Below are 57671 nucleotides of genomic sequence, written 5' to 3' on the forward strand. Positions count from 1 at the left end.
CGCGGGCTGACTTCGTGAAGGCCACGCTCCAGTCGCTGGCATACCAGACCCGGGACCTAGTTGACACCATGGTGAAGGATTCTGGGATTGCCATTCCAGCACTGCGGGTTGACGGGGGTGCTGCCCGGAACAACGCCCTAATGCAGTTCCAGGCGGACATCTTAAACGTCCCGATTGTCCGCGCTGCCGACCTTGAAACCACGGCCCTTGGGGTGGCCTTCTTAGCCGGGTTGGAAGTTGGTTTCTGGAAGGACATGGACGAACTCAAGACGTTAAACGCTGCGGGGACCCGGTTTGAACCGCAGATGAACGACGCTGAGCGGGACCGCTTGTATGCCGGCTGGAAGAACGCCGTGCAGGCCACGCTGGCGTTTATGCCCCAAAAAGACGGTAAAGGAGAATAGCCATGAGTGGATTTATCGGTGAGTTTTTTGGAACGTTAGTCCTTATTGTTCTGGGAGTGGGGTGTTGTGCGGCCACCAACCTAAAACAGACCTACGCCACCAAGCAGAACTGGACGTTTATCTGTTTGTCCTGGGGAATGGCCGTGACCTTCGGGGTGTACGTGGCTGGAATGCTCGGCTCGCAGGGGCACCTGAACCCGGCGGTGACCATCGGGTTTGCCCTATTCGGCTACTTCCCGTGGAGCCAGGTATTACCGTACCTGGCTGGGCAGTTTCTCGGCGCTTTCGTGGGCGCAGTACTAGTCATTATTCAGTACTACCCGCATTTTAAGGCCTCCCACGGGGCGGAAGAGGGCAACGCCGTGAACATTTTCGCGACGATGCCGGCAATTAAGAATCCGGTGTTTAACTTCCTGAGTGAAGTGATTGCCACGGGCGTGTTCATCTTTGCACTGTTAAACCTGGGAACGTTTACGACCGGGTTGAAACCGGTGATTGTTGGGCTCCTGATTATGGTAATCGGGTTGAGCCTGGGGTCAACGACCGGGTTCGCGTTAAACCCGGCGCGTGACTGGGCGCCGCGGCTGGCATACACCATTTTGCCAATTCCGGGGAAGTCAAGTGCCCACTGGGAATACGCGTGGGTGCCGATGCTTGGCCCGTTAGCCGGCGGGATCATTGCTGCGGGATTACAGTTTATCCTGCAGGCGATGAATTTTGTGAAGTAGCGTTGTTTGAGAAAAAGTGGAGTTAATTCAAAAGGAATAGAAGAGGGGTTTTTTCAATGGCATTTTCAAGTAAGACACGGAAAAAGGACATTCAGCGGTTAGCGAACGGCGAGGAGCTGGACCTGTTAATTATCGGTGGGGGGATTACCGGTGCCGGGGTTGCGCTTCAGGCTGCTGCAGCCGGCATGAAGGTTGGTCTGGTTGAAATGCAGGACTTTGGTGGTGGAACGTCGTCGCGGTCAACGCGGCTGGTTCACGGGGGAATCCGGTACCTGAAGACGTTTGACGTCCAGGTGGTTTCCGATACCGTGAAGGAACGGGCGGTCGTCCAGCACATTGCGCCGCACTGCACGTACCCGGACCCGATGATTTTACCGATTTACGACGAACCAGGGACGACGTTCACCATGTTTGAATGCAAGGTTGCCATGGACCTGTACGACCACCTTGCCGGGATTAATGAAAACGAGCACTTAAAGCAGTTTGCCAACTACACGTTGACCAAGGATGAAGTGCTCAAGCGGGAACCGCAGCTGAACGCTGACAAGCTGGTTGGGGCCGGGGTTTACCTGGACTACCAGAACAACGACTCGCGGCTGGTAGTGGAAAACATCAAGGCGGCCGCTGACAAGGGGGGCATCATGTTATCCCGGGTGAAGGCCAACGAAATCCTGCATGACGAGGACGGCACCGTCAACGGTGTTTCCGCGCAGGACATGATTGACGGGTTCCGCTTTGAAATCAAGGCGAAGGTCATTCTGAATGCGGCTGGCCCGTGGTCCGACAAGGTGAAGGGCATCGACCACGACCTTCACGATGCCCCGCGGATGCGGCCGACAAAGGGAGTGCACTTCGTGGTTGACCAGTCCCGGCTACAGGTTCCCCAGCCGACGTATTTCGGGTCCGGGACGGATGATGGCCGGATGATCTTCACCATCCCGCGGGAAGGAAAGACCTACTTCGGGACGACGGATACCGACTACAAGGGCGATTACGAAGAACCACACGTAGAAATGAGCGACGTGGAATACCTGCTGGGAATTATCAATAAGAAGTACCCGACAGCCCACCTGACAATCGACGACATCGAATCTAGCTGGGCTGGATTACGGCCACTGCTAGGGGCACCAGCAAGTGAAGAGGATGAGGACGAACCGGACGCCGTTTCGGGTGCAAGTAAGGCGCCGGACGCCTCCGCCCCATCAGCGGTTTCCCGGGGAAGTTCCCTGACGATGGCGGATGATGGGCTCATCACCCTGGCCGGTGGGAAACTGACCGACTACCGCTTGATGGCTGAGGGTGCCATGGACATGATTCAGGACGTGCTTGACAAGCGGTTTGGCGAACAGTTTACGCTCGCTGACTCCACGGAGCTCCGGGTTTCTGGCGGGGACTTTGATTCCACCCACGTGGATGAGGCCCTTGAGGCGTTTGCTAAGGAGGGTGAACAGCACGGGTTAAGCCATGACGATGCTCTCCGGATTGCCCGTGAATTTGGATCCAACGCTCCACAGGTTTACGCCTTAGCGGACGAGCTGGAGGCCGCTCCGGGCTTAAGCCTGGCCGAAACGATTACGTTGCGGTACGCCTTAGACAACGAAATGGTCTTAACACCGGTTGACTACCTGCTGCGGCGGACGTACCACGTTCTGTTTATGCGGGACAGCCTTGACGGGTTAATTGATCCGGTGATTGCCTACATGAAGGATTACCTGGGCTGGAGCGATGCCGATGAGGCGGACTACCGGGAAGAACTTCAGGAAATCCTGGATGAATCAGACTTGAAGCACTTAAAGGCTGAAGCGCATGCGAGCCAGGAAACAAGCGAACCGGCGGATGCGGTCAGTGGTGCTAGCAAGCATGAATAAGCGATAATACAAGACAGTAAAAGGAAGCGTGACTACGTGGCGCGCTTCCTTTTTGTGTTCTATTCGGTTAGAGATTAGTTTCGTTTCCGGAAGGCCTTTATTCCCAGAACGCTGCCGCCAAGCAGGGCAAGCACACCGAGGAGGGTGAGGCCGCCTTCCTGGACGTCGCCGGTTGCCGGAAGCCGGTTGGCGGAAGTCGTGGAGGTTTTCGTGGAAGTTGCCAGAACCTGCGCACCTTGCCGGGATGAAACGATGGCTGTCCCCGCGTCCTTAACCTGCGAATTTGTCGGGGTGGTTGCAGCATCACTGGTAGTCGTCCCCTGATTGGCCGCACCATCAGTGGTTTCGCTTGCGGTCTGGGTTGCTGAGTTGGAATTTCCCGTACTTGAAGACGAGCCGCTCACCCCCGTGCTCGGACTTGAGGAGTTTCCAGCCGCCGGGTTCTTTCCCGGGTTGGACGAGGAAACGGCGCTGGTGTTTCCCGAACTGCTTGAACCTGATGAGGAACTTGTTGGGCCGTTTCCGCTTGAGGAGGTGCTCCCAGCTCCCATCGATGACTGTGACGAGCTCGTTTGCCCCGAGCTACTGCTGCTTGATGGGGAGGTGGTTGAGCTGTTTTGGGAGGCGCTCGATGACGAACTGTTCCCGGCCGCTGTCAGTTTGTCCTGGGCGGCTTGAAGTTTCTTTTGGGCTGCCTGAAGGGCCTGGTTTGCCTGGGTAAGTTCGTTCTGGGCGGCGGTTAATTGCTGGGTTGCAGCAATTTTCCGCGCGTTTGCCTGGGCTAACTGCTGCCGTTGCTGGTTTGCCTGAACGTCAAGCTGGGTAATCTGGGCTGCCAGTTGCTTTCCGGCTGCTGATTCCTTCTCGGTGGTTGACATGGCAGTGTACTTGTCCTGCAGCTGGATGAGCTGATTTTCGGTTGCAGCCCACGCATCACTTGCCTGGGTGACGTCCTTGCTGGCGGCCGTTACGGCTTGTTGGGCCGTAGCTACCTTTTCCTGTGCCGCTGTGACGGCCTGCTTGGCTGCGGCCACCTTCTTCTGGGCTGCCTGGACCTGGTTTTGTAAATCACTGAGGGTCGCGGCGCACACGGTGGTTATGGGGTGGTGCTTTGACTGGGTTGCTGCAATGGTTCCCCCGCCAAGGACACCGCTTAAAATCAATGCTGTTCCGAATAGTGCTCGTTTTTTCATGGTAAGTCTCCTTGAAATGAATTAAGTATTTTCATTCTACTGGGGGCCGCCAGAAACGCCAAGGGGTTTAAGGCAAATGCTATATTCTTTTATTATTCTCTTAAAAACTGTTTTTCGGGGAAACGATTAATGTAAAAGAAAAATTCCCGGGGACTCCCGGGAATTTCAATGTTTGGTTAGTAGGTTTATGACTGCCGCTTACTCTGGTGTGAGTACAGGAGCCATGCCAGTATCCCGAAGGCCAACGGTCCAATAATCGTTGCGATTCCGGAAACCAGATCCTTTTGTAAGAACGGGTTGATAATCGTGAAGCCGTTTGCGATTGCCAACACAATTAACGTCACGATTACGACGACCCACATAACGTGCTTGTTTTTGTAAGCGACAAATGGCCGTTCCAGGTCGTTCCGCTTCTTGAAGAACGGAAAGGCTCCCACTAAGAACAGGTACGGGAGGGTTGTGGCCACGTTACTCATTGATGTCAGAACCGAGTACAGGAACTTGGCGTCCTGGTGAATGAGAACGGCCGTAACGGCAATCCCGAGGATTAACACGCACACGATGGTCGTTTGGATCCACAGAGCGGTTGCCGGCATTCCCTTCTTGTTTAGCCGCGTCACCTTTTCTGGCCATAATCTCTTCGGCGAACCAAGGATAAAGGACTTCAGCGGTGAGTAGATCAGCACGAAGAAGGCTCCCAGGTAAGCAAAGAGCATTCCCAGTGCGGATAGCCGGGAGAAGAGCGTTCCAAGAATAACGGCCGCGTGGGTTGACATTCCCAGTGACTGTCCTAGAACAACCCCGAGGTTTTCCATCAGGACGTACACAATGTTCCCCAGGTTAACGTTACCGTGGTTGATAACGTGGTTCCAGTTGGTTGAAACTCCCCAGAAGAAGATGTTTAACGCGTACCCGACTCCGATAATGATCGTACTGATGACGATTCCTTTCGGGAAGGTCTTTTCTGGTTTTTCAAGGGAGTCCGTTACCCCGCCGATTGATTCTAGTCCGCCGTACGCAAAGATGGCGTAAATCATGAAGCTAACCATGCCGATTGGGGATTCAAAGGCCGGGTTACACGACTTGGCGAAGTCGGTAATGCTGTGAACCGGCTGGGCGAGGTGGAAGTGGTGGGCAAACAGGATGATAACGCTGGCAATAATCAGCACGGCGTTAAGGGCCATCACCGCGTACCCCCCGATGGTTGAAATCTTGGCGATGGAATCCATCCCGTGCGAAACAAACCACGTGATGGCCACCACCATCAGGACGGAAATCAGGGCAACGGTTAGGGTTGACCCTAATCCGAGAAGGTTCCATGAGCCCGTCGTGTCATGGCCAAACAGCACGGTTGAAACCGTAATGCAAATCTTTTGGGAAATCATTACCTGCCAGATCACCCATGATGAAAGCCAAACAAACGTGGCGATGAATGACCACCGTTCGCTGATGGACGCATCCAGCCACGAGTACAGGCCCCCCTTACTTTCCTTGAGGGCGGAACCATATTCGGCGTACATCATACTACTTGGAAGGAAGTAGAGGATGGCACCCAGTAGGTACCACAGGATTGCTCCGTACCCCATCTGTTGGAAGGCAACGGGTGTGTTGGCGAAACCGAAAATGGTGGTGAAAATCATTAACACCAGTGGTCCCGTCGTTAATTTTTTCTGTGTATCACTCATATAGTCACTTACTCCTAGATTAAAATTTACGGAACGGGTCTCATTCCACATATGTTCAATTATACACGATTGCGGTAGGTAAGCTAACATTAAATTAATGGGAAAATTACTGATTGCTAAGACGCCGTCGTTTTGCACGGGATATTATATGAGAAAAAGCAAATAAAAAATGCACCGGAGAGCCCCCCAATTAGGGCTTCGGTTTCGCATAAAAAGAGACCGTGACGTCCATCACAGCCCCCTACTTGATAAAAGAAATGATCCGGTTGTCCTTATAAAGAAGAACACGGATTGAAAACGATGTACATGTAATCTAACAGGTTACAGTGTAAGTGTATATAATTAAACAATTACCGTCAATCGTAAAAACCGCATTCTGTGCAAATTGTAATCGTTTACTAATGGTAAAGAAATAAGAATAAGGTGTTTAATGCGTTGATAAGCGAATGTAATTGTTTATTGGCGGTGATTACGGGCTTTTGCGGAGTTACCCGGAAGAAACCGTGGTATGATTATTGACGGACTGAGCAAACGGGAGGTGAAGAGCATGCCGGAAACCGACGAGTTAAGAATTAGCGTCCTTGCAAGCGGGAGTGCGGGAAACGTGACTTACGTTGAAACCCCGCATAAACGGGTGTTAATTGACGCGGGATTGTCGGGAAAGAAGATCGAGGGACTCCTCGCGTCAATTAACCGCGATCCGCACGACCTCGACGGAATTTTTGTGACCCACGAGCACACGGATCACTGCCGGGGGGTCGGGGTACTTGCCCGCCGCTACGGGTTGGACGTGTACGCAAACGATGCGACGTGGCAGGCGATGGCCACTAAAATCGGGGATGTTCCGGAAGACCAGCACCACTCCTTTGAAATGGGGACGACGCTTAGTTTAGGGGACCTCGATGTCGAAAGTTTTGGGGTTTCGCATGATGCGGCGGCTCCGCAGTTTTACGAGGTGCATCACCGCGACCACGGTTTTGCGATTGTGACGGATACGGGGTACGTTTCCGAACGGGTGGCCGGGGTAATCCGGGATGCGGATGGCTACTTGATTGAGTGTAATCACGATCCGGAAATGCTTCGGATGGGGGCCTACCCGTGGACGTTAAAGCAGCGGATTTTAAGCGATACCGGTCACCTGTCAAATGCGGACGGAGCGATGGCCCTGATGAGCGTGGTGGGGAACCGAACCAAGCACGTTTATTTAGGCCACCGGAGTAAGGAAAATAACGTTAAGGAGCTCGCCCACCTAACCGTGGCGACGATGATGAAGCAGCATGATTTCGGCGTGGATCACGACTTTGCGCTGCTGGACACGGATCCGGATCAGGCGACCCCGTTAACGGTAATTTAATGGTGCGATGAAAGGGAAGCTGGGACGTTGGTTCCGGCTTTTTTGTTTTTATTAGGAAAGTCCCTATAAATATTCTTAAGCTCAAATGAAATGAATGCGGCGGATGAAAAATCCATTTATAATGGTAAAAACTACTAACGGGAGGATCAGGATGAATACGGATAAAAAACACGAGCAGCCAGTTAAACTAACGGTACGGCAGATTTTTGTAACGGGCTTAGTTGGTGGCATTTTGGGAAGTGGCCTGGTCGTTGGGGGCGTTGCGACCTACCAGCATTTTAGTAATTCGGCCGTAACGCCGGATAATGCGGTGGGAACAACGCACACGGCCCGAATGAAGGTCAACATCTCAACGCAGGCCACCCGCGCCTTTGATAAGGTAAAGGGCGCTGTTGTCTCGGTGACGGCATATTCCCCGGGAAATAATGACACCCTGCAGGCGCTTTTAGGCGGTACCCAGGAAACAACGGAAAGTGAGGGCTCCGGGGTAATCTACAAGAAGGCCAACGGAACTGCGTTTATTGTTACCAATAACCACGTGATTCACGGGGCCAAGCAGGTGAACGTAATCCTGAGTAGCGGTAAGAAACTTCCGGCAAAGGTGGTCGGAACTGATGGGGTGACGGACCTCGCCGTTTTGAAGATTAACGGGCAGGACGTTCACCAGGTCGCAACGTTTGCGGATTCAAACGCGATTAAGGTTGGTCAACCAGCGCTAGCAATCGGTTCCCCGCTTGGATCGAAGTACGCCACCTCACTGACAGAGGGGATTATTTCGGCAAAGAAGCGGACGATGACCGTTAAGAATGAGGATAACGGCCAACCTGCCCAGGCAACTGTTATCCAAACCGATGCGGCGATTAACCCCGGCAATTCCGGTGGCCCATTAATTAACGTTGCCGGTCAGGTTGTGGGGATTAACTCCATGAAACTGGCTAGCACGGGGAACGGGAGCGACACACCGGTGGAAGGAATGGGCTTTGCGATTCCAAGTAACGAAGTGGTGACGATTATTAACCAGCTCACCACGCACGGTAAGGTCATCCGGCCGGCCTTAGGGATTGAGGCCGCCAACTTGAGTAGCGTTCCGGTGAGCCAGCAACAGGACACCCTTAAGCTTCCTGATAACGTCACGAAGGGCGTTGTGGTGATGAAAATCAAGGATAATTCGCCGCTAAGGGATGCGGGGATTAAGTCCGGTGACGTGATTACGAAAATCGGGGACGCTAAAACCAGTGACATTGCGACCCTGCAGGAAGTACTGGATCAGCATAAACTAGGATCGCGGGTTTCAGTGACGTACTACCACCACGGGCAGCGGCAGACGGCAACGGTCAAGTTAACGCTTGAAAGTGATGGGCAGAACTAGAGTTATCCTCAATGTGGGGATAAAAAAGCAGGCGGAATCGTCCCATAAGGGGGTTATAATCTCCGGGAAATCACAGTTTTAACCACTTATCCCCAGAATTTTGTGGATAAATTGGGGATTACGGGGAAAATCACAGTAGTTTATCCCCAGAGGCTGTGGATAATGTGGATAAATAGTGTCAAGGAATCCCCCTTGAAATCGCAAAACGGCAAAAACTGGGGATTTAGTGGATAATTCTGTGTAAAACATGCGTTCGTATGGGGTGCATAACTTGAAAAAACGGGGGATAACTTGTGGAAGGGGAGAATAACCGTGAATATTAAGTTTGTTGTTGTGGGGAAGTTAAAGGAAAAGTACCTGAAACAGGGAATTGCGGAATACGCCAAACGCCTTTCGCGGTTCTGCAAGTTTCAGGTGGTGGCGGTGGCTGATGAGCAAGCCCCGGAAAGCCTCAGCGCGGCGGGAATGGAACGCGTTAAGGAGGTTGAGGGGGAACGAATCCTTGCGAAGATTAAACCGCGGGAGTACGTTTACGCGCTGGCAATCGAGGGGAAGGAGCGGACTTCGCCCGAATTTGCCCGTGAGCTAGCTGACCTGACAACGTACGGCCACAGCGATATTACCTTTGTGATTGGGGGATCGCTGGGGTTAAGCCCCGCAGTGATGAAACGGGCGGACACGGCCATTTCGTTTGGCCGGTTTACCCTCCCGCACCAGCTGATGCGGCTGGTCTTAGCGGAGCAGGTCTACCGGGTGTTTATGATTAATGCGGGAGCCCCCTACCATAAGTAGCCGTCTTTCCGAATAGTGGAAACGTTTTTTTGAATTAATGTTATAATGAGGACGAATAAAGCAAAGGAAGCGGTTAGAATGACACTACGGAAGCTTAATATTGCGCTGGGACCGAAACAAACTTTAGCGGACATTCGGGCGGCGCACCCGGACCGGAACCTGGTCATGTTGCGGGAGGCGGACGACCACGCTAAGTACGCGCTGGTTGATCAGTCCGGGAAGGACAGTGTCTTTGCGACGGACCTTCATTTTCAGGTTTTACGCACCCTCAATTTTCAGGATTGGCAGGGGTACATCGAATTCCGGTACCTGACGTTGGATAACGATGAGCGGAAGGTGTTCGATTCGTTGGTAACAACGTGGGATGATCCGGATAAGCGGCCGGTTGGGTTACAAGCAACCGCAGTGCTTGAACAGGACGACCATAACTACCAGTACCTGATGATTAACGAATGGGAAAGCGAGGAGGCCTACGTCACGTGGGCGAACGCCAGTGACAATCCCCTTGCCCGGTTCGGGTACTCGGGGAATAAGCAGGCGGTGGTTAACCGGTACGAGCGGGTAAAGTAGTAATAACGGCGGAGCACTCCCGGTAAGCGGGGGTGTTTTTTGGTGGTTAAAATCATAATTTCGTCACATTTTGGGGCGAAAAATGCACTATACTTAATTGTGACTGTGATTTTTCGCACTTAAAAATATGAAATTGACGGTGAGGAAACTATGAAGGAGAAGATGACGCAGTACGTAAAACGGCACCGGTCACGGATTGCCGATTTTATTCTGCCGGTAGTTGTAATGTTGGTGTGCATGGTTGCGCTACGGATGACGCCGTTTGGCCCGAATACGTTGTTAACGTACGACATGCAGGAGCAGTACGTTAAGTTTTACGCGTTTTTCCGGACAACGTTTTTGCACCCGACCCAGTTACTCTACTTTTTTGGAAAGGGACTGGGCGGAGAAACAGTGGGAATGTGGGCGTACTACCTTTTAAGCCCGTTTAACCTGGTTCTTCTGCTCTTTAGTAACCGCCTTTTGCCGCTTGGGATTATGGTTGTTACCCTGTTGAAGCAGGGGTGTGCGGCCATGGCGTTAGGGGCGTGGCTTGACCGGCAGCACCCGGTTGCTGCGCCGTGGCGGTTATTAGTGGTGCTCGGTTATGCACTGATGGGGTGGACACTTGCCAACGAGTTAAACCTGATGTGGATTGACGTGTTAATTGTCTTGCCGTTCGTTATGTGGGGCTTGGAACGAATCTTCGATGACCAGAAGGTGCTTCCGTTTTCCCTGGCATTGGCGGCGCTGTTCTTCGTGAACTTTTATATGGGATACATGGTTGTCCTGTTTTCCGCCCTATATTTCTGCTGGTTAGCAATCCAACGGCGGGTTAACTGGCGGGAATTAGGGCAGGCAGTGCTCCGGTATATCGGCGGTGGCCTGCTGAGCGGAGCGTTAACGGCTTTCCTGTTACTGCCGGCTCAGGCGGATATTGCCCAGAGTAAGGGGCAGTTTATGGCCACCCAGTTACCGTTTAACTTTGACTACCATCCGTGGCACATGATGGGGAAGTTCATGATGGGGGCGTTAAATGACCAGCAGGTGCAAATGGGGCTCCCGAACGTCTTTATCCCCACCCTGCTGCTGGTTTTTGTAGTGGTGTATTTCCTAATGAAACAGATTCTTCTTCGGGAGCGGATTACTTCCGGGGTAATTCTGGGATTCATGCTTCTTTCGGCGTGCTACGCCCCGTTAAACCTAACGTGGCACATGTTTCAGTCGCCGGTCTTTTATCCGTACCGGTTCAGTTACCTAATCAGCTTTTGGATGCTCTTTTTGGCGGTGCGGGCGCTGATGTTTGTCCGCGATATTCGGTGGTGGCAGGTTGGCGCCGGGTTCGGGGTCGTCATTGTCATGATCGGAATAGTGTGGTCAAACCTGCGGTACTTTGACTTCCTGAGTAAACCAAAGATGATGACGACGGCGTTCTTTGTTGCGGGAACGTTGCTGGTAATTCTGTTAATGCAGGTCGTTGTCCCGACCCAGCGGAAGTATCTGCTGGGGGTTTTGCTTCTCGTGACCATTGCCCAGGTGGGGACAAATGCTTATATGACCCTCAACTTTTTTGGGTGGGAACCAGTGAAAACGTACCAGCGGTTTGTGCGCTTGATGGGGAAGAATAGCGCGTTTTACGCCAATAGTTCCCAGCCATACCGGATGGAGAGCACCTTTGATGATAATTCGGAGAATAACAGTTTCCAGTTCGGGTACAAAACGGTTTCGGACTTTAGTTCGACGCAGCGGGCGGCCGTTACCAGTTTTATGAATGATCTGGGACAGCCGACCTACACCGGGAAGGTGGTGTACCAGGAGGGGAACGTTTTGACGGATTCTTTCTTGGGCGTTAAGTACTACCTGGCACCGGCGCACCAGTTCCATAACCTGACAACCCAGAAGATTCCGGCGGTTAGTTACCGCCCTGATTTTGCTGAGTACCACCGAGTTAAGAAGATGGGGGACGTTGAGCGGTTTAAGAACCCGTACGTGCTTCCGCTGGCCTTTGCCGCCAACCAGCAAATCATGCGGCCGTTTAACCCGAACCAGGCGACGGCAACAACGAACATCGAAGCGGTGATGCAACGGTTAGATAACAAGCCGGCTGATGGGTTATTCACTCCCGTTCATTACACCGGTGTTCCCCAGCAGAGTTTGTTGGAGGGCGGTAAAAACGGGCTCCTTACACCTGACGGGGATAACAGCAATGGCGGGGCAGCGTACAACATTACGCTCCACTTGAAGACGAATGATCCGTACTACGTCCAGCTGGGAAGTAACCTGTTAGGAACAGCGACTGTTTTTATTAATGGCGTTCAAATCCCGGCGGTGGGGAACTTAACGGAACCACTCCTGCAGTGTGTGGGGGCCAACCAGAAAGGCCACAAGGTGGTTGTTTCGATTCAACCGCAGGGGAATCAAAACGTTCCGCTAGACTCCGTGCAGGTTTACCGACTTAACGTGAAAAGGGCGGAACGGCGGCTTCAGGGACTTCAGCAAAACGGTCTTCAGGATGCGACAGTGAAGGGGCTCCACCTGCGGGGGACAATCACGACGACTGCCCGTAAATCAGTCATCATGACCACAATTCCGTATAACAAGGGCTGGCGGGCCTATGTCGATGGTAAACGGGTCCCGGTTTACGAGGCACTTGGTACGTTTGTCGCCTTAAGGGTTGCGCCGGGGAAACACCACCTCGTACTATCGTTCTGGCCGCCATTGCTTAACGTGGGATTACTGATTTCACTTCTGGCATGGAGTTATCTTGCGGGATGGGCCTACCGCCGGCACCGCCGTTTTTCAGGGAAGCGGAAGTAACCTGCTAGTATGCTAGAATAGGACAAGACGTTTAGTTGGGGGGACAGCAAATGGCAACCATTAAGGATGTTGCGCGGTTAGCGGGAGTGTCGCCATCGACTGCCTCCCGGGCCTTGCATAACAGTAGTTTAATCAGTGCGGCAACAAAGGAGAAAATTTGGGCGGCGATGAAGGAACTGGACTACTCGCCCAACTTTGCGGCCCAGAACCTGGCAAACCGTGAGGCAAACATTGTCGGGGTGATTTTCCCGCCCCGTGAAATCTCGGTTGGGAACGACCCGTTCTTCGTGCAGGTGATTCAGGGGATCGAGGCGTTTTGCAGCGCCCGGTCGTACTTAGTGTCCGTGGCGACAGCACCAACTGTCGATGAGTTGATTCATAACATTGAAATCATGATTAAGCAGGGGAGCATCACAAAGTTTATCTTTGCGTACTCCAAGGCGGATGACCCGGTGCGGGACTACGTGAGTGCGCAACCGGGCGTGCGGTACGTCGTGATTGGAACGCCGCCACAGGGTCACGACCACGTGATGTACGTCAATAACGACAACATTACGGCCGGAAGTGATGCAACGGCGTTTCTAATGCGGAAGGGGTACCGGCACCTCGCCTACGTTTCAACTAACTTACAGGAGTTTGTGCAAAACGACCGCTATCTTGGCTACCAGCGGACGATGCGGGCAGCAGGGTGCGAGCCGGTTGCGGTTCAACTCTCAAACGGGGCGGACCGTTTCCACGACCAGACAACGTTTGCGCATTTTCTCAACCGGAACCCGCAGGTCGACGCGTTTGTGGTGTGTGATGATATTACGGGATTGCACGTCCAAAACATGCTGAAGTCGTTGCGGCGGGATACCCGGGAATACGGGATGATTGGGTTTAACAACTCCGTCTTTGCGGAAACGGCCAACCCGACGATGACCTCCGTTGAGATTTTCCCGCGGTTCCTCGGCAACGAAGCAGCCGTTCTGGTTATGGACAGTCCGGAAAAGGAAAAACAGAAGTTAGGTTTAAACAGCTCGATGGTGGTGGTTCCGCATAAGATCGTGGAACGGAATTCATCGCGCGGATAGGTTAATTCAAAGAAGAACGGGCCATTTGGCGGAATGCTGAATGGCCCGTTTTTTGTGTGGTTTGCGCAACCGGTTGTAATTTATATAAGCAGGGCTTGTTAGAAAAAGGGAGAATAATGCGTAAAAAGTGTGTGCAACCGGTTGCAAAAAGTGAAAACGCATTATATAATGTTAGCGTTATCAAAAATTACTTTTTCATGGAGGAGCGTTTGTTATGGATGACTTAACAAAAAAGAAACGCAAACCAATGCCAAACTTGGCTATGAGCGTTTTGATGTTAATGACGTTTGGTAACTTAGGGACGTCAATGGCGTTCTCGTTACAGAGTTCGCAGATGAGTCGGATTTTCCAGACGATTGGGGCCGACCCGACTAAGTTAGGGTTCTTCTTTATTCTGCCACCGTTGGCTGGGATGGTTGTTCAGCCGTTGGTTGGATGGTTCTCTGACCACACGTGGATTCCGAAGCTTGGCCGGCGGATGCCATACCTGATTGTTGGTTCAATAGTTGCTATTATTGTTATGTTCTTATTACCAAATTCAGGTTCATTTGGTTTCGGTTATGGCTCAATGCTAGCACTGTGGTTCGGCGCAATCTCAATTCTTTTCATGGACTTAATGTCTAACATGTCAATGCAGCCGTTCAAGATGATTATCGGTGACATGGTGAACGAAAAGCAGAAGGATAAGGCATGGGCATGGCAGACAATCTGGTCAAACATCGGAAGCTTTGCTGCTTACCTTTTCCCGTTTGGATTATCAGCCTTAGGGGTCGCAAATGTTGCCGCAAAGGGTGTCGTTCCTGACTCTGTTCGGTTCTCATTCTACCTGGGAGCTATTATTCTTGGGATTTCAAGTTTATTTACTGTCTTTAAGGTTAAGGAATACGACCCGAAGACGTACAACGAATACCATGGAATTGATGCTGAAGCCCAGAAGAAGCAGAAAACTTCATTGGTTTCAATTCTTTCAAACGCACCGAAGGTATTCTGGACGTTAGGATTAGTTGAATTCTTCAGTTGGGCAAGTTTCCAGTACTTGTGGACATACGCTCCGGGTGCGTTATCAGCCAACATTTGGCACACGATTAACCCAACATCTGCTGGTTTCCAGGCTGCTGGTAACTGGTACGGGGTATTGTCTGCCGTTCAGACGGTTGCTGCTATTTTATACGGATACGTACTGTCACACCTGAACGATAAGACGCGGAAGCCGTTCTACTCACTTGGCTTAGTTGGTGCGGCTGCTGGGTTCTTAATGTTGGCCTTCTGCCACACGAAGTTGCTTTCAATTATTGCATTTATCTTCATCGGAATTGGTTGGGTAACGATTAACTCAATTCCATTTACAATTCTGACGAACGCCTTGGACGGGCAGCATGATGGGACGTACATCGGAATGTTTAACTGCTGGATTTGCTTGCCGCAGATTTGTGCTTCCGTTGCAAGTTTTGCCCTTTACCCGATGTTCAGCAAGATGAGCCACGGTGACGGTGCTTCAATGATGATTCTGTTTGGTGCGGTACTGTTCATCATTGGTGCATTCTCTGTTTGGGTAATTAAGGAAACAAAGGGGCTTTCTGCAAAGAAGACAGACGAAGAAGCTGAAGAAATTATTCAGTAAGGATTAACGGAGGGTTCTGGATATGAATTATGCCGGAATTGGCCATCGCCCGGAGAGCGAAGATATTAGTCTCGTAGGAACTGATAAGGTTCAACTTCGTTTGCGGACGGCCCGGGATGATGTTGCACAGGTCGCAGTTGTGTACGGCGATCCGTACGCTATTCCTAATAAACACGCCCGGTGGTTTGAACACCGGGTACCAATGGAACGGCGTCTTCAAACGGATGTGTATGATTACTGGATGGTGACGATTACCGAACCGAAACACCGGTTAGCATACGGTTTTTATGTAACCGGGGTCGATGGTGACGAAGTATTATACGTTGACCAGGGAATCAAAAAGAAACCAACGGAAGCGGAATTAACTAATGAAAATATATATTTCCGGCTACCGTACTTTCATCAGATTGATGCGTTTCATGCCCCTCAATGGGTTAATGAAACTGTTTGGTACCAGATTTTTCCGGAGCGGTTTGCTAACGGTAACCCAGAACTAAACCCGGCCGGAACGAAGGAATGGGACTCAACGGTTCATCCTGGAAGACAGGACTTTTACGGTGGTGACCTTCAGGGAGTGTTAGATCACCTTGACCACTTAGTTGATTTGGGGGTTAACGGGATCTACTTTAACCCGATTTTTAAGGCACCATCGAATCATAAGTATGATACCGAGGATTACTTTGAAATTGACCCTCATTTTGGGGACAAAAAGCTGTTTAAGCGCTTGGTTCAGGAAGCGCATAAACGGGGAATTCGCGTGATGCTTGATGCGGTGTTTAATCATATTGGTGATCAATCGCCGCAGTGGCAGGATGTTATCAAAAACGGGGCCGGCTCAAAGTATGCTGATTGGTTCCATATCCATGAGTTCCCGGTGCATTATACGCCAACTGATAACTTCGAGTTTACGGATGATGCAAACTATGAGACGTTCAGCTACACCCCGCACATGCCAAAGTTAAATACGGCTAATCCGGAAGTCCAGGATTACCTTCTATCAATCGCAACGTACTGGATTAAGGAATTTGATATTGATGCATGGCGGTTAGACGTTGCTAATGAAATTGATCACCATTTCTGGCGGCGATTCCATGATGCAACAACGGCCCTTAAGCCGGATTTCTACATTCTCGGTGAGATTTGGCATACGGCGGAACCGTGGTTACAGGGTGATCAGTTTACTGGTGTAATGAACTATGCTTATACGGATAATATTAAACGGCACTTCTTAACGCACGAAATTGATGCCCCGCAGATGATTGCGGAACTGAATGCGATATTGATGCATTATTCTGATCAGGCTGATTCGATGATGTTTAACGTGTTGGATTCGCACGATACTGCGCGGATTAAGACGTTAGCCCACGATAATATGGACCTAACGCGGCAAATCCTTGCATTTACGTTCATGCAGCCGGGGACGCCAAGCATTTACTACGGAACGGAGTACGGGATGACGGGTGAGAACGATCCGGATGACCGGAAACCAATGGTCTGGGATCCAGAATTACAGGATCAGATGATGTACGGGTTTATGCAACGGCTTGTCCGGGCGCGGCAACAGGTAGCTAATAAACTAACGGTTAGCCGGATGAAGTGGGCGGTTGATGCTGACAACGTCATTACGCTTGATTATGGGGCGGTTCGGATTACGGTTAACACCGGTGATCAGGCGGCTACCGTTAACTCACAGGGTGACGTGTTGTTAGCACAGAATTATGAGAACGGGCAATTAACCCGCGACGGCTTCGTAATCGCAACGAATTAATTATTTGTAAACGGAGGGACGAATCACATGAAACGAATTTTTGAAATTGATCCGTGGAAGGTTGTTACCCACGAATTTAATCCAGAAGACAAGCGGCTCCAGGAAAGCATGACCAGTATCGGGAACGAGTACATGGGAATGCGGGGCATGTTTGAAGAACAGTACTCCGGCGATACTCACCAGGGGATCTACCTCGGTGGGGTATGGTACCCGGACAAGACGCGGGTTGGTTGGTGGAAGAACGGTTACCCGAAGTACTTCGGGAAGGTGCCGAACGCCATCGACTTTGTCAGTGTTGACATCAAGATTGACGGCGAATCCATTGACCTTGCCAAGGATAAGTTTAGCGATTTTGAACTGTGTCTTGACATGAAGCGTGGGGTGCTTGACCGGTCATTTGTCGTTGAAAAGAACGGTCACCGGATTAAGGTTGAGTCCGAACGGTTTGTCAGCGTCGCCTTCAAGGAACTGTACGCTAACAAGCTGACGTTCACCAACCTCAGTAACGATGACGTTCAGGTTGAAGTAACGTCCTTTATCAACGCCGACGTTTACAACGAAGATTCCAACTACGGTGAGCAGTTCTGGACGGTGTTAGACAAGCAGGTTGCCTCTGACCACGGTAAGCTGGTTGGGGAAACGGCGCCAAATAACTTCGGTACGCCGCAGTTCACTACTGAAATGGCAATGACGCACGTGACGGACCTTCAGCCTGCCCAGGCCGAAGAAACGGACAAGCACGTGGCCAACCGCTTTAGTGGCACGTTAACGCCGAACAGTCCGGCAACGTTTGAAAAGCGGGTTGTTGTGGTAACGTCCCGGGACTACGACACGCGCGAAGCCCTCGATGCTGCCGCTGACAAGCTGTTAAGTAAGGCACAGGAAAGCTCATACGCTGACCTGGTAAAGGCCCAGGAGGACGAGTGGGCTGCTCGGTGGGAGAAGTCCGATATTACGATTGACGGCGACGATGCGGCCCAGCAGGGGATTCGGTTTAACCTCTTCCAGCTGTTCTCAACCTACTACGGGAACGATGCGCGGTTAAACATCGGGCCAAAGGGCTTCACCGGCGAGAAATACGGTGGCGCTACCTACTGGGACACCGAAGCCTTCTGTCTCCCAGTTTACCTGGGAACATCCAAGAAGGAAGTACCGCGGAACCTGTTAATGTACCGGTACAACCAGCTTGACGGGGCATACCACAACGCCCAGGAACAGGGCTTAAAGGGTGCGCTTTACCCGATGGTGACGTTTAACGGGATCGAGTGCCACAACGAGTGGGAAATCACGTTTGAAGAAATCCACCGGAACAGCGACATTGCCTACGCTATCTACAACTACACGAAGATGACCGGTGACGAGAGCTACGTCCTGAACGAAGGAAGCAAGGTCCTTGTTGAAATTGCCCGTTTCTGGGCTGACCGGGTCCACTTCTCCAAGCGGAATGGCCAGTACATGATTCACGGGGTTACCGGGGCCGACGAATACGAAAACAACGTCGACAACAACTGGTACACCAACTTCATGGCCCAGTGGGAATTAAAGTACACGCTGGAAATCCTTGACAAGGTTTCTGCCGACCAGGCCGCTAAGCTGAACGTTTCAGCGGACGAAAAGGCTAAGTGGCAGGATATCGTCGACAAAATGTACCTGCCAGAAGACAAGGAACTCGGCATCTTTGTTCAGCACGATGGTTTCCTTGACAAGGAAATTACGCTGGACGACCACAACAACCCAATTAACGAGATTCCAGCTGATGAATTACCAATCAACCAGCACTGGTCATGGGACCACATCTTACGGTCACCGTACATCAAGCAGGCTGATGTTCTTCAGGCAATGTGGTACTTCATGGACGAGTTTACTGAAGAACAAAAGAAGCGGAACTTTGACTTCTACGAACCGCTGACGGTCCACGAATCCAGCCTGTCCGCATCAATCTACGCAATCATGGCGGCTGATCTGCGGTACCAGGAGAAGTCCGTTGAGTTGTACGAACGGACGGCTCGGTTGGACCTGGACAACTACAACAACGATACGGTTGACGGGCTGCACATCACGGCTATGTCTGGTGGTTGGCTGGCCATCGTACAAGGATTCGCTGGCATGCGGGTTGTTGACGGTCAGCTGCAGTTCAAGCCGTTTGTTCCGGAAGCATGGAACGGGTACCACTTCCGGCTGAACTTCCGGGGGCGGCTGTTAAACGTTGCCGTTGATAAGACGGGAACGAAGATCGAGCTACTGTCCGGTGACGACCTGACAATCAAGGTTGACGGCAAGGACGTTAAGTTAAGCAAATAGGTAGAGACGAAGGGAATGACAGCAATGATGAAGGGATGCGTGTTTGACCTGGACGGGGTCATTACGGATACAGCAAAGTTCCACTTTGCAGCGTGGAGCCAGCTGGCAAAGGAAAAGTTGAACCTGGAGCTTCCGGCTTCATTTGAAACGGAACTGAAGGGGGTTAGTCGGATTGATTCACTGAACCGGATTCTGAAATTCGGTGGGGTGAAGGACGACTACACGGACGAACAGGTGCAGGCGATGGCCGCCGAAAAGAACGGCTACTACCTGAAGGCGATTGAGAAGTTGACGCGGGATGACATCCTCCCGGGAATCAACGATTTAATCGCTCAGCTGAAGGAGCACCATGTGCTGATGGCCCTCGCGTCAGCTTCTAAGAACGCCCCGGCAATCCTGGAGAAACTGGGGTTGATGGACGCGTTTGACGCGATTGCTGACCCGGCTAAGGTTGCGCACGGCAAACCAGCCCCGGACATTTTCTTGGCGGGGGCAGCTGCCATTAACCTTGACCCGAGTGAGTGTGTCGGGGTCGAGGACGCCGTTGCTGGGGTACAGTCCATCAAGGACGCTGGCATGGTGGCCGTGGCTGTTGGCGATGCTCACGAGCTTGCTAAGGCGGACAAGGTTGTGCCAACGACGGCCGACTTTAGCTATGACCTGTTTGAGGAGACGTACGAGCAGGCCCACAAGTAAGAGAGTTCCATAACTAATAATCATTTCGACGAAACCGCTGGCGGGAATGCCAGCGGTTTTTTGTGGTGTATTCTTCAATTACTGAAACGAGGGCCTTTTCCGGGATTCATCCGGCTGTAAGTTAGCAAATCGTGATATTCGTGCATTATTAACCCTCCCTTTGGCTGTTTTTGTGTTAATTATGCTGATTTTGGCTATTTTTGTCAAAAACAAAGAAGAAAATGGTCGAATTGGCGATAAAAAACACGATTTTCGCCTAAATTGGCATAATTGATTATGACGGTTTATACCAAATTAACCGTAGACCGGGATATCGATTGAATAAAAACGATATGTTGGATTAAAATATGATATATTATACGAAAGTAATGGGGTGAATCTAATGAATGCTACGGTTCGGGCGCTTTTAAATGAAAACCAGTTGACGCTTGCGCAAGTTGCTGCCAAGACAAAGATTAGTGTCAGCACGTTAAGCGCGGCGTTCAAACGGCCCGTTGATACGTGGTCGGTCCGGGTTTTGCGGGGGTTGGCTGACGCATTAATGATTGATACGGATACACTGTTAAATAAGATTGCTCCGCGGAAGTTTGAATTGAAGGTTGATCGTGAGGCACAAACGATTCAGGGGGTTCCAATCCCAGCTGAGTATTTTCATGACGTGTACGCAGCGGTCCGGTTTAACGTGATGGAAGGGTGGCAGCCAACGGCGGACGATATTCGCCGGGTAACGGATCGGGTGGTCCATCCGGATGCACTTGTTGACGAGGAGATTATAAACGCATGGAAGCAGACGGATTAACGCGGCGGTTTGTGGATGCTAATGGAGTATTGCTTAACAAGCTAGGAATTCATGACGAAGTTCAGCTGGCCCGCCGTGAATACGAGGAAGCGACCATCATCGGTGCTAGGATTCTTCACCGGCCCCTCCCGATTAACGGGTTTAGTGATTTGCAAGCGATTCATCGGGCACTCTTTGGGTGGTTGTATGATTGGGCGGGCGTGGTTCGTGATTACGACCTTACAAAGGGAACGACGACGTTTTTGCCAGTTGAGTTTATTTCCCGGGGAATTGCCACGGTTAACCAGCAGATTACCGCAATTAATCAGACGTCAGTGCCGCCGATTGAGCAGTACGCCCAGCTACTGGATAGCGCGAACTTTCTGCACCCGTTTCGCGAAGGAAATGGTCGGGCCACTAAGCTACTGATTCAAAAACTCGCCAAGAATAAGCGGCAAATTATTGATTATGATCCTAATGATGACGCGCTCGTTGATGCGTTGGCTTCTTCGGATATTCCGCGGATTAGCGCATTAATGTGGTTTGAGTAAATTAAGGGGTTCTTTGGCGGGGAGCATTGCCTTTTAATGAGAAAAGAATTAAAATACACTTAATCAAACAAAGGAAGAGGCGGATCAGATGACAAAGGATATTACACTAGAGGACCTTCACCGGTTCCAACAGGATTTTGACCAGCGACCGGATGCGGCTGTTGTCGCGCGCGCGGTTCAAAAGAACGGCGTGATTAGCACAAGTGAAAACTACGCGGCCAAGCGGCACCTGGACCCAACGTTTTCCGTTGAAGTAGAAACGGGGAAGGTTGCCAACCAGAAGAAGAGCGGGCGTTGTTGGTTATTCGCAACGTTAAACACGCTCCGGCATAAGTTTGCCGAGAAGTACAAGATGAAGGACTTCCAGTTCTCACAGAACTACCTGTCGTTCTATGACCGGCTGGAAAAGAGTAACAAGTTTTACGAGGACGTTCTCGCAACTGCTGACTTGCCGCTTGACAGCCGTGAAGTGCAGTTCCTGTTAAAGTGGGGCAACGGTGATGGCGGCCAGTGGGCAAACGGACCGGCGTTAATCGAAAAGTACGGCTTAGTACCACAGTACGTGATGCCGGAAACCCTGACGAGTGATAAGACGGCTGAGCTTAACCCGACGTTGAACCTAAAACTCCGGAAGGATGCCATGACGCTGCGGAACCTTGCAGCTGACGGGGCTGACGCAGCAAAGTTACGTGAAACGAAGATGCACTTCCTGAACGAGATCTACCGGATTCTCGTTGACGTCTTCGGTCAGCCGCCGGTAAAGTTTGACTTTGAATACCGGGACGATGAGCATAACTACCACATCGACCGTAACTTAACGCCGCAGTCGTTCTACCAGAAGTACGTGGACTGGAACTTTGATGACTACGTATGCCTGACGGATGCCCCGGACCACGAGCAGGGGAAACTGTTTGGCTTGCCGAGTCAGGACTACATCTTTAACGGCAAGAAGATTGAGTTCCTAACGGTTGATACGCAGGCGTTAAAGGACGCCACGATTAAGCAGCTGCAAGCGGGCGAGACGGCCTGGTTGGGGTGCGACGTGCTTAACAAGATTGACCGGCAAAAGGGAATCCTGGATCCGGACTACTTCAAGGAAGACGAGTTATTTGGGGTTGATCTGGAAATGAGTAAGGCGGACCGGCTCGCTTCCGGTGAAGGAACGTGTTCCCACGCCATGACGTTCACTGGGGTTGACCTGGTGGACGGTCAGCCAACAAAGTGGAAGGTTGAAAACAGTTGGGGCGAAAAGGTCGGCAAGGACGGCTACTTCATTATGACCGATGAGTGGTTTGACAAGTACATGTACGAGGTCATTATTAACAAGAAGTACCTGACGGAAGAACAACGCAAGCTGCTTGACCAGCAGCGGGTTGACCTTAAACCGTGGGATTCATTGGCATAGTTTTATCCGTTAACTTGAGGGTGGGGCGTTCGTCTCATCCTTTTTGTTATTTCCCGGGAAATTTGCCGTTTTGTAATACGAAATTAATGGTCGTGCGGGAGAATAAAGTGTATGATGAACCGTATTAGGTAGAAAAATCAATGAGGTGGCAAAAATGACGAAACACCGCAAGGGAATCCTGGTGGGGGCGCTAATCACCATCGGGGTTGTATACGGCGATATCGGAACATCTCCGCTGTACGTAATGAATGCGTTAATCGGAAACGCGGGGGGCATGAAGTACCTGACCCCTGATTACGTAATCGGATGCTTATCACTAATTTTCTGGACGTTAATGCTGATTACGACAATCAAGTACGTGCTGGTTGCTCTCCGGGCTGATAACAACGGTGAAGGGGGGATCTTTGCCCTGTACGCCCTTGTCAAAAATAAGGCGAAATGGTTGATTCTCCCGGCGTTGATTGGGGGAGCGGCCCTCCTAGCTGACGGGACGCTGACTCCAGCCGTGACGGTTACCAGTGCGATTGAGGGGTTAAAGGGCGTGGCGTTCCACCACACGGTTCCTGTGCACGACCAGAACGACGTGGTGATTATCACGCTCACAATTCTGTTGGTCCTGTTTTTGATCCAGCGCTTTGGAACGAGCTTCATTGGCCGGGCGTTCGGCCCAATTATGTTGGTCTGGTTCGGCTTCTTGGCAGTCTTTGGCATCTACAACATGTACGGTAACCTGGGAATCCTCAAGGCACTTTCACCAGTCTATGGACTGCGGGTGCTGTTTTCACCGGTGAATAAGGACGGGCTCTTCATTCTGGGGAGTATCTTCCTGGCAACGACCGGGGCGGAGGCCCTGTACTCTGACATGGGTCACGTTGGTCGGCGGAACATCTACATCACCTGGCCGTTTGTTTTCCTGGCGTTAATCCTAAACTACTTTGGCCAGGGAGCTTACCTGATCCGGCACATGAGTGAATTCCACCACATGTCCGGGGCAATCAATCCGTTCTACACGATGCTTCCGGGGAAGTTTTACATGTTTGGGGTCATCATTGCGACGCTGGCCGCCATCATTGCTTCCCAGGCATTGATTACCGGATCGTTTACCCTCGTGGAAGAGGCGGAAGGGCTCAAGCTGCTGCCACGGATGTTTGTTGAACACCCAAGCATGTCCCGGGGACAAATCTACATTAAGGACATCAACTGGCTGCTGTGTATCATCACCTGCTCGGTTCTGCTGTTCTTCCGGACGTCGGAGCACATGGAGGCGGCATACGGATTGGCCATTACGGTCACGATGCTGATGACGACTGTGCTGCTGTTTAACTACCTCGAAGGTACGATTAAAAAGGGCGGGGCGGTTCTCTTCTGCGGCCTCTACGTTGTAATTGAAACGATGTTCTTCATCGCAAGTATGAGTAAGTTCATTCATGGTGGGTATGTCACCCTGTTCATCATGGGAATGATTATCTTCGTCATGGTCATCTGGTACTATGGCAGCCAGGTCCGCAAACCGATCCGGAACGTGTCGCAGAAGGTTTCACTCAAGGATTACCTCGGTCAGCTGGTTAAGCTGGCAAACGACAATTCGGTTCAGCGGTACACGGATAATCTCGTGATGATTTCGCGGGTGAAGGACGACTATTCAATTGACCGGGAAACACTCTACTCGATTCTGGATAAGCACCCGAAGCGGGCTCGGGTGTACTGGTTTGTGACGGTTAATCAAACGGATAAGCCGTTTACTAACTACTACACCGTCGACATGATGGGAACGCGGAACGTGGTTAACCTGCAACTATACGTTGGGTTTAAGATGCGACCACGGGTGAACCTCTACATCCGGAAGGTTATTCATGATCTGATGGATAAGGGCATGATTGACGAACAGCCGCAGACGTACACGACCACGCCAGGCCGGCGGGTCGGGGACTTCTGCTTTATCCTGATTCGGGAGCTGTTGCCTGCAAATGTTATGATTCCAAACTGGAAACGGTTCTTGATTTCGGCGCGGATTTTCCTGCAAAACCACCTCACCAACCCGGTGCAGTGGTTTGGCCTGGAGTTTAGTGATGTCCGGGTCGAAAAGGTGCCACTCTTCTTGAAACAGCGGCGGGATACTACCATTCACCTGCGCGAAGTTAAGAACACGGCTGAAAAGTAAATAAGTGGTTATTTGTTCCACCGGTAGTGATTTGTGGTATACTATCGGTGGAATATTTAGTTAACGTTTACCTGACGTTTACTTAATAAAGGAGGAGTCGTCATGGCGATTATGGTATTAGGGGGAGCCGGCTACATCGGTTCTCACATGGTTGATTGGTTACTGGATTACGGCGAGGAGCCGGTAGTGGTTGATAACCTGGTAACGGGTCACCGGGCTGCCGTTAACCCGAAGGCAAAGTTTTACGAAGGCGACGTGGCTGATAAGGACTTTATGCGGCGCGTCTTCAAGGAAAACCCGGACGTGGATGCTGTTATCCACTTTGCCGCTTACTCACTGGTTGGTGAATCAATGGGCAAGCCGTTAAAGTACTTCGACAACAACGTTACTGGCTTGATTAGGTTGCTTGAAGTGATGAAGGAAGTCGGCGTTAAGCGGCTCGTCTTCTCATCATCCGCCGCAACCTACGGAATTCCGGACCACATGCCAATTAAGGAAACGGATCCGCAAAATCCGATTAACCCGTACGGTGAAAGTAAGCTGATCATGGAAAAGATCATGAAGTGGGCCGATGAAGCGTACGGCATTAAGTACGTTGCTTTGCGGTACTTTAACGTGGCCGGGGCTAAGCCGGATGGTTCAATCGGTGAAGACCACAACCCTGAGACCCACCTGATGCCAATCATTCTGCAGGTGGCTGAAGGAAAGCGCGACAAGCTGCAGGTTTACGGGGACGATTACGACACGCCGGATGGCACGAACATCCGGGACTACGTTCACCCGTTTGACTTGGCCGCAGCGCACATGCTGGCCGTTAAGTACCTGCGGGAAGGCCACGACTCCGACGCCTTTAACCTGGGCTCAGCTACCGGTTTCTCAAACTTAGAGATGCTGAAGGCGGCCCGTGAGGTAACGGGGAAGGAAATCCCGGCTGAAATCGCCGGTCGGCGGGGCGGTGACCCAGATTCACTGGTTGCTGCTTCGGACAAGGCCCGTAAGGTTCTTGGCTGGAAACCAGAATATGACGATGTCCACAAGATCATTGAAACGGCATGGGCATGGCACTCAACGCATCCGAATGGCTACGATGACCAGAAGTAGGATTGCGTGATAAGAAAGTAATAGAAACGGTCGCTAGGGGACTAGCGGCCGTTTTTGTGTTACAACTCAAATGCGATTCAAATTATGCAAAAAATGCAAAAACAAAATGAGATGCAAAAAATGCAAAATGGCAAAAAATGCAAAAACAAATTATAATAGGTGATAGATGGAGGTGAGCGAGATGAAAGAGCGGTCGCCATTTAACCCTAATTTTGGGAAGGTTCCGCAGTTGTTTTTGGACCGGGAACGCATAATTTCGGATTACGTCGATGAACTAACCAATGCTGGTACTGAAATCGACACCCCATACCAAACAACGATGATTTGTGGTGTTCGGGGATCGGGCAAGACGTCCGTTTTAACCGGGATTATTGATCAGATTGAGCAGCACGATGATTGGGTTGTCGTGGACCTGTTAAACAATCAGTTGATTATTAATAACCTAATCGAAAATTTACAGATGCAGCCGGAGTTAAAATTAAAGAGCTTTTTCAGCAAGGTTGACAAGATTAAGACAAGGCATTTTGATTTTAAACTAGTCGCCGGAAATGCCACGCAAATTGGGCTATTGATGGAAATATTTAAGCAGCTGAAGGCGCACCATAAAAAGGTGTTGATTGCGATTGATGAAGTCTCGTCAACCCCACAAATTCGGGACTTAGCAATGATCTACCAGCAACTTATCCGGCAACGCTTTGGGGTTGCGCTGGTGATGACCGGTCTACCGGAAAATATTTCTGAGTTGCAGCATAACAAAGTGCTGACGTTTTTGCTCCGGAGTAATCAGTTGGAACTGCCGTTTTTACACGGGAAATCAATTGAGCAGGCATTTCGGACAAATTTCGCGCAGGGTGGACGGCGCATTTCTGATGAAATAGCTACCCGGTTAACACTGATGACGCGCGGATATGCCTATGCTTTTCAGTTATTAGGATACCTAGTTTGGAAAAGTACGGCACCAGGGGATGAGATTAGTGCTGATGTAGTCAACCAGGTGGTTAATGAATATCAGGATACGTTGGCAAGAAAAGCATACGCACTGGTTTATCAGCAACTAACTGCGGGTGACAAAGAATTTTTGCGCGCAATGGCCATGAGTGAAAGTGAAGACGGACAGGTTAAGATGGCAGAAATTGCACGGCAAACTGGGAAGCCATCGAATTACTGGTCAACGTACCGGAAACGGCTGATAAAGCAACAGATTATTAAGGATGAGGCATATGCCTACGTAGCGTTTAAGCTACCTTACTTTAAGGACTTTGTTTTGGAAGAACAGAGGATTGCGAAATATGATTTCTAAAGGCATATATTAAAAGAACCCGACCGCATACAAAGCGATCGGGTTCTTTTTGAATATTCGCGTTATTAGTTACTTATGAGCCCAGCGTTCCCGAAGAAGCGGTACAATCTGCTTTGGCTGCCGGTCACGCGTGAAGACACCCTTCTTGTTGCCATCAACCCGAATAAGTGTTGGTGCGGTAGCAAAATCGGCAATGTTCCAGAGGTGTTCGCCAATAAAGTACGGGCATTCATCGAAGACCGCAAAGTTGGCTTTGTAGTAGTCAACCTGGTACTCCTCAGAATACGGATCATGGTAACGGGAGTGCAATCCAGGCTGGGTATCCGCCCCAAACTCGGTAAACATAATGGGCTTGTCGGGGAAGCGTTTGTGCCAGGCGGCTAAGTCGGCCCGCAGCGCCTTCTTTGCTGCTTCCAGGTCGTTGTATTGGAGGTACCAACCGTAGTACCGGTTAAGGCATAGCAGGTCAACGAGCGGCGCAACCTCGTCCTTTTCTGGGGTGGAGGAAAGGATGTTGGCCGAGACCCGTGGGCGGTGTTCCCAATCAATTTTATGAGCAAGTTCAAACAGTGGCTTAAAGTACTTACCTGCGCCCGGTTCACTTGAAGCGGGTTCGTTGGCAATCGACCACATAATAACGGACGGATGGTTCTGATCGCGCGCGATAGTCTCCCGGAGGACCTGTTCGTGGGCCTGGCTCGTCTTCATTACTTCCCACGTATTTGCCTGTGGAGTGGAATTATTCGTGAAATTGCTGCTGACGTCAACGTTCATGTTGGCGTATAGCCCCACTGCCGGCACTTCATCAATGACGATGAAACCGTCCCGGTCAGCAAGCCGCATTTCCTCCTCAGAATACGGGTAATGGGATGTCCGGAAGGAGTTGGCGTTTAGGTCCTTCATCAGGTTGTGGTCCAGGTTGGAGACGGCCATGTTTTGTCCTTTTCCGAGAACCGGGAAGTCTTCGTGACGCCCGAAGCCCTTCAGGTAAACGGGTTGATCATTAATAAGGAGTTGGCAATCCTTAACCTGAATGGTCCGAATACCGAACGGCTCGGTGTAGTCGTCGAGGAGCTGTCCCTGATTATCGAATAACTCTACGGTGAGGCTGTACAGGTAAGCGTTCCGGACGTTCCAGCGGTGGGTCTTATTAATTGTCAGGGGCCCTCCCAGTTGATCTGCCGTGGCAACGACCTGATTGTCTTCATCGGTAATGGTAACCTTTGCGCGGGCGTAGTCCCCCCTTACCGTGATATCCGGGGTAACGGTGGTTGTTTCGCCGGTAACGGTATACTTAACGGTAATTTTTTCGGTGTACGTTGTCGCGGTAGAGTACAGCTTAACCGGCCGGTGAATTCCCGCGTAATTGTAGAAGTCGAAGTTTGGCTCAACAACGTCCCGCCCGTCAACCTGTGAGTGGTTCCCGACAGGAAGGGTGGTGTAATCGAGAATGTTGCTTAACCGCACCTTGAGGTCGTTTTTTCCGGCATGGACATAGTCGTTGATGACAAACTCAAAGGGCGTGAAACCACCCGTATGCCGTCCTACTTCTTGACCGTTGATGTAAACCGTTGCGCTGTGGGTAGCTGAGCCAAACCGTAAAACAAGGCGCCGTTCCAATAGGACTGCGGGAACGGAAAGGGTTGTTTCATACCAAAAGTAGCCGGCATGATCGCGGATTGCAGCATCGACGACCTGATCGTTGAATGACCCGGGAACAGCCATCGGAATAGGGGCGGGAAGCGGTTCCGTTGCCGTTAACGGGTGGCCTGTTTTTTCAATCTGAAAATCCCAAATGCCGCTAAGGTCACTCAGCGTTCGGGTTGCCGTTTGTTCTGGAAAAAGCATAGAATCAACTCCTTAAAAAGCATGGCAATCCAAGTACATCTTAATTATACATATTTTCACAATCATTATAGCAAAATGCTTACTTATACTTAAATAATAAGAAGTTATGATAGGTGCTCGGCGGCGTCTTGAAGAGCATTAATTACGGGCTTTAGTCGTTTTGTGTCGTTCTTTTTCCAACAAAGGAAGATTCTGACGCATGATTCGAGGCCGTTAACATGCTTGAAGACTAGCTTATTGGCATATTTTTGCGTGTTCATGTATTCGGGGATCAGGGTAACGCCTGAATTGGTTAAAACGGCAAAGAGGACGGAAGTGTAGTCGCTCCCTGTGTGAATGATGTTTTGCGAACCGATTGACATTGCGATTTCGTGTTGCTGTTTTCCAAATTCATTTGCGATCGTCAGGATGTATTGGTGGTGGAGATCGGTCTTCTTAATCACCTTTTGGCGGGAGAGCGGATTGTGTTTGTTGATGGCTAGGACAAGGTCACCCTGGTAAAGTTCCTGCTTGCAAACGGATGGCGGGAAAACACTTGCTTCTTCTTCGGTGGTAGTGATCAGATCAACCTTATTGTTGAACAGCAAATCAACCGCTGTAAGTGATGCGGCGGATACAAAGTTAACGGGGACGTCAATCATATCAAGCTCGCTGTGAAGCAGGAGCTGGGAAAGTAAGTCCCCCTTTGCGCGCTGGGAATACCCCAATTTAATCGCATTGGTATTAACGTCGCGAACATTACTTAACGCTTCGTGATACGAATTGAGGATTTGGGTGGCATCGTGGTAGAAAACGGTAGCTACGTGGGTGGGAGCAATGGGCTTTTTGGAGCGATCAAATAACTTAACGTCAAGCTCATCTTCAAGTTTGAGGATTTGCTGACTAATTGCCGTTTGGGAAACAAAGTTGATTTTAGCGGCCCGTGAAAAACTCTTGTTCTCATAGGTGTCGATGAAATATTTGAGTGTATTGAAATCCATAATGGCCTCCTGTAAATATAAGGATTACTTATGACTATACCATAAATCCTTATTTTATTTTTCACAAGCAATTAACTACAATAAAAGTGGAATCGATTTCATTAAGTATAAGGTCTCTCAAGCAGAAATAGGAAAGTAGATGATTGCTGTGAGTAATGAAAATACAACAGCTCCAGTTACCCTCCGGGAAAAGATTTTTTACGGATTTGGTGATTTTGGGAACGGAATGACCTTTCAGTTTGCGCAACTGTACTTACTGAAATATTACACCGATGTGGTTGGGATCCCAGGATACTGGGCAGGACTGATTTTCTTAATTATGAAGTTTGCGGATGCATTCATCGATGTTTCGGTTGGGACGTGGGTCGATAGCCGGAAGAAAATTGGTAAGCGCGGTAAGTTTCGGCCGTTCATTTTATACGGTGCCTTTTTCTTAGCAGTTGCAGCGTCGTTTTGTTTTGCAGTTCCGCACTTTAACCTAGCCGGGAAAGTTGTTTATGCATTTGTAACGTATGCGGTAATGAACGTTTTGTACTCAATCGTTAATATCCCGTATGGTTCGCTGGCAACGGCGATGACACATGATAGTAAGATTCGGGCCAACTTATCAGTTTCACGGAGCATTGGTGCCCAGTTAGCCGGAATCGTTACGGGATTCGCTGTTCCTGTAATCAGCTTTACCGGAAACGGGGTTCCGGCACGGGGCTACTTGTTTGCTGCGGTTATTTTTGCCGCAATTGGCTGCATTTCACAGTGGCTATGCTACCGGTTCACAAAGGAAAACTGTGAAGTTAAGGTTCAAAAGAATAGTACTAAGGCAATCTTAACAACCGTAAAGAGTTTATGTACTTCTAAGCCATTCATTGCAATTGTTCTGTTTACGCTCTTTGCGATTGGGGCTATGTTCCTGCAAATGGGAATGCAGTTGTACTTCTACCAGTACGTTATGGGTAATGAAGGAATGATGAGTAACGTCACAATCCTAAACGCCTGCGTAATGTTCCCGACAATGTTTGTTTGCGGGGCGCTGGTTAAGAAGGTTGATAAGAAAAAGATTGCGGTTGTTGGTGCGCTGGTTGCCGGGCTAATGAACGTAGTGGGCTTTTTCGTAATGACCCATACGCACAGTCACGTTCTTTTCTACGTCATCTTTGGGTTAGCTCAGATGGGCTTAACCGCAGTTAACTCGGTTGCCTTTGCGTTCGAAGCGGACGTTGTTGAGTATGAGGAATTACGGACGGGGGTCCGCTCTGAAGGGATTATTTATTCGGCATACAGCTTTGTTCGGAAGGTGGTTCAGGCGATTGGCGGTTTTGTTCCTGGCTTTGCTCTTTCACTAATGGGATACGTTGCAAACCAAGTACAGACAATTCACGTACAGCACTCGATCGTTCTTGTTTTCATGTTAATTCCGGGGATTGCCGAGATTTTAGCAGGAATTATTTTCCATCTCTTCTATGGATTAACAGATAAGAAGCACGATGAAATCGTTGAACAGTTAAAGAAAAACGATAATTAGGAGGTAGTGTTATGAGCGTTGATTTAACAGCGAAACCGTATTACCTGAACGAAGAACAGATTAAGTGGGTTAAAGATACAATTGCCGGCATGTCACTTGAAGAAAAAATCGGGCAGTTGTTCATCAATATGGGATCTTCACGGGAAGAAGGATACCTCAAGGGAGTATTAGACAACTACCATATTGGTGGCGTGCGGTACAACCCTGGAACGGCTGAAGAAGTGTATGACCAGAACAAGATTTTACAAGAAAACAGCAAGATTCCACTGTTGATTGCTGCCAACACGGAAGCCGGTGGTGACGGAGCATGCACTGACGGGACGTACGTGGGTCATGAAATTAAGGTGGCAGCAACCCGTGATGAGCACCTCGCATACCGGATGGGGCAAATTGCCGGTGAAGAAGCAGCAGCAATCGGGTGTAACTGGAGTTTTGCACCGATTGTTGGATTGTTAAAGAACTGGCGCAACCCGATTTTATCAGTTCGGACTTGGTCGGATGATCCAGACCTGAACATTAAGCTGTCGTTAGCATACATGAAGGGGATTCAGGAGTTTGGCATCGCTCCGGCGGCCAAGCACTTCCCGGGTGATGGTTCTGACGAACGGGACCAGCACCTGTCATTTGCCCCTAACCACAGCACGGTTGAGGAATGGGACAACAGCTTTGGGAAGGTCTTTCAGGCACTGATTGATGCGGGCGTACCGTCAATTATGGCGGGGCATATCGGCCTTCCGAGTTACGTGCGGTACTTTAAGCCGGACGCAACGCTACAGGAAGCCAACCTGCCAGCAACGTTAAACAAGTACCTGATTACGGACCTTCTCCGGAAGAAGATGGGCTTCAACGGAGTGATCGTTACCGATGCAAGTCACATGGTCGGGATGACCGGAACGATGAAGCGGCGTGATCTGTTAACAACAGCGATTGCTGCTGGTGTCGACCTCTTCCTCTTCTTTAACGATCCGGATGAAGACTTCCAGTGGATGATGGACGGATACAAGAACGGGGTTATTACGGACGAACGGCTGAACGATGCGCTTATGCATATTCTGGGATTAAAAGCTCATATTGGGTTAAATAAGGGCTTTAAGTTCCTGGAACACTCCAAGGAAGAACAGCTTGCTCATATTGGCAAACCGGAAAACAAGAAGGTTGCCCACGAAGTAACTGACAAGGCAATTACGCTGGTTAAAAACAAGGAGCATATTTTCCCGATTAGCCCGGCTAAACAGAAGCGCGTACTTTTGGTGGATGTTAAGGGGCATGAAGGCGGCTTTGGCATGATCATGGGTGGCTCAAGCAAACGACCGGTCGACGTTATGAAGGAGCTCCTCGAAAAGGAGGGCTTCACGGTTACAATCTGGCAGTCGCTTGAGGACCAGGTTAAGGACCTTCCACCGGAGAAACGGCGTGCTGCGGTGGCAAACGTCTACGCCCAGAAGCGGCCGATCTCGGAGTTAACGGATAACTATGACTTAATCATCAACATGGCGAAGGTGGTTCCGAACACGGACCAACGAATTCAGTGGCCTGCTTCCAAGGGGACGCCGGATATTCCGTTTTACATTCACGAAGTGCCAACCATCTTTGTTTCTGTTAATAGTCCGTTCCACCTGGCAGATGTACCGCAGGTTCAAACGTACATTAACTGCTACGACGACCAGCAGGACACCCTAGAAGCGCTGGTTGATAAGATGCTTGGCCGGTCTGAATTTAAGGGCCAGAGTCCGGTCGACGCATTCTGTGGCTTTGAAGATACCCGGTATTAATGGGGTGAGCAAAATGGCAGAAAACATCGTATGTATTGATTCGGACGGCTGTGCAATGGACACCATGACCCCGAAGCACCAGCAGTGTTTCGGCCCGGACCTGGTGGACGTGTTTGCGATTAAGGACCGGGCGGAATTCCTGAAATACTGGGATCAACTTAACCTGTATTCCCGTACCCGGGGAATTAACCGGTTTAAGGGGCTGGTAACGGCACTTGAACACATTAATTACCCGCATTTAGCGGCGTTGAAAGAGTGGGTTGAAACGACCCCGGAGTTTTCAGAACAGTCGTTGGAAGCAGCGATCGCCAAGACGCCAGATGATCAAAACCTCAAGCGGGCATTAACGTGGTCCAGAAAAGTAAATAGTGATATTGCGGCTAAGAGCTCAACTTTTAAGGCGTTTTCTGCGACTAAGGAAAGCCTCGCTGCGATTAGTAAGGTTGCCCGGGTAGTGATTGTTAGTTCAGCAAACAAGGCTGCGGTACTTGCGGAATGGAAGCGGAACGGCTTACTTGAGTTTGTTGATACCGTTTTCGGGCAAGAAGACGGGAAGAAGGCGGCTTGCTTGGCACGTTTATCCCGCGAAGAACCCGCTCACCGAATAATGATGGTGGGCGATGCGGTGGGTGATTACCAGGCGAGCCAAAAGGCTGGCACCCTGTTTTTCCCCATCCTTGTTACTAAGGAAAACGAGTCATGGCGGGCATTAAAAGAAACCGCGCTTCCAGCATTTGTTGCTGGGAAATACCAACCGCTGCAGGCTAATTACGTAGCACAATTTAATGCTAATTTTGATGAACTGGCGGCGCGCTAGTGAAAAGGAGGATTACAATGGTTAGCTTAAACGACGATTATTTAACGGCGGCACAAGCCTTTAATGAAGCAGGGATTCAGGTTCCAACCTACGATCAACGGCAAACGACAATCGAAGGAACCAAGCATCCACGGTGGGTCCACTTTGGCGGGGGGAACCTTTTCCGGTGCTTCCACGCACTGGTTGCGCAGGACCTTATCGAACAGGGCGAAATGACCGGCGGCGTGATTGTTGCTGAAACCTACGATGATGAAGTCATCAGTGACATGTACCACAAGTACGGGAACCGGTTTGTGGACGTCATTATGAATAACGACGGGACGTTTGACAAGCAGTTAGTGGCAAGCGTTGCGGAAAGTATCTATTACAACGCTGCTAACAAGGATGGCTGGCAACGGATGACCGCAATTTTTGAAAATCCGGAATTGCAGCTGGCAACGATGTCAATCACTGAGAAGGGGTACGCCCTCCACAACATTGATGGTTCGTTAACTGATATGGCGGCAGCTGACATCGCAAACGGGCCGGAAGCGCCGAAGACAAATATGGGTGCGATTGCTCATCTGCTGTATGCTCGTTACCAAGCAGGGGCGTACCCGATTGCGATGGTTAGCACGGATAACTTCTCGCAAAACGGGAAGACGTTCCAGAACGGCGTGATGACCATTGCGAACGGGTGGCACGAGCAGGGCTTAGTTGACGACGGCTTCATTGCCTACCTGAACGATCCGCAAAAGGTTTCCTTCCCGTGGACGATGATTGACCGGATTACGCCTAACCCTGCGGAAAACGTTGGGGCTGACCTGAAGAAAAACGGGTTTGCTGATACGACGATTTTACACACGACTAAGCACACCAACATTGCCCCGTTTGCTAACACCGAAGAGGTTAAGTACCTCGTGATGGAGGACAACTTCCCGAACGGGCGGCCGGTCTTTGAGAAGGCGGGCGTCATGATGGTTGACCGGGAAACGGTAAATGATGCCGACCAGATGAAGGTGACGGCGTGCCTGAACCCGTTGCATACTGCACTGGCTATTTATGGATGCCTGCTGGGATACACCTCAATCTACGACGAAGTGCAGGACGATGATGTGGTTGCGTTGATTAAGAACCTGGGATACGGCGAAGACTTGCCGGTTGTGAAGGATCCGAAGGTAATTAATCCGCGGAAGTTCTTGGCCGAGTTCATTGATGAACGGCTTCAAAACAAGAACGTACCGGACATGCCGCAACGGATTGCGACGGATACTTCCCAGAAGATGAGCGTCCGTTATGGGGGCACGCTCAGCCACTACATTGATGACCCGCAGCGGAATCCAGCAACGCTTGAGTTTATTCCGCTTGTAATTGCCGGATGGTGCCGGTACCTGACGGGAATTGGTGATGACGGTAAGCCGTTTACCCTTAGCCGTGACCCGTTAATGGATCAGCTTCAGACTTCCTTAAAGGGAATTGAGCTGGGAGCAACGCAGCCAGCAATTCACCAGGCTTTGCAACCAATCATTTCTAATAAAGAAATCTTCACGTACGACCTGTACGCAATTGGCTTGGGTGACAAGATTGAGCGCGATTTTGAGCAATTAATTGCTGCTCCAGGAGCGGTCCGGAAGACGCTTCATGAAATGGTAACAACGAAGAACTACTCATTTTAGGGGGATATGACGATGAAGAACATGGGATTTCGGTGGTACGGCTCTAAGTCGGACGCCATTAGGTTGAAGGATATCCGGCAGATTCCGGGGACCACGCAGGTTGTTGGAGCGCTGTTTGACATTCCAGTGGGGGATGTTTGGCCGGAAAGTGAAATTAAGGCGCTAAAAGACGAAGTAGAAGCAGCCGGGTTGAAGCTTGAGGTAATCGAATCAGTCAACATCCATGATGACATCAAGATTGGGCTTCCAACCCGCGATAAGTACATTGAAAATTACAAGCAGACCATTCGCAACCTCGCAAAGTACGGGATTAAGGTTATCTGCTACAACTTCATGCCAATCTTTGACTGGGTACGGACGAACTTGCACTACCCGCTTGCTGACGGCTCAACGGACCTGGCGTTTGAGCACAAGATGGTTGAGGGTTCTCCGGAGGACATTATTAAGTCCGTTGAGGATAACTCCAACGGGTACGTTCTCCCGGGATGGGAACCTGAACGGTTAGCGGAAGTTAAGCGGCTGTTCAAACTGTACAAGGACGTTGATGCTGAAAAGCTGACGGCCAACTTGAAGTACTTCCTGGATGAAATTATTCCAGTCTGTGAGGAGTGCGACGTCCGGATGGCGATGCACCCGGATGACCCGCCGCGTCCGCTGTTCGGCCTTCCGCGGATTTACAAGAACCGGGAAGACATGCTGAAGATTGAACAGCTTCATGAATCTAAGTACAACGGATTTACGATTTGCACCGGAAGTTTAGCGGAAAATCCTGAAAACGATGTTCCTGCATTGATTCGGGAATTTGTTGGCAAGGACCGCGCACCGTTTATTCACGCCCGCAACATTAAGTTCTTTGGTAATGAAGGTGACTTCCACGAGGCAGCGCATCTTTCAAGTGAAGGTGACCTTGACATGTACGAAGTCATGAAGGCCCTGCATGACGTTCACTTTGATGGTTACATTCGGCCGGATCATGGCCGGGACATCTGGGGGGAACAGGGCCGACCGGGATACGGACTGTACGACCGGGCTCTGGGCATTACCTACTTGAACGGTTTGTGGGAAGCAATCGATAAGGAAGAACGGGAATAATCCGTTCAGCTACTAGGGGGGGAGACAAATGGTTCTACTAAATGACGATTTCTTATTAACAAGTGAGCCAGCAAAGCGGTTATTCCATGACTACGCGGAAGGGATGCCGATTATTGATTATCACTGTCATCTGGTTCCCAAGGATATTTATGAAAACAAAAACTACCCGAACATTACCCGGATTTGGTTAAACGACGGGTTATACGGTGACCACTATAAGTGGCGGCTTGAACGGGCAAATGGCGTTCCCGAAGATCTGATTACCGGTGACGGGGATGAATACGAAAAGTTTCTTGCGTGGGTTAAGACGATTGAAAAGGCCATCGGTAGCCCGCTGTATGAGTGGACGCATCTTGAATTGCGGCGGTTCTTCCACTACGACAAACCGTTGACGGAAAAGAGCGCTAAGGAAGTCTGGGACAAGGCCAACGCCCTTTTGCAGACGGATGATTTTAAGCCCCGGGCGCTGATTAAGCGGATGAACGTTAAGGTTGTTGTTACTACGGATGATCCTGCTGACGATTTGCACTACCACCAGTTACTCCGGCAGGAAGAGGCCACGAACGGGTTTAAGGTACTTCCCGGATTACGGCCGGATAACCTTGTACGGATAAACCAAGGTGACTTTGGGGCGTACATTAAACGGTTGAGTACGGCAGCGGATATTCAGATTACCGATTACGAGTCACTCGAAGAGGCCCTCGATAAGCGGTTTGCCTACTTCGCTCAGCTCGGCGGGAAACTGTCTGATCACGGGTTAAACAGTTACACGTACGAGCAAATTACCGAAGAAGAGTTTAACGCAATTATGCAGAAGGCTATTCGGGGTGGCGAACTGAGCGCCCATGAGGTGAACGGTTACCAGACGTTACTGATGGAAATGCTGATGAAGCTTAACAAAAAGTATGGCTGGACGATGCAGTATCACATGAACGTTCTGCGGAACGCTAACGGACCACAGTTCCGGAAGTTAGGCCCGGATACGGGGTTTGACTCAATGGGATCTGAGCCGGGGATTGCTGGCGAGATTATGAAATTATTCGCCGACTCCGTTGAGGAGGATCTGATTCCTAAGACAATCCTGTACTCGACTAACCCGAACGACTGGATGGAACTTGCTACTGGAATGCAGAGTTTCCAGGAAGCTGGGGTTAAGCAAAAGATGCAGCTGGGGTGCGCTTGGTGGTTTAACGACACGCGCGAAGGGATGCACGAACAGCTGCGGATTATGGCCCAGCAGAGTCTTCTGGGGAACTTTGTTGGGATGCTGACCGATTCACGGAGTTTTCTGTCATACCCGCGGCACGAGTACTTCCGGCGGGTACTGTGTGACCTGATTGGCGAGTGGGTCGTCCGGGGACAGGTTCCGGAGGACTATGACTACCTTGGGCAGATGGTACAGGACATTTGTTACAACAACGCCCGGGAGTATTTCCAGTTTGATAGCCAGGAATAGGTAGGAGTGATTTAGATTAGGGGGGACTTAATGATGGGTGATGAGAAAGTTCATGCGAACCATTACTTAATATGGATTATCTTTGCGGCGGCCTTTGGTGGTTTGCTGTTTGGTTACGACCAGGGGGTGATGTCCGGGGCAATTAACTTTATCGGACACACCTTCAAGATGACGAGCGGATTGGAAGGATTTATTTCGGGGTGTATTCCCCTGGGAGCAGTCGTTGGTTGCCTGATTGCCGGGTGGTGTGCTGATAAGTTGGGGCGGAAAATCGTGCTCTTTATCTCAGCGCTCCTCTTTACGATTTCGACACTGGGTTGTGGGTTTGCCCCGTCAATCGGAATTCTAGTGGCATCCCGGTTAATCGGGGGATTAGGTGTTGGGATGTGTTCCACCTTGGTTCCGTTGTACATTGCCGAAATCTCGCCGAAGGAAATTCGGGGGCGGTTCGTTGGGAGTTACCAGTTAGCCATCGCTACCGGGATCTTCATCGTTTACCTGGTAAACGCCTTGATTACCAACACGCATTCGACGGCGTGGAACAACGATATCGGTTGGCGAATGATGTTCTTTGCCGGTGCCATCCCAGGAGTTCTGTTCTTCATTATGATGTTCTTTATCCCGGAAAGCCCGCGGTTCTTAGTTAGCCAGGGGAAGGTTGATGCAGCCAAGCAAATCCTTTTAAAGGTAACTGGTAATCAGGAGCAGCGGGTTCAGGAAACACTCGGTGGGATTCAACAGACCGTAAGTGAAGAACGGGATAACAACGCCGGCTGGGGCGAGCTCTTTAAGAAGGGGGTTCGCTGGGCCCTGTTCGTTGCCATCATGTGTTCGGTCTTCCAGCAGTTGACCGGAATTAACGCCGTTGGATACTACGCTCCGATTATTTTCCGGAATGCGGGGGCCGGAATCCATGCGGCGATGATTGAAACAATTGGTATTGGACTAGTTAAGGTGCTCTTTGTGGCCTTCTTCATGGGCTTGATTGATAAGCTCGGCCGGAAGCGGCTTTTAGTTTGGGGTGGATACGCCATGGCGGCATGTATGTTCCTTCTGGCGTTTGCTTTTGACCAGACAAGTATTAGTCGGCTGTTTGATATTTTTATTTTTGCCCTAATTATCATTCACACGAGTGCCTTTGAAATGTCCTGGGGCGGCGGTACCTGGGTGTTGATTTCCGAAATGTTCCCGAACCGGATTCGGGGGCGGGCCTCATCGATTGCTTCAGCAGCCTTATGGGCCGCAACGTACGCCGTGACCCAGTTATTCCCAATGATGTTAGCGCACCTCGGGGATGTGTGGACGTTCATTATCTTCGGCATTTGCTGTGTTGCCATGGGACTGTTCGTCAAGTGTTGTTTTCGCGAAACGGCCGGCAAGTCGCTTGAGCAAATTGAGGCTGATACCGTTCAGGATGAATAACGAGTAGGTGAAGAAAATGAGTGAAATCTTAACGATGGGCGAACCGCTTGCTGTCCTGGCATCAACGGAAAGTGATGTCCGGCTGGAGAACGTCACCCACTTTGACCGCTATCTTGGTGGAGCGGAATTAAACGTGGCGGTTGGTGCCCGGCGGTTGGGCCACAGTGTCTCGTACGTTTCGCAGGTGGGAAATGATCCGTTTGGTAACTTTGTCCGCAACCAAATTCAGGCGCAGGGCATTGATGATCAGTACCTGTTTGTCGACCCGGACCATTGGACGGGTCATCAGATTAAGGATCACGTGACCCATGGCGATCCGGCGGTCTATAACTACCGGTCTGACTCGGCGGCATCGCATTTTAAGTTGCAAAATGTCGACCGGGTAAGTCTCAGAAACGTAACGGTGGGACACCTGACGGGGATTTTCCCGGCAATCTCGATGGCTGCAAACTGTGCGTTTACGGCTTTATTAGACCGAATGCAGCGTGAGGGTGTCTTTATCACGTTTGATACTAACCTCCGTCCCGCGTTGTGGGCGACCCGAGAAGTAATGCGGCTGCAGGTAAATGCGTTTGCCCGCCAGGCGGATATGGTTCTGCCGGGGATTACGGAGGGCCGGTTGCTAGTCGGAACCGATGATCCGGAAAAGATTGCTGACTTTTACCTTGAGGGCCGGCCACGGGTTGTCATCGTTAAGGTTGGTGCCCGGGGAGCGTTTGTAAAAACGAAATCCGGAAAAAAGATGATGGTGCCGGGTTTTACCGTCAAGCATGTTGTTGACACCGTTGGCGCAGGCGACGGTTTTGCGCTGGGAGTGATTACGGCGTTGCTTGAAGGGAAGACATTGCGGAGCGCCGTGATGCGTGGAAATGCAATTGGTGCAATGCAGGTTCAGGTTGCTGGTGATGAAGGAGGCTACCCGTCCCCGGCAGAATTAGCGGCCTTTTATCAGGCAGAAGGTGTGCAAGAAGAGGATTTTAAAGGAGGAGAAAACGATGAAACGTGTTGATGTGTTAAACCAGGTTGTTGAATCAGGAGTTGTGGCGGTTGTTCGCGGAACCCGGGAACAGGCCTACAAGACGGCGAAGGCATGTATCGCTGGGGACGTTAAGGCGATTGAACTTACCTTTACGGTGCCGGAAGCTGATAAGGTGATTGCACAATTGAATGAAGAATACGGTGCCGATGATGAGGTTATCATTGGTGCCGGAACCGTTATGGATGCGATCACTGCGCGGATTGCGATGATTGCGGGCGCGAAGTTCATTGTTAGCCCGACCTTTGACAAGGAAACTGCGTTGCTGTGTAACAAGTACCAGGTCCCGTACATGCCAGGATGCATGTCTGTTACTGAGATTCAAACGGCGATGGAATATGGCTCTGACATCGTGAAGGTCTTCCCTGGAAGCGTTGTTGGGAACGGATTTGTTAGTGCTGTGAAGGCGCCAATCCCGTACGCCAACATCATGCCAACCGGGGGAGTTAACCTGGAAAATATGAAGGACTGGTATGCAAAGGGCGTTGTTGTCGTTGGGGCTGGAAGCAACTTAGTCGGACCTGCTGATCAGGGTGATTATGCTGCAGTCACCGCGAATGCTAAGAAGTACCGGGCTGAAATTCAGCAAATTAAGGGAACAAAATAACTCTCATTAATAGTAGGATAAGATATTAATGTAGTAACCGTTTTATTAAAAGTCGGAGCAATGTCTCCGGCTTTTTTGTGGTGATTAACGGGATGCGTTTCTTAAATTGGGGTGGTAGAATAGGCGACCGTAAGAGAGAGTCTAATTTTAAAGGAGGAAAGAGAATTGTTACACCGGTTATTTGCAATGATTGCAGTTTCAATGACACTGCAGGCGGCACCTGTCGGGGTGGTGCTTACAAATCACGGGCACACGCACTGGTCACCAGTTAACCAGGCGCAGTTGCAGGGAACCAAAAACCATCACCATCACCGGGGATAAATTAATTGATTTAATTGGCGTTCAACAGGAATGCCAATTTTTTGTTAGTCGGGATAAGAAAATAGCCTTCCTCATACCCCAACATGTGGTAGAATAGGGGAGCATAAACCACAACAGAAAGGATGCTTCAGTCATTTTGATTACGTTATCAGGGATTATTGGTTCGGGGAAGACAAGCCTAACCAAGTTATTATCCGCGGAGTTGGGATCAACGGCCTTCTACGAGCCGGTCGATGATAACCCGGTGCTCCCACTGTTTTATAAGGGAAATGAAATTGCAGCGAAGAAACGGGCGGCAGGCGACAAGGAAGCAACTAATCCATATGCCTACCTGCTTCAGACGTTCTTCCTCAACCGGCGCTTTAAGATGATTAAGCAGGCGATGCGGGAGGATAATAACATCCTCGACCGGTCGATTTATGAAGATGAAATCTTCATGAAAATGAACACTGAGATGGGGAACGCCACGGATGTTGAGTACGATATTTATAAGAGCCTTCTCAACAACATGATGGAAGAGCTTCCGATGGCGGCGCACAAGAAATCCCCGGATTTGATGGTTAACATCAAGGTTTCATACGAAACGATGATGACGCGGATTCGGAAGCGGGGGCGGGATTACGAACAGGTTGAACAGGACCCGTCATTGGTTGACTACTACCACCGTCTTCTTCGTCAGTATGATGAGTGGCGGCAAACCTACGATGCCTCCCCGCTATTAATTATTGATGGTGACCGGTACGACTTTATGGCTAACCCGCAGGACCGGGTAACCGTTTTGGAAACCATCGAACAGAAGCTGGTTGACCTTGGGAATCTCGATGAGGCAACGATGGCTAAGCTCAAGGAGAAGCACCAACAGTCCTTACAGTAATATTTATTGCTCGTCCTCAGCACTATTTTAAGAAGGTGCTGGGGACGCTTTTTTATGAGGGACGCTATTTTTCAGCTATTCAGTGATGTTTTCCTTGCGAAATCGTTGCGGTTCAGTATAATGAACTTACCATAACTAGGAGGAAATCATGATGGGAGAAAGAGAACGTCAAATGCGCCGAACTATGAGTAAGGCAGGCTGGGGCGCAATTGTTTATATTATTACACTCAATGTTGGGGTGTTCTTTGCGGCTTTGCTGCTACTGTTTCTTCGCGGACAAGCCTTTTCAATGCAGGCAATATCGTCCTTAGCCCTTAGTGACGGGTGGGCGTACATGCTTGCCGTGGTAGTAGGGGTCGGAATTCTGATTGGGTTTTCTAACCGCCGACTGCGGCACCAGTACCTCCATGCGCATGAAGCGCGAATGACGCTTCGGGCGGGACTGGTAGTGATTGCGGCGCTCCTTGCGGTTCAGCTTATTACTGAGATTTGTGGGGTCGGGATTGAAACCGTCTTGAACCATTTTGGGCTGTCCGCACTGGATCAGATGCGCGAGGCTAGTAAACTGGGAGTGCGTTCAGGAAGTATGATGCTGTACGCGGGATTATGCGGCCCAATTTGCGAGGAATTGGTCTTCCGCGGATTTATCCTGCGTTGCTTGCAACCGCTGGGGACAAAGCTAGCGATTGTGGTGTCAGCTGTGTTATTCGCCTGTGCCCACGGAAACGTTATTCAAACCCCGTTTGCGTTTATTACGGGGCTGTTGCTTGGGTACATCGCTGTTCATTACGGGATTAAGTGGTCGATTGCAGCTCACATCTTTAATAACTTAGGACTAAGCATTGGATTACAATTGTTAGTGAAGGACCTTCATTTACCGTTTTTAACGGTTGCACTTACCCTATTAAGCATTGCGGCCTTGATTTGGCTGGTTGTTCGGTATGGGCGAAAGGCGTTGGCATGGTGGCAAGCAGAACGAATTCATCGGGGTAACTTAATGCTTGCATTGAGTCGACTGCCCGTGATTATCATGTATGCTTACGCCCTGGCGATGATTGTCGGGGGAATCCAGGCGAAATAATCGATTTTTTTGAATTTATTGGGGGAAATCCCCGTTCATCCCTTGAAGTACCATTATGAAAACGTTATCCTAAAGGCAGGTAAAAGAAAGATGGTGAGTCATGATGGAAGAACAAACGTATGACCGGATTTTGGTTTGTATTGATGGTTCGGACAACTCCTTTGTTGCCCTCAACACGGCGATTGAAACGGTGAAGCGGACGGGTGCCACCTTGGACGTTTTACGGGTGTTAGACTTAAACGCCCTGGAGTATGGCGGGGCCGGGATTGCCCTTGACGGGGAAAAGGTGTATGAGATTGAACACCGCAACGAGGACTTCATGACAAAACTTAAACGGATTATTGTGGAGAAGCGGGGGCTTGACGCTGATAAGGTGCACGTCCACTTGCGGTTTGGAAACCCGAAGAATGTTATTGTGAAGGATTTCCAACCAGAGTACCAAAACGACCTGATTATTGTCGGAACGAGTGGGAAGACGTTAATTCAGCGGATTGTTGTTGGATCGGTCGCTTCGTATGTTGTCCGGGCAGCACGGTGTGACGTGTTAATGGCGCGGACGACTAACGCTGATTACCAGCAGGTTCGGCAGCAGGTTGATGAATTAGAGGCCGACTTGGATATTAAGCATAAGCGGCAGTAGGCGGGAAAGCTGAATATTAATGTGGGAGCTACAACGTGGTTGTGGCTCTTTTTGTGTTATTGCATTTCAAAAGTCGTAATAAAGCGATGTGCTAATCATCACAAAATAAGATGATTTCATCTTTTTTTGCCATGGAAAACCCGTCAATCATGACTTTTTATTCAAAATGAAAATGAAGAAAATTCACAAAATTTACGAATGCGCTAAAGCACGCTATAATCAACATGTAAACGGTTACTCAATAAAAGGAGTTTCACATAGACGAGGAGGCAGTCAGATGGCAAAACTTGATTTTGATAAACTCAACGTTTCCCCGGAGATTAAGACCTACCAGGTGTTAGACGAAGAGGGAAAAGTAGTTAATCCAGATTTAATGCCCGACTTAACTGACGAGCAGTTAGTTGAATTATATGAACAAATGCTGTGGTCCCGGATTTTAAACGACCGTTCCACCAAGCTTAACCGGCAGGGACGGTTGGGCTTCTTTGCCCCAACTTCAGGGGAAGAGGCAAGCCAGATGGGGTCAAACTTTGCGATGGAAAAGGAGGACTTCTTGCTTCCGGCATACCGGGATGTTCCGCAATTAATCCAGCACGGCCTGCCGCTTGAGAAGGCCTTTCTGTGGTCCCGGGGACACGTTGTTGGGAACGAGTACCCGGAAGACCTCAACGCAATGCCACCACAAATCATTATTGGGGCTCAGTACGTTCAGACGGCCGGGGTTGCCCTGGGAATCAAGAAGAACGGGAAGGCTAACGTTGCCTACACCTACACTGGTGATGGTGGAACTTCACAGGGGGACTACTACGAAGGAATGAACTTTGCGGGTGCGTTCAAGGCGCCGGCAGTCTTCATTGTTCAAAACAACGGGTACGCAATTTCCGTTCCGCGGAAGAAGCAAACGGCTGCGAAGACGTTAGCCCAGAAGGCCGTTGCTGTTGGGATTCCTGGCGTTCAGGTTGACGGAATGGACGCCCTGGCAGTTTACGCCGTAACAAAGGCTGCTCGTGATTGGTCAGCAGCCGGAAACGGCCCGGTATTAATTGAAACGTTAACGTACCGGTACGGACCGCATACACTATCAGGGGACGACCCGAAACGGTACCGTTCAAAGTCCGAAGAAGACGAGTGGCACAAGAAGGATCCGGTTGTCCGGATGCGGAAGTTCCTTGAAAGCAAGAAGCTGTGGGACGATAAGCAGGAAGCTGCCTGGAGCGATGAGGTTAACAAGCAGATTGATGCTGCGATGGAAAAGGTTGAAGCAACGCCAGCCCAGAAGATTAGTGAGTTCTTTGAGAACGAGTACAACGATGTTCCTGCTAGCGTTCAGGCAGAAGCGGACAAATTCAAAGCAAAGGAGGCCAAGTAACATGACGAAGACGACGATGATTAAGGCCATCACCCAGGCGCTTGACCAGGAAATGGCGCGGGATGATAAGATTTTAGTTTTCGGTGAAGACGTTGGGAAAAACGGCGGTGTGTTCCGGGCCACTGAAGGGTTGCAGGCAACGCACGGCGAAGACCGCGTTTTCGATACCCCACTAGCTGAATCAGGAATTGGTGGGTTGGCTTGTGGCTTGGCTCTTCAAGGGTTCCGGCCAGTTCCGGAAATCCAGTTCTTTGGGTTTGTGTACGAAACAATGGACGAAATTGCGGGGCAAATTTCCCGTGAACAGTTCCGGATGGGTGGAACGCGGAAGATGCCGATTACCATTCGTTCACCGTTTGGTGGGGGAGTTCACACGCCAGAACTGCACTCTGACAGCTTAGAAGGATTAGTTGCACAGTGCCCAGGATTACGGGTAGTTATTCCAAGTGACCCATACGATGCTAAGGGATTACTGATTTCTTCCGTGCGGTCAGATGACCCGGTTGTGTTCCTGGAACACATGAAGCTGTACCGGTCATTTAAGCAGGATGTTCCGGACGAAGAGTACACGGTTCCGCTGGACAAGGCGGCCGTTAAGCGCGAAGGAACGGATGTTTCCATCATTGCATATGGTGCGATGGTGCGGGAGGCCCTAAAGGCGGCTGACCAGCTTGCTAAGGATGGGATTAACGCCGAAGTTGTCGACCTGCGGACGGTTGCTCCGCTGGACGAAGAGACAATTCTTGCATCGGCTAAGAAAACTGGTCGGGTTGTTCTGGTTCAAGAAGCCCAGCGGCGGGCAGGAATTAACAACCAAGTTGCCGGCTTAATTGCCGAGAAGGGAATTCTGTCATTATCAGCCCCAATTGCCCAGGTTGCAGCACCGGACACCCCGTACCCGTTTGGTGAAGCGGAGGGCGCATGGATTCCGAATGCCCGGGATATTGTTGCCCAGGTTAAGGAAACGGTGAACTTCTAGAACTGAGGAGGAACGAAATGAGCAAGTATGAATTTAAACTCCCTGATATTGGGGAAGGAATCGCCGAAGGAACAATCGGCGAGTGGCACGTTCAGCCAGGTGACAAGGTCGAAGAAGATGGCGACCTGGTTCAAATTGAAAACGACAAGTCCGTCGAAGAAATCCCGTCACCGGTAAGTGGGACCATTAGTAAGATTTTGGTTCCGGAAGGGGACACGGCCAGTGTTGGTGACCCGTTAGTTGAAATCGAAGTTGCCGGGGATGTTCCGGAGGATGCTGCTCCGGCAGAAGATGCCGCTTCATCAACGCCAGAAGAGTCAGCTGCTCCGGCTGAAACGCCGGCACCAGCTGCTGAACAACCGGCCGCAAAACCGGCGGCATTTGTACCGCAAGATCACAGTTTACCGGTTCTGGCAATGCCTGCTGTGCGGGCCTTTGCCCGGGAACACGACGTTGACATCGCCCAGATTAAGGGAACTGGGAACCACGGTCAGGTCCTGAAGAGTGACGTGGAAAACTTCCTGCAAAATGGTGGGGTTCCTCAGCCGGCAGCTGTTGAAAGTGCACCGGCAGCCGCAGCTCCGGCAACACCAGCACCGCAGCCAATCGCAACTGACGCTGACTGGCCGGATCACCGGGAGAAGATGTCTGGTGTTCGGAAAGCAACTGCTAAGACGATGGCGGCCAGTTGGTCCCAGATTCCACACTTCCACCTGTACGATGATGTGGTGGTTGACAAGCTGTGGGATCACCGGAAGAGGTACAAGGAAATGGCTGCAGAACGGGGAATTCACCTGACGTTTATGGCCTACATTACGAAGGCACTGGCAATCGTTATGAAGGAATTCCCGGTATTAAATGCGTCCCTTGACCTGACAACGAACGAAATTGTCTACCACGACTACGTTAACGTTGGGATTGCGACGGATACCGACAAGGGGTTATTCGTGCCGAACGTTAAGGATGCCGATAAGAAGAGCCTGTTTGCCCTTGCGCGGGACATTGCGGATAACGCCACGAAGGCACGGGATGGTAAGCTGACCTCAGGTGACATGGCCCACACAGGAATGTCAATTACAAACATTGGCTCCCTTGGCGGCGGTTTCTTCTCACCGCTGATTGCACCGCCGAACGTTGCAATCCTTGGAATGGGAAAGATCGTTAAGGAACCGGTTGTCGTGGATGACCAGATCCAAATTGCCCGGGTACTGAAACTCTCAATGGCCTTTGACCACCGGATTATCGACGGCGGAACGGGTCAGCGGGCAATGAACCGGTTAAAGGAATTACTGAGCGACCCAGCACTACTGCTGATGGAGGGATAGACAATGGTTGTTGGCGATTTTGCGATTGATTTAGATACAGTTGTTATTGGCGCGGGCCCTGGCGGTTACGTCGCCGCTATTCGGGCGGCCGAAATGGGCCAGAAGGTCACGGTGATTGAACGTGAATTCCTTGGTGGAGTTTGCCTAAATGTCGGGTGTATTCCGTCTAAGGCACTCATTGAAGCGGCCCACCGGTATCAGAACGCCATGCACTCACAGGACATGGGACTGCGGGTGACGGCCGCTGAACTGGACTTTTCAAAGACCCAGGAATGGAAACAGTCCGTGGTTGATAAGATGACTGGCGGTGTTGGGATGCTTTTCAAGAAGCACAACATTGACGTAATCTGGGGGAATGCTTACCTGAAGGACAACCACAGCCTCCGGGTAATTACGGATGACAAGGCGCAAACGTACACGTTTAATAACCTGATCATCGCAACCGGGAGTCACCCGATCGAAATCCCGCACTTTAAGTTTGAGGGCCGGGTGATTGATTCAACCGGTGCCTTAAACCTACCAGAAGTGCCGAAAGAATTGGTCGTTGTTGGTGGGGGCTACATTGGAAGCGAACTAGCTTCAGCCTACGCTAACCTCGGCGCCCACGTTACGATTCTTGAAGGTTCAGACAGTATTCTTGCAAACTACGAAAAGGACCTTGTTAAGGTGGTTGAACACCACTTCAGCAAGCAAGGCGTTGATATTTACACGAATGCCCTGGCAAAGGATGCTGAGCAGGATGATGCCAGCGTAACCGTAACGGCCGAAATCGATGGTGAGGAACGGGAATTAAAGGCGGACTACTGCATCGTGTGCGTTGGGCGGAAGCCAAATACAGCTGATATGGGACTCGAACAGGTTGGCATTCAACTGGGCGACCGGGGCTTAATTTCGGTTGATAACCAGGGCCGGACAACGATTCCAAACATTTACGCGATTGGGGACGTTGTGAAGGGCTTTGCGCTTGCCCACAAGGCGAGCTACGAAGGTAAGGTTGCGGCTGAAGCAATCGCCGGAAAGAAGACAACGGTTGATTACCACGCAATGCCGGCAGTGTGCTACACGGACACGTCGATTGCAACGACAGGGTTGACGGCAGATCAGGCCCGTGAGCAGGGCTTAGACGTTAAGCAAGCGAAGTTCCCGTTGGCTGCTAACGGCCGGGCAGTTGCGATGGGCGCCCAGAACGGGTTCATGCGGATCGTTTACATTAAGGAGAGCGGCGTAATTGTCGGTGCTCAAATGGTTGGGGTGCACGTCAGTGAGATCATTAGTGAAATGACGCTGGCGATTGAATCTGGGGCAACGGTGGACGACATCGCCCTGACGATTCACCCGCACCCAAGTGTCAGCGAATCCGTGCAGGATGCGGCGGATGTCGCAACGGGTTACCCAACGAATATTTAACAAGGTGCGAAGCCACACCCAAACATTAAAACAGCAACCGGGGAGCTCGGGGTAACCTCGAGCTCCCCTTTAGGAATGGAGGAATTAATGATGCAATATTTAGCAATGGATACCAATGATATTCGAACCAACCTCGCAACTGAACAGTACCTAATGAACAGCGACAAGATGACGCCTCCGTTTATGCTGTTTTATATCGAAGATCCGTGTATCATTGTGGGACGGAATCAAAACACCCTTGAAGAGATTAATAAACAGTACTGCGAGGAACACAATATTACCGTAACCCGGCGGTTATCTGGTGGTGGAGCTATGTACCAGGATCGCGGGAACATGTGCTTCAGTTTCATTGTTCCTGCCAATGACTCGCAGTTTGGTGATTTTAAGAAACTAGTTCAGCCGGTTGTCGACGCCCTGCACCGGATGGGGGTAACTGGAGCAACCGTTACGGGCCGAAACGACATTGTGGTTGACGGCAAGAAATTTTCCGGGAATGCGATGTACACGCGGGACGGCCGGACGTTCTGCCACGGAACGTTGATGTACGACGTTGATACGTCCGCGGTGGCAGACGCCCTCCACGTCCCGGAGGATAAAATTAAGTCCAAGGGAATCAAGTCGGTGCGGAGCCGGGTGACAAACATCAAACCGTACCTGAAGCCGGAATACCAGAACCTCACGATGGAGCAGTTCCGGGATGAGCTGATTAAGCAGATTTGGAACGTGGATACGTTAGCGGAAGCCCAGAAAAACGAGTATCACCTTACAGATGAGGACCGCCGGGAAATCCAGAAAATTGGCGACGAGTTGTACTACAACTGGGACTGGGTTTACGGCAAATCACCGGAGTTTACGGATAAGAAGCGGCGGCACTTTACTGGGGGAACGATTGATGCCCGGTTCTTTGTAAAGGCGGGGCAGATTAAGGACGTCAAGATTTACGGGGACTTCTTTGGAACGGCGGAAGTAACTGACCTTGAAGATGCGCTGCGCAATCAGCCGTACACAATGGAAGCAATGCGGACCGTCCTTAGTAAGTTTGACCTGACCAAGTACTTCGTGGGAATTGACCCGCAGGAAGTTGTCCAGTTGTTGGTTGGCTAATGGGAGCAAAACAAGCAAACGGGTGGCAGGTTGCCTGGCAGAAAACAAGTAGCGATTTTACTGCGTTGCCGTTTCAAAGCGACCAGCTCGTTCAGGTAATTAAGGTGACCCCGCAGTTGGCGGGGACGGCACTTAGCTTAGAACTAAGTAACCGGTTCGGCGCATACCCGGTCGTCTTTGATCACGTGTGGGTTGCGCGGGATGCGCAGTTTCAGCGGGAAAGGGTTGCTGTTACCCAGCGGGGAAAGCAGCAAGTTGTTCTTTCGCCCCACACGGTTAGTTGGCTGGACGAAGTCACGTATCCGGTCACTTCTGGGGAGCCGGTGTATGTTCAGTTGGTTGCAATGCGGGCGCAAACGTACGTTGATTACAACTTTACGATTTTGCCTGATCTGACCAACGCAGCGCTTGCCCGAAAAGTGGTGGTACCGCCTCTTTCGTCCCGCACCGGAAGAAAAAACTGGTACTGTCTAACCGGGCTGGCAGTGAAGGGGGCGCCCCAAGCAACAACCATAATGGGCGTTGGTGATTCGGTAATCGAAGTGGGGACAATTACGGATGCGTTAACCACCCGTTACATGCACCGGCCGGTCGTGGTAACGAATGTGGCAACGGCGGGGCGGCAGCTCCTTGCCGACGCGCTTACGATTGGAAAAGTGCCCCAAACATTCGGGGAGAGTCTCTTACATCAGCTCGCCCGCTTTTCCGCTTGGCCTCCAGTAATGTGGTGTTCAATCGGGGCAAACGATCTCATGCTCCAGGCGATTGCAGGAAATCCGGTCCCAACCAGCCAAGCGCTGATTACGGGGTTAAAACGGGTGCAAGTCCTTGCCCACCAGCACGCCACTCACCTGGTAATGAGCACACTTCCGCCATTTATTATCGACCGGCGCCGGGTCTCTTTGCCTGCGCAAAGGCAGCTATGGCGAATTCAGTCCCGGGTGAACGAATGGGTTCGGAGCCAGCCGGACATCGTGGATGTTTTTGCGCTGCTTGCTGATCCACAAACGGGGCGGTTGCGCCGGGAGTACGATTTAGGCGACCGGTTGCACCCGAATAAACTGGCGGGTAAACGGGTGGCGCGTGCAATGCTTCCCGTTCTTGACCAGTTCCTTTCGCCGCGAAGAAATTAGTTGTTTCCCGGCAAATAAAGGGGTACGCTATGGAAAAGGACTAATAAACGGAGAGAAAGAATGCCAGAAAATAAACATGACATGCAGCAATCAATTGGCGGAATGGCCGCCCTCGCAACCGTTGCGGGGACGGTCATTGGCGCTGGGGTCTTTTTTAAAGCCGGAGCTGTTACGGTTGCCACGCACTCGCCGCTTTTAGCTCTGATTGTTTGGCTGCTAGCGGGGATTATTACCGTTTGTGCGGGGTTAACCTGTGCGGAACTAGCTGCTGCCTTTCCGGAAACGGGCGGTTTAATGAAGTACATTGAACATGCGTACGGCCGGTTCTGGGGGTTCTTAGCGGGCTGGGCCCAGTCGTTTATTTATTTCCCGGCAAACATTGCGGCCATCGCCATTGTTTTTAGTACCCAACTCATTAATTTAATGGGTTGGTCTTCGCAGTGGATTATTCCTGGTGCCATTGCCACTGCGGTGGTTGTTCTGGCGGTCAACCTGATTAGTGTGCGGGCCGGTGGGATTGTTCAGACGGTAACGCTGATTGTTAAGTTGATTCCCCTAGCGCTGATTGTGGCGGTAGGCCTGATGCACGGGCAGAGCTTATCGCTTGCACGGCTGGGAGCGCCGGCTCATTCTGGCCATTATTCACTAGCGGCCGCGTTGGCTAATGGCTTACTGGCAACGATGTTTGCTTACGACGGGTGGATTAACGTCGGCAACATTGCTGGTGAAATGAAGCGACCGGGGCGGGACTTGCCCCGGGCGATTGGTTGGGGGTTGACCCTTGTTACGGGCGTGTACGTTGTGGTTAACCTGGTTTTTCTGCTGGTCCTTCCGTTTAGCCTGGTAACGGGAAACCTGAACGTTGCTGCCTTAGCGGCGGATCGGTTATTTGGCCCTTTGGGTGGTCGAATCGTGACGGTCGGAATTTTAATTTCGGTGTACGGCGCACTCAACGGGTACGTGATGACCGGGATGCGGGTGCCTTACGTTTTAGGCCAGGAACGGCGGCTGCCGGGAAGCAACTGGTTTGCCCGGCTAAACCGTGGAGGAGTGCCGTGGTTTGCCGGTGTGGTTCAGCTGGCGATTGCCGCTTTGCTTGCCTTATCGGGATCATTCAATGCGGTAACCAACATGTTGGTGTTTGTTATTTGGATCTTTTATCTGTTAGCATTTTGCGGGGTAATTAAGCTCCGACGCACCCAACCGACGTTGGCACGGCCGTACCGCGTTCCGGGCTACCCGGTAATTCCACTGTTTGCCATTGCCGGCGGGTGTTTCATCCTTGGGATGACGCTCTTTACTCAGGCGCAGATAACGGTCCTGGGAATTTTAGCGACGCTTATTGGAGTTCCGGTTTACTGGTGGTCCCAGTGGTTGGAACAGTAATAGTTAAAGGGGGAGAATATGATGGATGTTCAGACTGATTTGCAGCAGGTGTTGGATGATTATTTTAATAATGAGAAGTTTACCCTTCCGGCAGGCTCCTTGTTTGTCGTGGGGTGCAGCACGAGTATGATTCGGGGCGAATGGATGGGGACCGATTCTGCGCTAGCGGTGGGTGCAACCGTCTATGAAACGTTGATGTCCTACCTGCGTCCCCGCCACATTGACCTGGCCGTTCAGGGGTGCGAGCACATTAACCGGGCGCTATTAATGGAGCGGGACGTAGCGGTCCGCCACGGGTTTGAAATTGTGTCGGTGTGCCCAACGATGCATGCTGGTGGAGGCACCCAGGTTGCTGCCTACGAGCGGATGAACGATCCGGTTGAGGTGGAACACATTGTTGCGGACGGCGGAATTGATATTGGTGGAACGGCGATTGGAATGCACGTCCGGTTTGTCCAGGTGCCGGTTCGCTTGGCGCGCCACGTGGTTGGGGCAGCCCCAGTCACCGGTCTGTATTCCCGGCCAAAGTTGATCGGCGGTCAACGGGCGCGTTACACCTTTACTGATCAGAACAAAGTCGATACTTGGGAATAAAAGTTAATTATTAAGACGATTATGTTGTTATTGTTCATGCGCTCATGTACAATAACAACATAATTTAATTGGAGGATAAATCATTGGCAAATGAATTACCGGGTGCACCCGTCCGGGCATACATCGGGTGTTGTTGGTTTAATGAACAGCAGCAGGCACACATGAAGGCGGGCCTCGCTGCGATTGAGGAAAATCCGACCGTTTCGCGGGAATTGTCGCATTATCCGCTTGATTTTGCGTACAACGGGATTGACGTTACCCAGCATCCTGAAGTGATGAAGGAAGTTGAGTGGCAAGCGCGGACCTACACTGCCGACATTGAGGGGATTATGGGCGCTGATTTAGGCATCATGCTGTTTACCCCGCAGTGTCCGGACGACGGGATGGCGTTTGAGATGGGATACCTGCGGGCGTGCCACAAGCAAACCGTGCTGGTGATCCCGGATGAGGATCAGAAAACGACGTTAAACCTCATGATTGCTTACGGGGTGAGCCGGATTATTCCGCTGTCGGAGCTGGCAACGTTTGATTTTCGGCACGTGGTAAGCGGAACGTATCACGGAACGGTAATTTAACACTAGAAGAAAGGCGGGTCCGGTCTGGCTTGCCTTCTCTGTATATAAAATAAAACGGACGGAATGGATGACTGAAAGTTGCATTGGCGAGCTTCCTGCATCCAGTACGTCCGTTTTGATTAGCCCCGTCTTATTATTTCACAAGGAGTAATTAGGATGACTTATTCAGCTGGGGTCATTAACTGCTTGGCCTGCGTGCTTGAAAGCGGCATGAATGCCACCCCCACCGTTTCACAGTCCAGGTTAAGGGTGTAATTAGCATCAAGCTCGGAAACAAGCGGGCAGAGGCGGTTAAGCTGTTCTGATTCGAACCGGTTAAACGAGAACGTCCGGTGGACCTTCATCGTTGTTTCGAGGTCACGGTCAAAGGTCACGATAATTGAACGGCTGGTCGTTCGGTCGGTCAGGCGCCACTGCTTACTGTGATCCACGCGTGCTTCGGTCTGTTCAATAAGAATATCGTTCATTTAAAAAATCCCCCTATTAAGTAGTGAACGCTTATACCATAAAACGGTTTCACACTGTCGTCAAGTGTTTTCTCAGAAATAATAATGAAATCAGAATAAATCATTATTTAAAACGCATTTATCATGCGGGTGTGATGATATTTACAACAAACAGCCCAAATTGTCCTTATTAATCCTTATTCGTAACAATATTAATTTTATTGATTACAGTCTTTATTTCACCGCGCAGCCGCTGTAAAATAAACATGAGAGCGATTACATTAATTGGAGGGTTTCCGCATGAAAATTAGTACGTGCAAGTTTGACACTTACAACGGCGAGGATGTTATGAAGATTACGGCGGTCAACGATAACGGGGTGGGAATTTCGTGCCTCACGTTGGGAGCAACGTGGCACAGTTTTACCGTTCCAACGGCTGGTGGGGACACCCAGAACCTGTTGCTGAGTTACGACAATGTTGCTGACTACCTCAATGGACTGTGCACTTGTCAGTCGATTGGGCGGGTTGCTGGCCGGATTGCCCATGCCCGGTGCACGATTAACGGGAAAGAGGTTACCCTCCCAGCTAACGAAAACGGGAATACGCTTCATGGTGGGGGGCATGGCTTTAACACCCTTAACTGGAACTACACGACGACTACCCGAAAGAACGAGGCTAGTATCATTTTTCAGCGGACAATCAGCGGTGAAACGGACGGTTTTCCGGGAAACATGCTCGCAACGATTATCTTTACGCTGAACAATAATAATCAGGTTACGATTGCCTACAGTGCGCTGAACGGCAAGGTTGATACCCTCTTTAACCCAACGTGCCATGCGTACTTTAACCTGAGCGACCATCAGGATCTTGAAACGCATGAGTTGCAGATTAATAGTTCGAGCTACCTTGACTTGGACGAACACAATCTGCCGACCGGGCGGGTGCGCGAAGTGGCCGGAACCCCGCGTGATTTTCGGACGCCGACCAACATTAAGGAGGCAATCGCGAAGACGCCCAACCAGGAAGGCTTCGACGATGCGTTTGTTGTGAATGAACCAGGAAGGGGGAACCAGCCCGTTGCTGTTTTACGGGATACGGAAAGTGGTCGGCAAATCACGATTGACTCTGGCCGCAACGCCCTGATTATGTACACGATGGGCGGGTCGCAGGAAGGTAACCGGTATCCGCGGGACAACGGAAAGCCAGCGGTGCCGGGTGAAGGGGTTGCTCTGGAAGCGCAGACGCTGCCGGATGCCATTAACCAGGAAAACTTTGGTGACATTGTCCTTCCGCGGGGCGCTAAGAAGACGTACCGGATTAGGTTTAGTTATGACGAAGGTGCATAGCCGCCACGTCAGGTAAATAAGGTGCCGCCAGACGAAGGACGATAAAATCGTCCGAGGAAGGTGGTGTTATTTACCGGAAGACGTGGCGAGCGGAGCCCGATTAGGGGACGCACAGTTGGTTCGAGCGAAGCCTAATTAGGAAGGTGCGTAGCCACGCCCTCAACCACATAACGGTAATCAGACGTGGGACGCAGAACTAAAACAACGAAGAGGTTGGGTTCATATCACGAACCACAGCCTCTTCGTTTTAGCTTTCCACTCAATATTTAGCGGAATCGCGGCAGACATTTAGCCTAATAAATTGTAGAATAGGAATAAAACGATGATGAAAGGAAACGGCTATGTGGGAAAAGTTTGTCCGGAACGTCCGGTTGCGGCGGTTTGTTGTCCTAATGGCGCTTGTCGCCGGGTTATTTATGGCGCATAAGTTAATTAACGTTATTTTGTTAACGTTCATTTTCACGTACATGATTTCACGGTTAATTAATTTTGTTCAGCGGTACGCTCGGATTTCAGATAAAATCATTGTGGTGGCCCTGTATGGGGGAATTATCGCGGGACTATACTTTGCCGTTACGATCTATCTGCCCAAGGTTATCCGGCAGGTTGAACACCTTGTCCGGCATCTAATTCACTTTTACAAAAATCCTCCAACGGACGAAGCGGTGCAGCTGGTTCATATGATTAACCATTACTTGGGAAATGCCAGCATCCTCCATCAAATTCAGGGAAGCTTCGGGGTGATCATGAAGTACCTTGAAGGCGTTGGGACGTTTGGCTTCATGTTCGTGATGGCACTTCTGCTAAGCTTCTTCTTTTCAATTGAGCGGGACGAACTGGCGGTGTTTGCTAAGAGTTTCCTCCATGGCGGGTACTACTCCTGGATTTTCCGGGATATTTACTATTTCGGGGCAAAGTTTGTTAACACGTTTGGGGTCGTCTTAGAGGCCCAGCTGATGATTGCGGTCTGCAATACGGTAATCACGACGATTTGTCTGGGAATCATGCGGATGCCGCAGTTGCTAAGTTTGTCCTTGATGATCTTCATCTTAAGTATGATTCCGGTTGCGGGGGTCATTATTTCCGCCATTCCGCTATGTTTGATCGGTTTTTCAGTTGGTGGAATTAACTACGTCTTCTACATCATCATCATGCTGATCTGTGTGCATGCCCTGGAGTCGTACGTGCTGAACCCACACCTGATGGCCAGCAAGACCGAATTACCAATTTTCTTTACGTTTATGGTATTGTTTGTTGCGGAACACCTCTTTGGTATTTGGGGGTTAATTGTTGGGATTCCCGTCTTTACGTTTATTCTCGACATTCTTGAAGTTAAACCGATTAGTAAAAAGCACGAGGCGTACAAACAGCG

Annotated in this window: 48 protein-coding genes (2 of these 48 cut by a window edge); 43 read left to right on the top strand and 5 right to left on the bottom strand. The window is 50.6% G+C overall.

What is annotated here, in order from left to right; translation table 11 throughout:
• The 3 genes in view from glpK to QOR60_RS05860 are tightly spaced (at most 56 nt apart) and all read left to right on the top strand, a layout consistent with a single transcriptional unit that may run on beyond the window.
• A protein-coding gene (gene glpK, locus QOR60_RS05850) for a glycerol kinase GlpK (protein WP_283582437.1) crosses the window boundary here: on the top strand, window positions 1-404 show its 3' portion. It extends 1120 nt beyond the left edge of the window; 404 of the gene's 1524 nt are visible here — the last part of the coding sequence; the start codon falls outside the window, past its left edge; it ends in the stop codon at window positions 402-404.
• A 2-nt stretch (window positions 405-406) separates the two neighbouring features.
• Complete coding sequence (locus QOR60_RS05855; protein WP_283582438.1) at window positions 407-1132, top strand: MIP/aquaporin family protein; 726 nt, start codon at window positions 407-409, stop codon at window positions 1130-1132.
• 56 nt (window positions 1133-1188) lie between these two features.
• Window positions 1189-3000: an FAD-dependent oxidoreductase gene (locus tag QOR60_RS05860; RefSeq protein WP_283582439.1), complete on the top strand. Its 1812-nt coding sequence runs from the start codon at window positions 1189-1191 to the stop codon at window positions 2998-3000.
• A gap of 74 nt (window positions 3001-3074) precedes the next feature.
• On the opposite strand, the gene QOR60_RS05865 is transcribed toward QOR60_RS05860, so the two are convergent.
• Complete coding sequence (locus QOR60_RS05865) at window positions 3075-4193, bottom strand: LPXTG cell wall anchor domain-containing protein (RefSeq protein ID WP_283582440.1); 1119 nt, start codon at window positions 4191-4193, stop codon at window positions 3075-3077.
• Between the two features lie 185 nt (window positions 4194-4378).
• Window positions 4379-5878 (bottom strand): glutamate/gamma-aminobutyrate family transporter YjeM, encoded by a 1500-nt coding sequence (gene yjeM, locus QOR60_RS05870; protein ID WP_283582441.1) that lies wholly within the window; start codon window positions 5876-5878, stop codon window positions 4379-4381.
• A 547-nt stretch (window positions 5879-6425) separates the two neighbouring features.
• On the opposite strand from yjeM, the gene QOR60_RS05875 reads away from it, so the two are divergent.
• The 16 genes from QOR60_RS05875 (at window position 6426) to QOR60_RS05950 (ending at window position 27514) form a co-directional block, all read left to right on the top strand.
• Entirely contained in the window at window positions 6426-7232 is an 807-nt protein-coding gene (locus QOR60_RS05875; RefSeq protein WP_283582442.1) for an MBL fold metallo-hydrolase, read from the top strand.
• 151 nt (window positions 7233-7383) lie between these two features.
• Window positions 7384-8601, top strand: coding sequence for a S1C family serine protease (locus QOR60_RS05880; RefSeq protein WP_283582443.1), 1218 nt, complete (start codon window positions 7384-7386; stop codon window positions 8599-8601).
• Between the two features lie 312 nt (window positions 8602-8913).
• Entirely contained in the window at window positions 8914-9393 is a 480-nt protein-coding gene (rlmH, locus tag QOR60_RS05885) for a 23S rRNA (pseudouridine(1915)-N(3))-methyltransferase RlmH (protein WP_283582444.1), read from the top strand.
• Window positions 9394-9471: 78 nt separating this feature from the next.
• Window positions 9472-9963 carry a hypothetical protein gene (locus tag QOR60_RS05890; RefSeq protein ID WP_283582445.1) on the top strand — a complete coding sequence of 164 codons (492 nt, stop codon included), beginning with the start codon at window positions 9472-9474 and terminating at the stop codon, window positions 9961-9963.
• A gap of 150 nt (window positions 9964-10113) precedes the next feature.
• The gene (locus QOR60_RS05895) at window positions 10114-12759 is read left to right on the top strand and encodes a YfhO family protein (protein ID WP_283582446.1); all 2646 of its coding nucleotides are present in this window, start codon (window positions 10114-10116) and stop codon (window positions 12757-12759) included.
• Between the two features lie 50 nt (window positions 12760-12809).
• The gene (locus tag QOR60_RS05900; RefSeq protein WP_283582447.1) at window positions 12810-13832 is read left to right on the top strand and encodes a LacI family DNA-binding transcriptional regulator; all 1023 of its coding nucleotides are present in this window, start codon (window positions 12810-12812) and stop codon (window positions 13830-13832) included.
• Window positions 13833-14046: 214 nt separating this feature from the next.
• On the top strand, window positions 14047-15453 hold the full coding sequence (locus QOR60_RS05905) for an SLC45 family MFS transporter (RefSeq protein WP_283582448.1): 1407 nt from the start codon (window positions 14047-14049) through the stop codon (window positions 15451-15453).
• A 22-nt stretch (window positions 15454-15475) separates the two neighbouring features.
• Window positions 15476-17221: a glycoside hydrolase family 13 protein gene (locus tag QOR60_RS05910; protein ID WP_283582449.1), complete on the top strand. Its 1746-nt coding sequence runs from the start codon at window positions 15476-15478 to the stop codon at window positions 17219-17221.
• Between the two features lie 27 nt (window positions 17222-17248).
• Complete coding sequence (locus QOR60_RS05915) at window positions 17249-19522, top strand: glycoside hydrolase family 65 protein (RefSeq protein ID WP_283582450.1); 2274 nt, start codon at window positions 17249-17251, stop codon at window positions 19520-19522.
• Window positions 19523-19549: 27 nt separating this feature from the next.
• Window positions 19550-20218, top strand: a complete 669-nt coding sequence (gene pgmB, locus QOR60_RS05920; protein WP_283582540.1) for a beta-phosphoglucomutase — start codon at window positions 19550-19552, stop codon at window positions 20216-20218.
• Window positions 20219-20600: 382 nt separating this feature from the next.
• Window positions 20601-21017 carry a helix-turn-helix domain-containing protein gene (locus QOR60_RS05925; RefSeq protein WP_283582451.1) on the top strand — a complete coding sequence of 139 codons (417 nt, stop codon included), beginning with the start codon at window positions 20601-20603 and terminating at the stop codon, window positions 21015-21017.
• Window positions 20999-21547 (top strand): Fic/DOC family protein, encoded by a 549-nt coding sequence (locus QOR60_RS05930; RefSeq protein ID WP_283582452.1) that lies wholly within the window; start codon window positions 20999-21001, stop codon window positions 21545-21547. The genes QOR60_RS05925 and QOR60_RS05930 overlap by 19 nt, the downstream gene beginning before the upstream one ends.
• Window positions 21548-21635: 88 nt before the next feature.
• A complete protein-coding gene (locus QOR60_RS05935) occupies window positions 21636-22952 on the top strand; it encodes a C1 family peptidase (protein ID WP_283582453.1) in 1317 nt (438 codons plus the stop codon).
• A gap of 154 nt (window positions 22953-23106) precedes the next feature.
• Complete coding sequence (locus tag QOR60_RS05940) at window positions 23107-25113, top strand: KUP/HAK/KT family potassium transporter (RefSeq protein WP_283582454.1); 2007 nt, start codon at window positions 23107-23109, stop codon at window positions 25111-25113.
• 102 nt (window positions 25114-25215) lie between these two features.
• Complete coding sequence (galE, locus tag QOR60_RS05945; RefSeq protein ID WP_283582455.1) at window positions 25216-26214, top strand: UDP-glucose 4-epimerase GalE; 999 nt, start codon at window positions 25216-25218, stop codon at window positions 26212-26214.
• 181 nt (window positions 26215-26395) lie between these two features.
• Window positions 26396-27514, top strand: a complete 1119-nt coding sequence (locus tag QOR60_RS05950) for an nSTAND1 domain-containing NTPase (protein ID WP_283582456.1) — start codon at window positions 26396-26398, stop codon at window positions 27512-27514.
• 69 nt (window positions 27515-27583) lie between these two features.
• Here QOR60_RS05950 and uidA read toward each other — a convergent pair whose 3' ends face one another.
• A complete protein-coding gene (gene uidA / locus QOR60_RS05955; protein ID WP_283582457.1) occupies window positions 27584-29362 on the bottom strand; it encodes a beta-glucuronidase in 1779 nt (592 codons plus the stop codon).
• A 104-nt stretch (window positions 29363-29466) separates the two neighbouring features.
• Complete coding sequence (locus QOR60_RS05960) at window positions 29467-30342, bottom strand: LysR family transcriptional regulator (RefSeq protein ID WP_283582458.1); 876 nt, start codon at window positions 30340-30342, stop codon at window positions 29467-29469.
• A 148-nt stretch (window positions 30343-30490) separates the two neighbouring features.
• Here QOR60_RS05960 and QOR60_RS05965 point away from each other — a divergent pair, with 148 nt between their 5' ends.
• The 22 genes from QOR60_RS05965 (at window position 30491) to QOR60_RS06070 (ending at window position 54506) form a co-directional block, all read left to right on the top strand.
• A complete protein-coding gene (locus tag QOR60_RS05965; protein ID WP_283582459.1) occupies window positions 30491-31861 on the top strand; it encodes a glycoside-pentoside-hexuronide (GPH):cation symporter in 1371 nt (456 codons plus the stop codon).
• Between the two features lie 11 nt (window positions 31862-31872).
• Window positions 31873-33633 (top strand): glycoside hydrolase family 3 protein, encoded by a 1761-nt coding sequence (locus tag QOR60_RS05970; protein ID WP_283582460.1) that lies wholly within the window; start codon window positions 31873-31875, stop codon window positions 33631-33633.
• A gap of 13 nt (window positions 33634-33646) precedes the next feature.
• Entirely contained in the window at window positions 33647-34450 is an 804-nt protein-coding gene (locus tag QOR60_RS05975; RefSeq protein WP_283582461.1) for an HAD family hydrolase, read from the top strand.
• A gap of 17 nt (window positions 34451-34467) precedes the next feature.
• Entirely contained in the window at window positions 34468-36105 is a 1638-nt protein-coding gene (locus tag QOR60_RS05980) for a mannitol dehydrogenase family protein (protein WP_283582462.1), read from the top strand.
• 6 nt (window positions 36106-36111) lie between these two features.
• A complete protein-coding gene (uxuA, locus tag QOR60_RS05985; protein WP_283582463.1) occupies window positions 36112-37197 on the top strand; it encodes a mannonate dehydratase in 1086 nt (361 codons plus the stop codon).
• Window positions 37198-37225: 28 nt separating this feature from the next.
• Window positions 37226-38653, top strand: coding sequence for a glucuronate isomerase (gene uxaC / locus QOR60_RS05990; protein WP_283582464.1), 1428 nt, complete (start codon window positions 37226-37228; stop codon window positions 38651-38653).
• A 33-nt stretch (window positions 38654-38686) separates the two neighbouring features.
• On the top strand, window positions 38687-40075 hold the full coding sequence (locus QOR60_RS05995; protein WP_283582465.1) for a sugar porter family MFS transporter: 1389 nt from the start codon (window positions 38687-38689) through the stop codon (window positions 40073-40075).
• A 16-nt stretch (window positions 40076-40091) separates the two neighbouring features.
• A complete protein-coding gene (locus tag QOR60_RS06000; RefSeq protein WP_283582466.1) occupies window positions 40092-41084 on the top strand; it encodes a sugar kinase in 993 nt (330 codons plus the stop codon).
• The gene (locus QOR60_RS06005; protein WP_283582467.1) at window positions 41071-41718 is read left to right on the top strand and encodes a bifunctional 2-keto-4-hydroxyglutarate aldolase/2-keto-3-deoxy-6-phosphogluconate aldolase; all 648 of its coding nucleotides are present in this window, start codon (window positions 41071-41073) and stop codon (window positions 41716-41718) included. The genes QOR60_RS06000 and QOR60_RS06005 overlap by 14 nt, the downstream gene beginning before the upstream one ends.
• 165 nt (window positions 41719-41883) lie before the next feature.
• Window positions 41884-42039 (top strand): hypothetical protein, encoded by a 156-nt coding sequence (locus tag QOR60_RS06010; RefSeq protein WP_283582468.1) that lies wholly within the window; start codon window positions 41884-41886, stop codon window positions 42037-42039.
• Window positions 42040-42175: 136 nt separating this feature from the next.
• Entirely contained in the window at window positions 42176-42913 is a 738-nt protein-coding gene (locus tag QOR60_RS06015) for a deoxynucleoside kinase (protein ID WP_283582469.1), read from the top strand.
• A gap of 151 nt (window positions 42914-43064) precedes the next feature.
• Window positions 43065-43994 carry a CPBP family intramembrane glutamic endopeptidase gene (locus QOR60_RS06020; protein WP_283582470.1) on the top strand — a complete coding sequence of 310 codons (930 nt, stop codon included), beginning with the start codon at window positions 43065-43067 and terminating at the stop codon, window positions 43992-43994.
• A 100-nt stretch (window positions 43995-44094) separates the two neighbouring features.
• On the top strand, window positions 44095-44634 hold the full coding sequence (locus QOR60_RS06025) for a universal stress protein (protein WP_283582471.1): 540 nt from the start codon (window positions 44095-44097) through the stop codon (window positions 44632-44634).
• A 277-nt stretch (window positions 44635-44911) separates the two neighbouring features.
• Complete coding sequence (gene pdhA / locus QOR60_RS06030; protein WP_283582472.1) at window positions 44912-46003, top strand: pyruvate dehydrogenase (acetyl-transferring) E1 component subunit alpha; 1092 nt, start codon at window positions 44912-44914, stop codon at window positions 46001-46003.
• Between the two features lies 1 nt (window position 46004).
• Complete coding sequence (locus tag QOR60_RS06035) at window positions 46005-46982, top strand: alpha-ketoacid dehydrogenase subunit beta (protein WP_283582473.1); 978 nt, start codon at window positions 46005-46007, stop codon at window positions 46980-46982.
• A 17-nt stretch (window positions 46983-46999) separates the two neighbouring features.
• A complete protein-coding gene (locus QOR60_RS06040; protein WP_283582474.1) occupies window positions 47000-48307 on the top strand; it encodes a dihydrolipoamide acetyltransferase family protein in 1308 nt (435 codons plus the stop codon).
• A gap of 3 nt (window positions 48308-48310) precedes the next feature.
• A complete protein-coding gene (lpdA, locus tag QOR60_RS06045) occupies window positions 48311-49714 on the top strand; it encodes a dihydrolipoyl dehydrogenase (RefSeq protein WP_283582475.1) in 1404 nt (467 codons plus the stop codon).
• Window positions 49715-49804: 90 nt separating this feature from the next.
• Complete coding sequence (locus tag QOR60_RS06050) at window positions 49805-50818, top strand: lipoate--protein ligase (RefSeq protein ID WP_283582541.1); 1014 nt, start codon at window positions 49805-49807, stop codon at window positions 50816-50818.
• Complete coding sequence (locus tag QOR60_RS06055; protein WP_283582476.1) at window positions 50818-51951, top strand: SGNH/GDSL hydrolase family protein; 1134 nt, start codon at window positions 50818-50820, stop codon at window positions 51949-51951. The genes QOR60_RS06050 and QOR60_RS06055 overlap by 1 nt, the downstream gene beginning before the upstream one ends.
• A gap of 60 nt (window positions 51952-52011) precedes the next feature.
• Window positions 52012-53337: an APC family permease gene (locus QOR60_RS06060; protein WP_283582477.1), complete on the top strand. Its 1326-nt coding sequence runs from the start codon at window positions 52012-52014 to the stop codon at window positions 53335-53337.
• Between the two features lie 21 nt (window positions 53338-53358).
• Window positions 53359-53931 (top strand): TIGR01440 family protein, encoded by a 573-nt coding sequence (locus QOR60_RS06065; protein ID WP_283582478.1) that lies wholly within the window; start codon window positions 53359-53361, stop codon window positions 53929-53931.
• An 83-nt stretch (window positions 53932-54014) separates the two neighbouring features.
• Window positions 54015-54506 (top strand): nucleoside 2-deoxyribosyltransferase, encoded by a 492-nt coding sequence (locus QOR60_RS06070; protein WP_283582479.1) that lies wholly within the window; start codon window positions 54015-54017, stop codon window positions 54504-54506.
• A 161-nt stretch (window positions 54507-54667) separates the two neighbouring features.
• On the opposite strand, the gene QOR60_RS06075 is transcribed toward QOR60_RS06070, so the two are convergent.
• Entirely contained in the window at window positions 54668-54973 is a 306-nt protein-coding gene (locus QOR60_RS06075) for a hypothetical protein (protein ID WP_283582480.1), read from the bottom strand.
• Between the two features lie 279 nt (window positions 54974-55252).
• Between QOR60_RS06075 and QOR60_RS06080 the strand changes: the two genes are divergently transcribed.
• Complete coding sequence (locus QOR60_RS06080; protein ID WP_283582481.1) at window positions 55253-56299, top strand: aldose epimerase family protein; 1047 nt, start codon at window positions 55253-55255, stop codon at window positions 56297-56299.
• A 341-nt stretch (window positions 56300-56640) separates the two neighbouring features.
• Window positions 56641-57671, top strand: partial view of an AI-2E family transporter gene (locus tag QOR60_RS06085; protein ID WP_283582482.1) — the 5' portion only. It continues 34 nt past the right edge of the window; only the first 1031 of its 1065 coding nucleotides appear in the window; its start codon is at window positions 56641-56643; its stop codon lies off the right edge, out of view.

This window comes from Ligilactobacillus hohenheimensis (assembly GCF_947381805.1).
Lineage (GTDB): Bacteria > Bacillota > Bacilli > Lactobacillales > Lactobacillaceae > Ligilactobacillus > Ligilactobacillus hohenheimensis.

What these genes read in the sequence shown, in the direction of transcription:
- QOR60_RS05855 (WP_283582438.1), top strand. Translation starts at nt 407, where the DNA reads ATGAGTGGATTTATCGGTGAGTTTTTTGGAACGTTAGTCCTTATTGTT.
- QOR60_RS06040 (WP_283582474.1), top strand. Translation starts at nt 47,000, where the DNA reads ATGAGCAAGTATGAATTTAAACTCCCTGATATTGGGGAAGGAATCGCC.
- QOR60_RS05950 (WP_283582456.1), top strand. Translation starts at nt 26,396, where the DNA reads ATGAAAGAGCGGTCGCCATTTAACCCTAATTTTGGGAAGGTTCCGCAG.
- QOR60_RS05935 (WP_283582453.1), top strand. Translation starts at nt 21,636, where the DNA reads ATGACAAAGGATATTACACTAGAGGACCTTCACCGGTTCCAACAGGAT.
- pgmB (WP_283582540.1), top strand. Translation starts at nt 19,550, where the DNA reads ATGAAGGGATGCGTGTTTGACCTGGACGGGGTCATTACGGATACAGCA.
- QOR60_RS05860 (WP_283582439.1), top strand. Translation starts at nt 1,189, where the DNA reads ATGGCATTTTCAAGTAAGACACGGAAAAAGGACATTCAGCGGTTAGCG.
- QOR60_RS06080 (WP_283582481.1), top strand. Translation starts at nt 55,253, where the DNA reads ATGAAAATTAGTACGTGCAAGTTTGACACTTACAACGGCGAGGATGTT.
- QOR60_RS05960 (WP_283582458.1), bottom strand. Translation starts at nt 30,342, where the DNA reads ATGGATTTCAATACACTCAAATATTTCATCGACACCTATGAGAACAAG.
- QOR60_RS05890 (WP_283582445.1), top strand. Translation starts at nt 9,472, where the DNA reads ATGACACTACGGAAGCTTAATATTGCGCTGGGACCGAAACAAACTTTA.
- QOR60_RS05880 (WP_283582443.1), top strand. Translation starts at nt 7,384, where the DNA reads ATGAATACGGATAAAAAACACGAGCAGCCAGTTAAACTAACGGTACGG.
- uxuA (WP_283582463.1), top strand. Translation starts at nt 36,112, where the DNA reads ATGACGATGAAGAACATGGGATTTCGGTGGTACGGCTCTAAGTCGGAC.
- pdhA (WP_283582472.1), top strand. Translation starts at nt 44,912, where the DNA reads ATGGCAAAACTTGATTTTGATAAACTCAACGTTTCCCCGGAGATTAAG.
- QOR60_RS06025 (WP_283582471.1), top strand. Translation starts at nt 44,095, where the DNA reads ATGATGGAAGAACAAACGTATGACCGGATTTTGGTTTGTATTGATGGT.
- QOR60_RS06075 (WP_283582480.1), bottom strand. Translation starts at nt 54,973, where the DNA reads ATGAACGATATTCTTATTGAACAGACCGAAGCACGCGTGGATCACAGT.
- QOR60_RS06055 (WP_283582476.1), top strand. Translation starts at nt 50,818, where the DNA reads ATGGGAGCAAAACAAGCAAACGGGTGGCAGGTTGCCTGGCAGAAAACA.
- QOR60_RS06060 (WP_283582477.1), top strand. Translation starts at nt 52,012, where the DNA reads ATGCCAGAAAATAAACATGACATGCAGCAATCAATTGGCGGAATGGCC.
- QOR60_RS05995 (WP_283582465.1), top strand. Translation starts at nt 38,687, where the DNA reads ATGGGTGATGAGAAAGTTCATGCGAACCATTACTTAATATGGATTATC.
- QOR60_RS06065 (WP_283582478.1), top strand. Translation starts at nt 53,359, where the DNA reads ATGGATGTTCAGACTGATTTGCAGCAGGTGTTGGATGATTATTTTAAT.
- QOR60_RS05875 (WP_283582442.1), top strand. Translation starts at nt 6,426, where the DNA reads ATGCCGGAAACCGACGAGTTAAGAATTAGCGTCCTTGCAAGCGGGAGT.
- uidA (WP_283582457.1), bottom strand. Translation starts at nt 29,362, where the DNA reads ATGCTTTTTCCAGAACAAACGGCAACCCGAACGCTGAGTGACCTTAGC.
- QOR60_RS05970 (WP_283582460.1), top strand. Translation starts at nt 31,873, where the DNA reads ATGAGCGTTGATTTAACAGCGAAACCGTATTACCTGAACGAAGAACAG.
- QOR60_RS06035 (WP_283582473.1), top strand. Translation starts at nt 46,005, where the DNA reads ATGACGAAGACGACGATGATTAAGGCCATCACCCAGGCGCTTGACCAG.
- QOR60_RS05925 (WP_283582451.1), top strand. Translation starts at nt 20,601, where the DNA reads ATGAATGCTACGGTTCGGGCGCTTTTAAATGAAAACCAGTTGACGCTT.
- QOR60_RS05865 (WP_283582440.1), bottom strand. Translation starts at nt 4,193, where the DNA reads ATGAAAAAACGAGCACTATTCGGAACAGCATTGATTTTAAGCGGTGTC.
- QOR60_RS05905 (WP_283582448.1), top strand. Translation starts at nt 14,047, where the DNA reads ATGGATGACTTAACAAAAAAGAAACGCAAACCAATGCCAAACTTGGCT.
- QOR60_RS05930 (WP_283582452.1), top strand. Translation starts at nt 20,999, where the DNA reads ATGGAAGCAGACGGATTAACGCGGCGGTTTGTGGATGCTAATGGAGTA.
- QOR60_RS05940 (WP_283582454.1), top strand. Translation starts at nt 23,107, where the DNA reads ATGACGAAACACCGCAAGGGAATCCTGGTGGGGGCGCTAATCACCATC.
- QOR60_RS05895 (WP_283582446.1), top strand. Translation starts at nt 10,114, where the DNA reads ATGAAGGAGAAGATGACGCAGTACGTAAAACGGCACCGGTCACGGATT.
- QOR60_RS05975 (WP_283582461.1), top strand. Translation starts at nt 33,647, where the DNA reads ATGGCAGAAAACATCGTATGTATTGATTCGGACGGCTGTGCAATGGAC.
- QOR60_RS05915 (WP_283582450.1), top strand. Translation starts at nt 17,249, where the DNA reads ATGAAACGAATTTTTGAAATTGATCCGTGGAAGGTTGTTACCCACGAA.
- QOR60_RS05910 (WP_283582449.1), top strand. Translation starts at nt 15,476, where the DNA reads ATGAATTATGCCGGAATTGGCCATCGCCCGGAGAGCGAAGATATTAGT.
- QOR60_RS05980 (WP_283582462.1), top strand. Translation starts at nt 34,468, where the DNA reads ATGGTTAGCTTAAACGACGATTATTTAACGGCGGCACAAGCCTTTAAT.
- QOR60_RS05900 (WP_283582447.1), top strand. Translation starts at nt 12,810, where the DNA reads ATGGCAACCATTAAGGATGTTGCGCGGTTAGCGGGAGTGTCGCCATCG.
- QOR60_RS06020 (WP_283582470.1), top strand. Translation starts at nt 43,065, where the DNA reads ATGGGAGAAAGAGAACGTCAAATGCGCCGAACTATGAGTAAGGCAGGC.
- uxaC (WP_283582464.1), top strand. Translation starts at nt 37,226, where the DNA reads ATGGTTCTACTAAATGACGATTTCTTATTAACAAGTGAGCCAGCAAAG.
- QOR60_RS06050 (WP_283582541.1), top strand. Translation starts at nt 49,805, where the DNA reads ATGCAATATTTAGCAATGGATACCAATGATATTCGAACCAACCTCGCA.
- galE (WP_283582455.1), top strand. Translation starts at nt 25,216, where the DNA reads ATGGCGATTATGGTATTAGGGGGAGCCGGCTACATCGGTTCTCACATG.
- yjeM (WP_283582441.1), bottom strand. Translation starts at nt 5,878, where the DNA reads ATGAGTGATACACAGAAAAAATTAACGACGGGACCACTGGTGTTAATG.
- QOR60_RS06005 (WP_283582467.1), top strand. Translation starts at nt 41,071, where the DNA reads ATGAAACGTGTTGATGTGTTAAACCAGGTTGTTGAATCAGGAGTTGTG.
- QOR60_RS06000 (WP_283582466.1), top strand. Translation starts at nt 40,092, where the DNA reads ATGAGTGAAATCTTAACGATGGGCGAACCGCTTGCTGTCCTGGCATCA.
- lpdA (WP_283582475.1), top strand. Translation starts at nt 48,311, where the DNA reads ATGGTTGTTGGCGATTTTGCGATTGATTTAGATACAGTTGTTATTGGC.